This window comes from Alicyclobacillus acidocaldarius subsp. acidocaldarius Tc-4-1, assembly GCF_000219875.1.
Taxonomy (GTDB): domain Bacteria; phylum Bacillota; class Bacilli; order Alicyclobacillales; family Alicyclobacillaceae; genus Alicyclobacillus; species Alicyclobacillus acidocaldarius_A.
Map to the genome: position 1 here is coordinate 919,533 of NC_017167.1, position 57,671 is coordinate 977,203.

Consider the following 57,671-nt stretch of genomic DNA (forward strand, 5'->3'; position numbering starts at 1 on the left):
CGTGACGCCGAGGCCGCCCGCGTCTGCTCCTCCTGCCCGCTCCTCCACCTATTCTTCGTCTCGGGGCCTGTGCTTTTTACGTACGCCATTCGCCTGAAGTCCTGCCTGTCCCACGAAGGCCGCCAGAATCAGGACCACAATCTCCGCCACGATGGAAACGGACAGCGCATACCCCGACTTCATCAGCCACAGGCACGAGAGTCCCATCAGCTCGGGAATGGCGGCTGCTGCGACGAACACGAGTCCGTTTGCGAGGAACGAGAACGGCCCCTCGACGACACCCGAAAAAGCGAAGAACGCCAGTAGGCACGCGGCGAATACATCGAGAATGAGAAGCACGGAATCGCGCGCGGCCAGCATGAGCAGGTGGAGAATCACGGCGCTCACCCCCGTGACCGGCTGATCATCCAGGCGTCAGGAGGTCTGGATCTCCCGGTGTATGTTCGACGATGGCAGTTCATTTCCTTTCGCAACCTCCCATCGAAGGGCGCTTTCCTGCATGGGTGAATTGGATCGCCGCTCTGGGCGTCGAGACAAGGGCGCATGGACTGTGGCACAATAGCCGTGAGACACGAAGGGATGGGGGACGGCTGGATGGACGTCATGACAGGAACGCTCGTCGAGTGGGCCATGGCCATTCGACAAGGCGAGGTGTCCTCGTTCGACGCTGTGGCGCGGCATCTCGAGCAAATGGCCGCGCACAACGTGGACGGGATGGGGATTCGCGCCGTGATCGAGGTGAACCCCGAGGCCCTGTTGGAGGCCGAGGCGCGGGACCGGGAACGCCGCACCGGGTTTTTGCGGGGCCCGCTGCACGGGGTGCCCATCCTCGTGAAGGATAACCTCGACACGGCCGATGCCATGCAGACGACAGCTGGATCGGTGGCGCTCGAGGGGCACCGGGCCAAGGAGGACGCGGAAGTGGTGCGCCGGCTTCGCGCGGCGGGCGCCGTGATCATCGGCAAGGCGAATCTCACGGAATGGGCGAACTTCCTAAGCGATCATATGCCGAACGGGTATTCCTCGCGCGGCGGGCAGACGCTGAATCCATACGGACCTGGAAAATTCGATGTCGGCGGCTCGAGTTCAGGGTCCGGCGCGGGGGTAGCGGCGGGCTTTGCCCCCGCGGCCATCGGCACGGAGACGAGCGGCTCCATCCTGAGCCCGTCGAGCGCCAACAGCCTCGTGGGGTTGAAGCCGACGCTCGGCATGGTCAGCCGGCGCGGCATCATCCCCATCGCGATGAGCCAGGATACGGCGGGGCCGATGGCGCGTACCGTCGCCGATGCGGCGCTTTTGATGTCCGTCATCGCCGGCCCGGACCCGCGGGACGTGGCGACGCAGGGCGTGCGCTGGCCGGCGCGCGAGGCGTGGCTTCACCTTCGCCGCGGCGCGCTCCGAGGCGCGCGGATTGGCGTGCCGCAGGCGTATCTGGAGGACGTTCCAGAGGACGAGCGCTCGGTCTTCCATGAGGCGCTCTCCGAGCTGCGCGAGCTTGGGGCGGACGTGATCGAGTGCGACCTCGCGAAGGACAGCTTCGATTACGACGTGCTCGTCGCGGAGTTTCCGCCGGCGCTGGATCGGTATCTCGCCACTGTGGAGCCATGGCTGCCCGTCCATTCGCTCGCCGATGTGATGGCGTTCAATGCCCGCCACGCCGATCGCGCCCTCCGATACGGCCAGGCGATTTTCGAGCGGGCGCGGGCGCAGAGCCACCTGCACCTCGCGGACGGCGCGTATATCCGCGCGCGGCTTCGCGATCTGCGCAAGTCGCGCCAGGAAGGCATCGACCGCGTGCTCGCGGAGCACCGGTTGGACGCGCTTGCGTTTGTGAACTACTACGGTTGTTCCATTGCGGCGAAGGCGGGGTATCCGTCCATTACCGTGCCCGCCGGGTACACGCAGGAGGGCAAGCCGGTGGGACTGACGCTCACCAGCACCGCGTACAGCGACGTCCGGCTGTGCCAGTTGGCGTACGACTACGAGCAGGCGACCCATCACCGGCGCCCGCCTGCGATGTGAGGAGGAAGCACCATGGCGTTTGCGATTTGGGGAGGCGTGTTCGCATTTCTCGCCGTCGCGCTTGGCGCGTTTGGCGCGCACGTGTTGGGGGACAAGCTGTCTGCCGAGATGATGTCCGTCTACCACACGGGCGATCAGTACCAGATGTATCACGCGCTGGCGCTCATCGCCGTAGGCATCCTGCTCCGGCTTCATCCCGATTCTCGCCTATTGTCCGCGGCGGGGTGGCTGTTCGCCTTGGGGATTGTGCTGTTCTCGGGCAGCCTGTACGCCCTCAGCGTGTCTGGCGTCAAGGTGCTCGGGGCCATCACGCCCATCGGCGGCCTCTGCTTCCTGGCCGGGTGGATTTGTTTCATCCTCGCCTTGGCGCGCTGATCGCCAGAGATAAGCGCCTACGCCGGTGAGGCAGATGGCGCCGCCGAGCCCCTCGAGCGGCGAGATGGGCTGGTGCAGAAGCAACGCTGCGAGGATGGAACCGACCACCGGTTCCCCCACGACGGTCATGGCGATGGCCGTCGGCGGCACGCGGTGCAGGAGCGCGTTGAAGATGCCGTGGCCGAGAATGGTCGAGACAACGGCAAGCGCTGCGAATAAGAGCCAGTTGTGGGCGCTGTAGCCCCAAAACGGCGCGCCCAGGCATGCGTTGGCCAGGGCAAGCACCGCACCGCCGACGACAAAAGCCGATGCGTTGTACGTCCACGCGGGGATCTCCATCCGGGCCCGTGCGCCGACGAGGACGTAGCCCGAGACGGCGAGGGTCCCGAGGAGCGACATCAGGTCGCCCAGGGCACCGGTGCGGGTGACTCCGGCGCTTGCCGCTGCGGCGAGGGCGGCGCCAGCGATGGCCACCGCCATGCTGGCGAGATCGACCCACGCCGCGGGCGCCCGGCGCCACAGCCACTCGCCCATCCACACAAACACCGGTTCGAGCGCCAGAATGATGAGCGACGAGGCGACGCTCGTCAGCTTCAGCGACTCAATCCAAAACAGAAAGTGAAGGCCGAGCAATACCCCGCTCGCCGCGAGCCATCCCGACATCCGCCGAACGGACTGCGCTGGCGGCCGTTCCCGCCACACGGCGGGCACGAGCAGGACGGCAGCCATCCACAGCCGGTACATGCCAATGACGCCCGCCGGCGCCGTCGACCACGCGATGAAAATGGCGGAGAACGAGATGGCGACGAGGCCGACGGCGAGGAGCAGGGCCGTGATCGCCCTCACGGCGCCGAGGCTTGGCGGTGCCGATCGAGAAACGCGATGGTCCGCCGGTAGGCTTCAATCTCGTTCTCCAGCTTCATAAATCCGTGGCCCTCGTCCGGAAACACGATATATTCCACCTCTCGCCCTTTCTCCCGCAGGGCCTGCACAATCTGATCTGATTCCGCCTTGACGACGCGCGGGTCGTTCGCGCCTTGGATGACGAGCATGGGCTTCGTCATGCCGTCCAGATACGTGATGGGCGAGTCCTTGATCAGCCGCTCGCGATCCGCCGGATCGTCCGGGTCGCCCAGCCACATCTTCATGATGGGCTTCCAGAAGTCCGGAACCGATTGCGCAAAAGTGACGAGATTGCTCGGCCCGAAGAGGTCGACGCAGGCGCGGAAGTAGTCCGCATGCCGGCCATGCAAAAGAAGCGTCATATAGCCGCCGTAGCTGCCTCCGACCAAGAAAAGCTTGTCGCGGTCTGCGAGGCCCTGCGCGACGAGCCACTCGATGCTTGCAATCATGTCCTTGCGCGGCCCTTCGCCCCAGTCGCGCTCCACCATCTTCATGAAGCGGCTGCCGTACCCCGTGCTGCCGCGGAAATTCGGCGCGAACACCTGGTACCCGAAGAGGAGCCAGTACTGAAACAGTTTCCGGAAGCCTTTGCGCTCGGCGGCCTGCGGCCCGCCATGTGGCCAAACGATGGTGTAGCCATTCGCAACCTCGGGCTTTGGGCGGAAGAGCAGCGCTTCGAGGGTCAGGCCGTCAAAAGACGGGAAGTGGACCACGTCGGCCCGCACCAAGTCGTCCGGGGAAAAGCCCATGGGGCGCACCCGCGTGAGCGGACGCCAGGTGCCGTCCAGGTCGAGCATCCACACATTTCCGGGCTCGTTGTCGCTTCCGCCGAGAAGATACAGGCGGCCGCTGTCCCCAACCTTGATTTGCCCGACGACGTCGCAAGGCGCCGTCAGCTTCTCTGCAGAACCGGTGCGCAGGTCCACTCGGTACAGTTGGTCGATCACGCCGCGCATCACGGCGGCGTACGCGGTCTGGCTGTCCTCGTGCACGGCCACGTGCGTGACGCTTCCCTTTTCTGGTGTCCAGATGCGCTGGAACGAACCGGTTTGCGGATCAAACGAGGCGAGATAGAGTTCGTCCGCTTGATAGTCCGTGGCGAAGACCACGAGATGACCCGCGAATTCGATGGACTCGACGATGTGCGGAGTCCCGGGATCCGGCGTCAGGCTCACGCGTTCGCCGCCGCGGTGGAGGTGGGCGATCTGGTACGTGTTTGCGAAGGCCGTCGCGGTCACCCACATGGACTCGTCATCGCTCACGGCCGCCAAAACGGTAGGGCCGCCCTCGCCCTCGTAGAGCTTTCGCTCCTCCCCGGACTCGAGGTCGAACACGTAGCCGCACAAATACGTGGGATTGTCCTTGTCCGACGAGTAGTAGATGCGGTTTCCGTCCTTGGACGTCGTGCAGAACATGAAGCGGCGGCCCTCGTGGGTGCAAAGCGGCTGCGTTTCGCCGCCGCGGGGCGGGATGAGGTAGAGTTGGGCGTTCTCATCTCCGTCGTGATCGAACGCGACGAGCACGTAGCGGCCTTGGGGGTCGAAGTGCATCGCGTAGGGCACCTGGCCTTCGTTCGTCAGCCGGTAGGGGAAGGGGCAATCGAGATCGATGCCCCAGGCGTCGTAGCGGCCGGAGAAATTGGTGGCGACGGCGATCCGGGTCTCGTCCTTCGAGACCGCTAGCCCGAAGATGGTGGGGGTGTGGAAGAGTTGTTCGGGATTCGGGCGCGGGAGTTGTATCACGAGTTTCACGCTCCTTCGTGGTGTGAACCTGAGGGTGGGTCGGCCATCTGAGAAGGATCTTTTGCGCGGAGTGTGAAAATTCCTGCCGAGCCGTGGGGCGGTTCCAAAAGATTGGAGGATAGGCGCGGGGAATCGTATCGGCATGGGGGTCACCCGGTTCGCGCCGGCGGGCGCCATTCTGTGCTATAGTCGGCTGAGAAGAAGCGAGACAGGCGGTGAAAGGGACTTGACAGGCCGATTGGAGCTTGAGCGTGCACATGAGGCGCATTCCAACCCAGAAGTCGACTTGTACCTCGAACAGGGTTGCATGCGCTGTCGCTTTGGCGGCACGCCGGACTGCAAGGTCCACCGATGGGAGGACGCATTAAAGGCGCTTCGCGCCATTCTGCAAAGCTGCGGGCTCGCCGAGGAAGTGAAATGGCGGCAGCCTTGTTATACCTATCAGGGTCGGAATGTGATTATCATGAGCGCCTTCAAGGACTACTGCGCGCTCAACTTTTTCAAGGGAGGCATGTTGGAGGATCGCCACGGCTTGTTGGAGAAGCCGGGCGAGCACACGCAGGTGGGGCGCCAGATGCGGTTTCGAAGCGCGGATGAGGTGAAGGCGCGCGAGGACGCCATTCGCGACTACATCCAGCAGGCGGTCGAGATCGAGCGCGGGGGCAAAGCGGCGCCACCCCGCGAGGCGCCGGAGCCGCCGATGCCGGAGGAACTGTTGCGCAAGTTCGATGAGATGCCGGAGTTGCGGCAGGCGTTCGAGTCGCTGACACCTGGCAGGCGGCGGGCGTACCTCCTGCACTTTTCGGCGCCCAAGCAGTCAAAGACGCGGGCAGCCCGCATCGAGAAATGCATTCCCATGATCCTGGAGGGCAAGGGCCTCTACGATCGCTGAACGGCGAGGGAAGAAATATGTGGAAGATCGTGAACGAATGGGCGCTGGTTTTGTGCCTCAGCATATTGTGTATTTAGCTATATGGCTATAAAATGAATCAAGAAGTCGTGCGAGGATTGTGGTGGTAAAGGTGAATGAGCGCGTATTCAAAGCCATGTCGGATGGGACGAGGCGGAGGATTCTTGAACTGTTGAAGACAGGGCCGAAGACGGCCGGGGAGATTGCGGACCACTTTCCCCATGCGCAGCCCACAATCAGCCGTCATCTCAGCGTATTGAAACACGCAGATCTGGTGGTGGACCGGCGCGAGGGAACGCACATCGTCTACCGGCTCAACACCACCGTGTTGCAGGTGTGGCTGGCCTGGCTTCTTGAACACTTTGGGAGTGATGACCGTGACGGGGAAGCGTAAACCGCAAGCGGTGCCGTGGTAGGGCTGGGCGGCATGAGCCATGGCGTTGGCGTTTGGCTGCTTGGCGTACCCGCATCTGCCCGCTGATATCCCAAAGTTATCTGCAGTCGAATGATACGCCGCGCTCGCGATTTTGGGTCGTCTTTGATGGACCTGCTGTGTTGTTGGGCATCATGCTCCTTTGGTACGCGTATCGGTGGTGGAGGCGGAACTCGAAGCTCGATGCTTCCTTTTGGTCGACATATCGGTACATTGGCGGCGTGGTGGTGGTCTGCGTTTCTCTGATGTACGCGGCGGACCTTGCTCATATGCTTCACAGGGCCACGCTGCGGTGGGAGGCCACCGCGTCTGGACTTGGACGTACCGCCTCTGCGGCCAACTGGGCGTCCCCGCCGGGATGTTGATCATCCTGTTGGCGTGGGTGTTGCCAGCCGGACACGGGATGCTCGAGGTCGCCATGCTGGTTCCCGTGTGCCTGTGGGTTTTCATCGCGTTGGTGGCCTCGTATATGTACGCGAGGCGCCTTCGGAAGCTGTGACGGGCGCTTCGAGGCGGCGCTCGCGAAACGGAGGTGGCGAGGTGCACAAAGTCTCAAAGTGGCGCAAGGCGCTGAGAGAGCTCACGTCACCCGTTGGGTGGCAGGATGTTCTCCCGGAGTACGTGTTCTATCGCGGCGTGGAATACGCGGAAACCGGGCGCGTGGTCTCCTGGTCGCTGCACGACGGCGCTATCCGCGCTGTCGTGCGCGGCTCGGCAGACTATCGCGTCTTTTTGCACATCGAAGATGTCGAGCAGAGCCGTTGCTCGTGTCCATACGGCGGGCCGTGCAAACACTGGGTCGCCGTCGCGCTGCACGTCGCCCGCGAGACGCGGCTCGACGGGATTCGAGGAGGGCAACCGCTCGATCTCGACGCGTGCCTCGGCTCCATCGGAGACGGTGAAGTGCCGGCCTATGTCGCCGATGTCATGGCGTTGCGCCCCGACGTCTCGCTCCTCCTTCGCGCCATGCGCTTCGTGCAAACGGCGCCCGTCCGCTGGGCAGATGAACCGTCGCTCTCCCATCTTCACCAGGAGGCGCGAGCGCTGCTTCTTGCCGCCGACCAAATCGCGCAAGGCGATGCGGCCGTCGCTGTGGAGCGGGACGCGCCGCCTCCCGTCACCGTCACGTACACCGGCGCGGGCTGGGAGAGCGCACGAAGGCTGATTCAAGCCTTCGCGGACGCCCTCGCGGGTGAAACGCCTGCGGAGCTCGCGCCCTATGCGGTCTACGATTTCCGCCGGCTCGTGGCGCGCTTGAGCGACGACGTCCCGGGCGAGTACGAGCTTTCCCACAGGGAGCTCCTCCGCTCGCTTGGCGCCCCACTCGCGGCGGCGGTCAAGCGGCTTTCCGGCCTCGGGGAGGCGGCGATGGGCGAATGGCGCACATGGTCGCTTGCGAGACTCTCCGAAGCGACCTGTGCCGAAGATGCACTCGACGCGCTATCCGCGCTGCAGGGCGGGTGGTTCGACACGCGCCATCTGCGCGCCGCCTGCGAGCGGGTGATTGCCGTCGATGATTTCCCCCGTCCGCCCGGCCTAGAAGGCTGCGTGCCGCACGTGCCCAGGATTCCGGTGTCGCTGGCCACGCGGATCGAGGAGAATTGGCGCGAGATAATAGCCTTTGCGCTCCAGATGGGCGATCTCGCCGCGGCCGACGAGATCGCGCGCATGCGGCCCGTGTCTGACCGCGATGGGGACATGCGCCTGGCGCGGGCCGCCATGGATGCTGAGGACTGGGGGATTGCGGAATCGAGCCTCAAGAGGATCGCAGGGACGCGGCCGTCGGCCGACGTGTGGCAGATGCTCGCGCACGTGATGGATCGCCAGGGTAAGTCGGATGACGCCATGTCGTGCCTGCGCGAAGCGTTCCTGTGCGATCCGACAGACGAGAGGCGCGAGTGCTGGCTCGCGCGCGTGCCGGACGAGATTCGCCATGATGCGGTCATCCAGTGCGCGAACCGGCTGCTGAACCAGCGACACCTTGCCTCTGCCTGCGGCTTGCTCCTTCATGAGGGACTCGTGGCGGACGCGTGGCGCGCGTTCGAGGTGGGGCTTCAGGGCGCAGAGATGTGGTCGCCGGGGCCCGGTTTGGAACGCGTGATGGCCGCGCTCGCCGCGCAAGACGCTGAGAGGCTTGTCCGGCTCGTCGCCCGGGTCGCCCTCGAAGCCATCGGCCTTCGGGGCCGCGATGCGTATCGGCGGGTGTGCCAGTGGCTCGCGGTCCTGCGCGCGGGTCTGATGGATGCCGGGCGCGGGGCGGCCTGGGACGAGGTGCGGGCTGCGGTCGAAGCCGAATGCCGGCGCCTTCCCGCGCTTCGCGACGAATTGCGCGCATCCGGGCTCTTCGCGTAAAGGTGCGCCGGGCGCGTGAAGCGACGCGAACGGTCGCGCGCGTCCTTGACGCTCGCCCTGCGCGTCTGTACATTTTGTCTATCGCTTGTGATTTGAGCGCACGAAGGGAGCCGACCACGTTGAAGATCGAATCAAAGCTGGCCCAAATTGGGAATCGCCAGGATCCCAGGACGGGAGCCGTGTCTGCCCCAATTTATCACTCGACGACATACGCTCATCCGGCGCTCGGCCAAAGCACCGGATTCGATTACACGCGGACGCTCAATCCGACTCGCAAAGTCCTCGAGGACGCCATCGCCGAGTTGGAGGGTGGCGTGCGCGGATTCGCCTTCTCCTCCGGCATGGCCGCAGTCCACGCCGTCTTTTCGCTGTTCTCCCCGGGCGATCACGTCATCGTCTCGAGCGATCTGTACGGCGGCACCTATCGCGTGCTTGAGCACATCTTTCGCCCGCTCGGCATCGAGGCCACGTATGTGCACACGGGCCACCTCGAGGAGGTGGAGGCCGCCCTGCGCGATACCACGCGGGCGCTCTTCATCGAAACGCCCACCAATCCGACCATGCAAATGACGGACATCGCGGCCGCGAGCCTGTTTGCGCGCCGGCGCGGTCTTTTGACCATCGTGGACAACACGTTCATGACGCCCTATTTCCAGCGTCCCATTGAGCTGGGCGCGGATATCGTGGTTCACTCGGCCACGAAGTTTCTGGGCGGACACAACGACGTGCTCGCCGGCCTCGTCGTGGCGAAATCGGCCGAGATCGCCGAGCGGCTGTACTTCGTCCAGAACTCCATCGGCGCCGTGCTCGGGCCGCAGGACGCGTGGCTGCTCATGCGCGGCATGAAGACGCTCGCCATCCGCATGGAGCGGTGCGCCATGAACGCGAGCGCCATTGCGGCATGGCTCGACGCGCGCGACGACATCGTGAAGGTCTACTATCCCGGCCTCGATACGCACCCGGGGAAGTCCATCTGCTCGAAGCAGGCGTCCGGCTTCGGGGGCATGGTGTCGTTCGAGGTGCTGGACGCGCGGATGGTGCCGTTCATCCTCGAGCATTTGAAGCTCGTCACATTCGCGGAGAGTCTGGGTGGCGTCGAGACGCTCATCACGTATCCCACTCGGCAGACTCATGCCGACATTCCGGAGGAAATTCGGGAGAAGGTGGGCGTCACCGACAGGCTGCTGCGGCTGTCGGTGGGCATCGAGCACATCGGGGATCTCATTGACGATCTCAGCCAGGCGCTGGATTACGCTGCGGAGCAAGTGCTCTCCCGCAGGCGATGACGTGCACGGGCCAATCCGCCACAGGCGCGGCGGATTGGCCCGGGCCATATGCGGGAGAAGGTGCGGATTCGTAGCGCGGGCGCATAGGATTTTGTGAGATGCGCGTCGAACATGTTCCTATGAAAGGTTTCGAAATTGCGTTTTATCTCTGAAACCAGGGGGTGGCCGATGTGGAGGTGCCGTCAAAGCTGACGGGCGCCGACGCGGATCAGAGCCGCGCGCTGCTAGGCGCCGAACACCCCGTGCGCGTGGGGGAAACGCGCCTAGGGCCGCAGTTTCGCTACGATCTTCGCGCGCCGCGCCTCGAGGAGCTGGATCGGTTCATCGTCGAGCGCCCGATTCGCGACTGGTCCCTCGTCCGCTGGAAGGACGTCGGCAAGCCCGTTCGCGTCGAGAACTACGCATCTGGCAAACGGCTCTGGGAAGAACAGCACGGCGACACGATGCCGGTCAAGACGAGTTGGGAGATGTTCAACCGGTCGTTCCACAGCTGGTTCGTGAAGGACGGGCCAGCCGCGCAGCGGGCCGCCATGCGCCGCATGCTGAAGAGCGTCGCTTCGCTTCGGGCGGACGAGATCGCCTCGGTTTTTCAGGAACTGCAGCAGGTCACGCTGTGGAACCTGGCGCACCGCGTCACCGACACCATCTGGGACCCGCGCGGGAAGCGCGCGCTGTTTCGCGGGCTTGACGTGAAGCGTCCCCGCATTCTGTTCCTCGGGGCGGCGGAGGGTTACGAGGCGATGCAGCTGTACGCCATGTATCCCGGTGGCGAGGCCGTGATGGTGGATTACGATGCCTTCTGTCGCGACCATCGCTTTGGGGAGTTTCCGGAGGATTACCCGTTTCTCGGGTATGATCCGGCGACGGGATCGGCGCGCCCGTGGTATCGGAGCGAGATGAAACTGACGTACCTGGTCGAGGACATCCGCAAGCTGCCGTTTGAGCGCGAATTCGACATCGTGCTGAGCGTGGGGCTTTTGGAGCACTTTCCGGACGAGTACAAACCGGAATGCATCGAATGGCACCGGAAGTTCCTGCGGCCGGGCGGTTACGCCATTCTGACCACGCCGAGGCTTGGGTGGAGGACCAAGCTGTTCTACCACGTGATGGCGGAAGCGATGAACTACACGTATCGAGAACTGATGACTGTCGATCAGATGGGGCTGTACCTTTATGAAAACGGATTCAACATTCTTCGCCATGGCTGGATCAAGACGCACAACGGCATCGTGGCGCAGCCGCGCTGAGAGCTATAAGCGGCGAAATCGGGGTGGATGACGTGCAGGTGTACCGGTTCACGGGCGACACAAAACCGGATCAGGTGCTGAACGAGGCGGGCGAGGTGGTCGGGTCGTTGCCGGACAATGCGGCCGATCTCGCCCTCGAGTGGTACCCTTTCATGATCTTCTGCCGAAAATTCGACGAGCGCGCGCAACTTCTCCAGCGCCAGGGACGGCTCGGGACCTACGCGCCGTTTCGCGGCCAGGAGGCGGCGCAGATAGCCAGTTTTGCCGTGCTTCGCCCGAGCGATTGGGTGTTTCCCACGTACCGCGAGCTCGCCGGCATGATGTACCACGGGCTGGAGCCTGTGCACGCCCTGCTCAAGAGCCGCGGCCATCCTGACTCAGGCCGCATGCCGGACGGTCTCCGTATGGCGCCCGTGCAGATCGCCATCGCCGCACAGATCTTGCACGCGGTGGGCGCAGGGTGGGCCTGCGAGTTGCAGCAGACGGACGACATCGCCGTCGCGTACTTCGGCGACGGCGCGACGTCGGAGGGGGACTTTCACGAGGGAATGAACTTCGCCGCCGTCATGCGTTTGCCCGTCGTGTTCTTCTGCCAGAACAATCAGTACGCCATCAGTGTGCCTGTCGAGCGGCAGACGGCGTCGCCCACGATTGCGCAGAAGGCCATCGCCTACGGCGTGGAAGGGATCCGGGTGGACGGGAACGACGTCTTTGCCGTGTACCAGGCCATGCGCTACGCCGTCGATCGCGCGCGCCGCGGGGAGGGCCCGACGCTCATCGAGGCGGTCACGTATCGCTTGGGCCCGCACACGACGGCGGACGATCCCGGAAGATACCGGGAGGCCGCCGATGTCGAGCGATGGGCGGCGGCAAAGGACCCGCTCGTGAGGCTCAGGCTCTGGCTCACGCGCCAGGGGCTCTGGGACGATGCGCGGCAGGCCGCGTGTGAAGAGGAGGCCGAGGCGCGCGTGCGCCAGGCGGTGGCCGAGATGGAAGCGTACCCGCACAAGCCCCTCGCGGAGGCCGCGCGCCACGTCTACGCCGAAGTCCCCGAGGGTCTCGCGCTCGATCTCGCCGAGCGCGGAAAGGAGGCGCGCTGACATGCCCAAGTGGACGATGATCGAGGCCATTCGGGATGCGCTGGCCATTGCTCTTCGCGACGATCCGCGCGTTCTCGTCTTCGGCGAGGATGTGGGGAAAAACGGGGGCGTCTTCCGCGCGACGGACGGGCTGCAGGCCGAATTCGGCGAAGCCCGCGTCGTCGACACGCCGCTCGCGGAGAAGGCCATCGTGGGAACGGCAGTCGGCCTCGCCATGGCGGGCATGAAGCCCGTCGCGGAGATCCAGTTTCTCGGCTTTGCCTACGAGGCCATGGATCAAATTGCGGCGCAGCTCGCGCGCATCCGCTTCCGCACCCAGGGGCGGTTCACGGCACCCGCGGTCATTCGCGCGCCGTACGGCGGTGGCGTGCGCACGCCGGAGCTGCACTCGGACAGCCTGGAGGCGCTCTTCGCCCACACGCCGGGGCTCGTCGTCGTGACGCCGAGCCGGCCATATGACGCCAAGGGCCTTTTGCTCAGCGCCATCCGCTCGCCCGATCCCGTCATCTTCCTGGAACCCATCAGGCTCTATCGCGCCTTCCGTGAAGAGGTGCCGGAGGGAGACTACGAGGTGCCTCTCGGCCGTGCCGCCGTCCGCCGCGAGGGCTCGGACGTCACGCTCGTCGCCTGGGGGCCGACCGTGCCGGTGGCGGAATCGGCCGCGGTGCAGGTGGCATCGCAGGGGATTTCGTGCGAGGTCATCGACCTGCGCACGCTCGCGCCGCTCGACCGATCCGTCCTCAAAGCGTCGGTGGAGAAGACCGGGCGCGCCGTCATCGTCCACGAGGCGGTGCGATATGCCGGGCTCGGCGCCGAAATGGCCGCCTCCATCATGGACTTGGCGTTTTACCACCTGCGGGCTCCCATCGAGCGGGTGGCCGGGCTCGACACGCCGTATCCGCCAGCCGCGCTCGAGGACGCCTGGCTTCCCAGCGTGACGCGCGTCGTCGAGGCCATCCAGCGCGTGATGCAAGACTGACGCTGAATCGCAGGTTTACGTTTGAAGGAGGGATTTGGATGTTCACGCGCCACTATGCGTATTGGCCGAAACGTGTTCCACGAACGCTGACGGTGCCCCGCATGCCCATTCACGACAACCTCGCCGTGTCCGCTCGCCGCTATCCGGACAAGACCGCCATCTATTACTACGGCCGCGAGATTTCCTTTCGGGAGCTTCACGCGGAGGTCGAGGCGCTCGCCGGTTATCTCCAACAGGTCCTCGGCGTGAAGCGGGGCGATCGCGTCGCGCTCTACATGCAGAATTCGCCGCAGTTCGTCGTGGCTTATTACGCCATTCTGCGCGCCGACGCCGTCGTCGTGCCCCTGAACCCGATGCTCGTGGCGAACGAGCTCCCCTTCTACTTCGAGGACTCCGGCGCGCGCGTCGCCATCGTCGGCCAGGAGCTCGTCGATCGCGTCCGACCGCTCGTGGAAACCGGCGCCATCGACAAGGCCATCGTCGCCTGTTACCACGACGCCCTGCCGCCCGAGCCAGCGCACCGCGTGCCCGACGTGGTCGCGGCGCCCGCCGTGGCTCTCGATCACCCTGCGCTGGTGCCATGGTCACAAGCGCTTACATCCGGGCTTGCCCCGCGGCCGAGCGAGGTGTCCGCGGACGATCTCGCCGTCATTCCCTACACGTCCGGCACCACCGGCGTGCCAAAGGGCTGCATGCACACGCATCGCACCGTGCAGGCCAACATCGTCTGTTCCGTGGTCTGGAACGGCGTGACGCCGGATGGTGTGGCGCTCTCAACCCTGCCCTTCTTCCACGTCACCGGCATGGAGCACAGCATGAATGCACCCGTCTACTGCGGCAACACGTTCGCGATTCTCACGCGCTGGGACCGCGAGACGGCGGCGGAGCTGATTGAAAAGCTGCGCGTGACCCATTGGACCAACATCGCCACCATGGTCGTGGACTTCCTCGCCAACCCGCGCATCGAGTCGTACGACCTGTCCTCCCTGATGGTGGTGGGCGGCGGAGGCGCCGCGCTGCCAAAGGCGGTGGGCGAGCGGCTCAAGGCGCTCACCGGCCTCGACTACGTCGAGGGCTACGGCTTGTCCGAGACCATCGCGCAGACGCACACCAACCCGCCGGATCGCGCCAAGCTCCAGTGCGCCGGCGTCCCGCTCTTTGACGTGGATGCCCGCATCGTGGATCCGGAGACGCTCGCGGAGCTCGGCCCGGGTGAGGAGGGCGAAATCCTGGTCTCCGGCCCGCAGGTCTTCCTAGGCTACTGGAACCGCCCGGAGGAAAACGAGAAGGCGTTCGTCGAGATGGACGGGAAGCGGTTCTTCCGCACGGGCGATCTCGGCCGGTACGACGAGGAAGGCTACTTCTTCATCGTGGACCGCATCAAGCGGATGATCAACGCGTCTGGATTCAAGGTGTGGCCCACCGAGGTGGAGTCCATCCTCTACAAGCATCCGGCGGTGGAGCAGGCGTGCGTCGTGGGTGTCCCAGACCTGCGGCGGGGAGAGACGGTGAAGGCGTTCATCATCCTCAAGCAGGATTACAAGGGCGCGGTGACGGCGGAGGACATCATCGCCTGGGCGCACGAGCAGATGGCGGCGTACAAGTGCCCGCGCGAGATCGAGTTCGTCGATAGCTTGCCGATGTCCGGCAGCGGCAAAATCCTCTGGCGCGTGCTGCAGGAGGAGGAACGCAGGAAGCGGAAGGTCGCATCGCCCTGAGGAGTGAAGCGGATGAACATCGGCAACGAAGCGCAGTTTCAGATTTACCAGATGCGCCTAACGGGCCAATACCGGGGAGAAACGCTTTGCATCTCGGTGGAGGACTGGATGGCGCGGGCGCGGGAGGTGTTGTCGCCAGAGGCGTTCTGGTATCTCGCGGGCGCGTCGGGGCGGGGTGAGACGATGCGCGCGAACGAGGAGGCGTTCGACAAGTGGCGGATTGTGCCTCGCGTGTTCCGCGACGTGTCGGATCGAGATCTGTCCCTCGAACTCTTCGGCGAGCGGCTGCCGTATCCCGTGCTCCTCGCGCCCATCGGCGTGCAGTCCATTCTGCACGCCGATGGGGAGGTGGCGGCTGCCCGGGGCGCCGCGAAGCTGGGCCTGCCCTACATCGTCAGTTCGGCGTCGACCATGTCGCTTGAGACCATCGCCGAAAAGGCGCCTGGCGCGACGCTCTGGTTTCAGCTTTACTGGTCGAAGGACCGCGACGTTGCCCAGAGCTTCGTTCGCCGGGCCGAGGCTGCCGGGTGCAAGGCGCTCGTCGTCACGCTCGACACGCCCATGATGGCCTGGCGGGAGCGGGATCTCGAGCGCGCCTACCTGCCTTTCTTGCTCGGCGAAGGACTCGGCAACTATGTCTCCGATCCGGCATTTCGCGCGAAGCTGCGCCGGTCTCCCGAGGAAGATCTGGCGGGCGCCATCCTCCTCTGGACGCAGATCTTCGGGAATCCAGGGCTCACGTGGGACGATCTCGATTGGCTGCGCGAGGAGACAGATCTTCCCCTCCTCCTGAAGGGAATTCTTCATCCCGACGACGCTGAGGAGGCGTTCCGCCGGGGAGCCGACGGCATCATCGTCTCGAACCACGGCGGCCGGCAAGTGGACGGAGCCGTGGCATCGCTGGACGCGCTGGTGGCCATCCGGGAACGCGTCGGCCGCGAGAAGGTAGTCCTCATGGACGGCGGTGTGCGGCGCGGATCCGACGTCGTGAAGGCGCTCGCGCTCGGTGCGACCGCCGTGCTCGTAGGCCGGCTGTACGCGTATGGCCTCGCGGTCGACGGCGAGTGCGGCGTGGAGACCGTCCTGCGGTATCTCCTCGCGGACTTCGATCTCACGATGGCCCTGTCGGGACACCGCTCACTTTCGGCGCTCGACGCAAGCGCGCTCGCGCGCGCGTAGCGAATCTGTCAACCCTCCTCGTGCGCTCACGGGCGGCGGATCATCGCACAGCGCTCGACTTCCGCAGAGCTACCGCTTAGACAGAAGGTTCGAGCGAGGTCAACTGCAGACCCAATCGGTTGAACACCTCGTCCAACAGTCCGAGCGGCAGGCCGACGACGTTGTAGTAGTCGCCTGCGATGGACTCGACGAGCAGACTTCCGTACCCTTGGATGGCGTACGCGCCCGCCTTGTCCATCGGCTCGCCCGTGGCCACGTATCGCCGCAACCACGCGTCGTCTCGAGGCCGCATGCGCACCTGTGTCTCGGCGAACGCGACCTCTTCCGCAAAAGCCGTGCGAACGCATACGCCCGTGTAGACGAGGTGTGTCCGCCCGCGGAGGCGTTTCAGCATGGTGAGGGCCTGATGGGCATCGCGCGGCTTTCCCAGGATGTCTCCATCGATGGCGACGACGGTGTCCGCCGCCACGACGACGGCGTCCCGCCGCTCGGCCTCGTCGAGCTGCGCCCACACGGCCTCTGCCTTTCGTTGGGCGAGCGTTACCACAGCTTCCTGCGGCGGCGTGCCCAAGGCGATGGTCTCGTCGGCCTGGCTCGGCCGCACGGAAAAGGCCACGCCGAGCATGCCCAACAGCTCTCGCCTTCTCGGCGATCCCGACGCGAGAATGATGTGCATGGCGCAGGTCTCCTTCCTCAATTTGCACGCATGGAAAAGACGCCGACGCGCACAGTAAGCATAGCTCCGAGCGGCAAGGAGGCGAAGGTGGCATGACATCGCGGCGAAAGTCGATTGGCCGGGGCGATGAAGCGTCCGGCCCGGTGATGAGCGCTGAAGCGAGCCGCGCGATGCGCCGCGGCGAAAAAGTCGGCAGTGCCTCTCGCCATGGCAATCCGTCCTATGGACGTTATGCCCGAGCGCTCGACGGCGAATACGGTGCGTCGGTGCGCGACGAACAGATCTGATTCCTTTGAGCTCGGGGCAAAGCGCAGGGCACAGGGAGACCTGTGCCCTGCGCGCGTTCTAGGGACCTCAGACCTGCTCTGCCCAGGCGTGCGCGAGCGCATAGCGCGCCGCTTCGCTTCCTGCCGTGTGCCCCGTGGAAAACGCGATGGTGATGTTGTATCCGCCCGTGTGCGCGTGAACGTCCATCACCTCGCCCGCGAAGTAAAGTCCGGCGCATAGCTTCGACTGCATGGTCTTTGGATCAATTTCTTTCACGCTCACGCCGCCTCCCGTCACGGTGGCCTTCTCAAGCGGAAGCGTCCCCGTCACAGGGATGACGAGCCGCTTCAGCGCGCGCGAGACCCTCGTCAGCGACGCGTGCGAGGCTTGAGCCATCGGCACTTCTCCGTCAACCTGGGCCTCATGCAAGATGAACGCCGCGAGGCGATCCGGCACGTGTCTCTCAAGTTCCGTGCGCAGCCTCCGTTTGGGGTGGCGCTCGCGCGCGGACTTAAGGAGCGCCATCCAGTCCTCAAAGGTGTAGTCAGGCCGCACATCGATGGAAGCCGTGAGCTTCGCCTCCGGCTTGTCCCGCAGGGACACCGTCACATAGTGGCTCGCGCGCAGCGCCGCCGGACCGCTCAGCCCAAAGTGGGTGAAGACGAGATCGCCAGGTTCCACCGTCAAGCGCTTGTCGCCTCGAAAGATGGATAGCTCGATGCCGTAGAGCGACAGCCCTTGAAGCTCTCGACGGCGAATCCACGGATGATCCGACGTGATGGGCACGGCGGTCGGGTACGGCGGCACGACAGTGTGGCCCACAGACGCCGCGAATCGGTAGCCGTCGCCGGTCGAGCCGGTCTGCGGGACACTCGCTCCGCCTGTGGCGATGACACACGCCGCCGCGGACATCACCTCGCCGCGCTCGGTCTCCACGCCGACAAATTGCCGCTCTTGCGTAAGGATGCGCGCGACGGGCGTTTGGAGCCGAACCTCGACGTCGAGGCGCTCCATATGCCGCACGACGGCGCGCACGACCGTGCGGGCGTCGTCGGACACGGGAAACATGCGGCCGCGGTCCTCTTCCTTCAGTTTCACCCCGAGCCCTTCAAAAAAGCGAATGATGTCCTCGTTGCCAAAACGGTGGAACGACGAATACAGGAACTTCGGGTTTCCCAAAACGTGCTGCATCAACTCGGGCAAGGGCTTCGCGTTGGTCACGTTGCAGCGCCCGCCGCCGGAGATGGCCAGTTTGCGCCCCAGCCTGTCGCCCTTTTCGACAAGCAATACGCGGGCACCCGCTTCGCGCGCCGCAATGGCCGCCATCAAACCCGCGGGTCCGCCGCCAATCACCAAGACATCCGTCATCTGATTCCGCCTCATTTCTGCCCTGAAGTGTACGGGAAGGCGGCGCCGTCGGCAACTAGGGCGTGTGCGAGAGCATCATCGTGGCGAACCCGACCAGGCACGCGGCGGACGCGCTGTACAGGCTCGGTCGCTCGAGGTGCGGGACGAGGATCCAGGAAAGGAGGGCGACAAACACGGGCTCCGAGGCGGCGAGCGTCGCCACGGTGCTGATGGGGATGAGGCTTGCGCTGACAAAAAACAGGAGGACGCCCGCCGCGCTGGACGCGCCTGCCGCAAGCAGCCAGGGAGACAGGTGATTTCGGTAGTGGCGCAGGAGCAGCCCGAGCTTGCCTTCGACGGCGAAGCTTGCGACACAGGCGAGGGTGGCGACGGCGACGTCGATGAACGCCGAGCCCATTGGCGATGCGCCGCTCGCGAGGGAAATCCGCCGGAACACGTGACCTACGCCTTGGAGCCCCGCTGCCGAAATGCCGATGAAGGCGCCTGACGAGAAGACGGCGCGATCTCGCGTGGGACGGGCGCGATTCTCGAGCACCAAAAGCACAATGGCCCCGAGAACGCCGACGAGGCTCGCGGTCACGCGCCACGAGACGGGATCGCCGAGGAACGCGTACGCGAGGATCACCGTGGCTACCGGGCTCAGACCTTTGAGAACCACGCCGCGCACGGCGCCGAGGCGCTGAACGGCGAGGTACAAAAGGCGCCTGCCGAGATAGGTGCTCACCGCGCCCGAAAGGCAGGCGAAGCCGAGGGCTCGCCCGCGCGTGGGGAAGCCCAAGGCGCGATGTGACGCAAGACCGACGGGCAAGAGGACCATCAGCAACAGAAGGCTGGTGACGAGCACGGGAAGAAGCCCGCTGTCAGGAGGCGAGGAATCCGCCTGTCCCTTCCTGAGGCACACGTAAGACAGGGCATACGCAATGGCGCTCGCGATGGCGGTCAAGAGTCCAGGGGACGTCACAATCTCACCTCCGGTCGCGGACAACCCATGTGTATGCGGGGACGGTTCGAGCGAGAACGTCGCTTTTGGACATCGGCGTCGAAGTTGTTTACAATGGATGAGCTACTGAAAAATCGTGTGTGACACGGGGGATTGGCATGGAGCCGTTTCGTTTTCACAATCCGACGACGCTCTACTATGGGAAGGGGCAGATTGAGAAGCACCTGGCGGACGAGGTCCTGAAGATTGGGCGGCGCGTACTTCTACTCTACGGCGGGGGCAGCATCAAGCGATTTGGCCTGTACGACAAGGTGATGGACATCCTGAAGAACGCGGGCGTCACGGTGTTTGAGCTGGGGGGCGTGGAGCCGAATCCACGCCTGACGACCGTGTACAAGGGCATCGAGATGTGCCGGCAGAACGACATCGATCTCATCCTGGCCGTAGGCGGCGGTTCGGTGCTTGACTGCGGCAAGGCCATCGCGATGGGCGTCAAATTTGACGGAGACGTCTGGGACATCTATCAGCGCAAGGCGCAGGCGACGGGTGCGCTGCCGCTCGGCACCATTCTCACGCTCGCGGCCACCGGATCGGAAATGAACGCAGGCGGCGTCATCACGAATTGGGAGACAAAGGAGAAGCTAGGCGCAAGCTCGCCGTACACGTATCCGGTCTTTTCCTTCTGCGATCCGGAAAATACGTTCACCGTGCCGCGCGACCAGACGGTGTACGGCATCTGCGACATGCTTGCGCACTGCTTCGAGCATTACTTTCATTCCACGCCGCATGCGCCCTTGCAGAGGCACCTGATCGAGGCTGTCATGCGCACCATCGTGGAATACGCGAAGCGCGTGGTGGACAACCCAACCGACTATGACGCGCGCGAGACCATCATGTACTGCAGCACCATGGCCTTGAACGGGATGATCTCGATGGGCATCGTCGGCGACTGGGCCTGCCACGCGATGGAGCACGAGGTGAGCGCCATCTACGACATTCCTCACGGCGGCGGCTTGGCCATCCTGTTCCCGCACTGGATGGAGTACGTCAAGAGCACCGATCCGAGTCGATTCGCGTCGCTCGCCAAAAACGTGTTTTTGGTCGACGGGACGGGCAAGTCGGACGAGGAGCTGGCCGACATCGCCATCGAGAAGGTGCGGGAATTCTACAGGGAGATTGGCGCACCGCAGCGTTTGGCGGACTACGGCATCGGCGACAGTCAACTGGAGCGCATGGCGGCGCAGGCGGTGCGGTTCGGTGAAATCGGCCACTTCCGCAAGCTCGGCAAGGAGGACGTGCTGAACATCCTGCGCGCGAGCCTGTGATCCGTCTGCGCCATGCGGCATCGGTCATCGAAGTGCGGCGGTGGGACGCTTGCGCGTCTCGCTGAGGCGCCTCCCGCCGCGGCACATCCTGTCCTAAGTGGAGCGCACACGGCACGGGTTGAAGGAATCACCACCTCATGAACGCGATCTTCCCTCTTGCGTTTCCAAAACGTTTTCGAGTATATTGATGCTGACTCGCGAGTGGCAGGGTCGCGTTGCCGAAAACGTTTCGGATGCGCCGGAGGCTCGCGAAAGGGGTTTGCCGCCATGAAAGTCACCATTCGCGACGTGGCGCGCGCAGCAGGCGTTTCGGTTACCACGGTGTCGAGAGCGCTGAATGGCGCCGCAGACGTCGGGGAAGAGACGCGCCAGCGCGTCATTGAAGTCGCCAAGCAACTGAACTATCGCCCGAGCCATGTGGCTCGGAGCCTCGTGCTCAGAAAGAGCCAGAACATTGGGCTTCTGGTGTCCGATTTTCGCAAAGGCGGCCACCACTTTCTCTACGATGTTTTGGTCGGCGTACACGACACGCTCGCCGAGTACGGGTACGATGTCACGCTGGTCAGTACGGATACCGCTCGCCAGCAGCTGGTCAGCTATGTGGACTTTTGTCGGGCGCGAGGGTTGGACGGCGTGATCGTCATGGGCATTCGCCTGGACGATCCGTACGTCGAGGAAGTTGTCGAGTCGACGCTGCCGAGCGTCGTGATCGACCTGCCGCTCCTCAGTCGACACTGCGGCTATGTGATGACGGACAACGTGAACGGCGCGCGCTACGCGGTGAGGCATCTCGTGTCCCGGGGCTGCAAGCGCATCGGTTTTGTGAACGGCGCTGCGCACGCTGCGGTGAGCCGCGAGCGGCTGAGGGGATTCGAGGAAGCTGTGCGCCAATATGTGGGCGCGTTCGACGAGCGCCTCGTCGTCTACGGGGATTTCACGCTCGAAGGGGGACAGCGGGCCCTCGCCGAGCTGCTCGCCAAGTCGCCGGACGTAGACGGCGTGTTCTTTGCGAGCGACCTCATGGCCATTGGAGGCATCCAACACTGTAAGGTGATGGGCATTCGCGTTCCAGACGACCTCGCGGTGGTCGGGTTTGATGACATCGACCTCGCTCGTTTCGTGACGCCCGCGCTGACAACGGTCGCACAGCCGCGATACGAGATGGGATGCGAAGCGGCGAAGATGCTCGTCCATATGCTGCAGAAGGGCGAGATGCCATCCGGCACGCTGTTGCCGCCGCAACTCGTCGTGCGCGAGACGGCCTGAGCATTTCAACTGGGGGAGAGGCATCATGCAGGGATGGGTCATCAAAGAAAACGACCTGTTTTGGTACGGAGACGCAGAGGGCCTGAGCGCGCATGCGGTTGAAAACGTTTCCGGTCACGGGCTTTACACGAGGGACACTCGCGTACTTTCCACGCTGGTGTGGCGCATCGAGCCCGACGTGTGGGTGGCATTGGACGCCACGGCTGAATCCGGATCGGAATCGGTATACCGTTACACCAATCGCCCTCCGCGTGCGGAACACGAGCCTCCACGCGAGAGCCTGCTGGTGGAGCGCCGGCAGCGCGTGGATGGGCATTGTTTTCAAGAAAGCGGTATCGTGCGCAATTTTGGCGATCTCGCCGTGCGTCTCGCCGTGATCTACGAGGTCGCGGCGGACTTCGCGGACATGTTCGAAGTTCGGGGGTTCCAGGTCGAGGCGCCCGCGAGAACCATCCGCACACGCGCATCCGGAAACGTTTGCTGTTTTTCCTATTCGTCTTCGGACGGGCGGACTTGGGAGACGCGCGTCGAGCTCGCTGCGCATCCAAGTCACCAGGGTGAGATGACACCCACGCGGTGGCTGGAGTCGGCCGGCGTAGGCAAGGCGGAGTTGCGCATAGTCGTCGAAGCCGGAGGTGTCGCGGAGTGGGCGCTCACCGTTCGACCGGAGGTGCGCGGAGGTGAAGAAGGCCTGGGCACAGGAGAAACAGGGATCGGCTTGTCTGTTTCCGAAAACGTTTCCAGACATCTGCGTGGAGGCGCGGACGAGGGAACTGGGGCCGAACCGGCATATCTGTCGACGGAGAGGCTCTCAGCGCATGGGTGGCTTCAGCAGCCGCCGTCGCTTTCGGGGAACGAGTCGTTTCGACGTTGGTACGAGCAGGGCATGCGGGACATTCGCATGCTTCAGTCCGACTTCGGCTTCGGGCCGTTTCTCGTGGCGGGCGTCCCGTGGTATGCGGTTCCGTTTGGAAGGGACAGCTTGATAGCCGCCCGCCAGATCCTTTGTGTGGCGCCGGAGGTCGCGCGAGGCACCCTCGCCACGCTGGCTCACTTTCAGGGCACGTGTGTCGATCCGGAGCGGGATGAGCAGCCTGGGAAGATTCTGCACGAACTCAGGGACGGCGAACTCGCGCGCAGCGGCAAGGTTCCATTCCGCCCGTACTACGGCAGCGTCGACGCCACACCGCTCTTTCTCATCCTCTTGGCGGACTACTGGCGCTTCACGGGCGACACGCCGTTCCTCGCGCGGATGCTTCCCCATGCGGAGCGCGCGCTTGCCTGGATGGCGGACTACGGCGATCGCGACGGCGACGGGTTCATCGAGTATTGGCGCGAGGCCGAGGGCGGGATCGCCAATCAGGGATGGAAGGACTCAGGAGACTCGATGGTCCACGCAGACGGCAGCCTGGCGCAAGGCCCTATCGCGCTCGCGGAAGTCCAGGCGTATGCGCACATGGCGTATCTGGCTTGGCGTGACATTTACCGCGAGCTCGGCGAAACGGAACAAGCAGAGCGGCTGGCGAGACTCGCGGATGGGCTGCGATCCCGCTTCCTGCAGCACTTCTGGCTGGAGGATCGGGATGAAATCGCGATGGCGCTCGATGGAAACAAGCGCCCGCTTTCCGTGGCCTCGTCCAACATGGGCCAAGTGCTGTGGAGTGACATCCTGCCGTCCGAACTTGCCGCGCGCGTCGCAAAGCGCCTGCTGCAGCCAGACTTGTTCTCGGGTTTTGGTATTCGCACGCTCTCTGCGAAGGAGCGCCGTTACAATCCGATGAGCTATCACAACGGGTCGGTCTGGCCACACGATACCAGCCTCGTCTTCGCCGGGCTCGTGAGGCACGGGGCCTGGGAGGAAGCCGAGCAGATCTTCGAGGGGCTCATGAGGGCGCAGGCGCAATTTCCGCACCATCGGCTGCCGGAGCTGTTCTGTGGATTTTCCCGCGAGGAAAGCCCTCGACCCGTCCCGTACCCGGTTTCGTGCTCGCCTCAGGCGTGGGCGGCGGCGGTTCCGGCAATTGTGCTGGAGAACCTGTTGGGTCTCCGTCCGGACGCGCCGCGGGGAGCATTGACGATGGTCCCGCGATTGCCGGCGAGTATGCAGGAGTTGAAGGTGCACGGGCTCCGCATCGGTCGCGGGACGCTGTCGGTCGAGATCGCGCGTCGGGACGAGGGTGTCTTGGCCCATGTGGTGGAGAATACCACGGGTCTGCGGGTGGATGTCATGGACGGCGCGAAGGAGGTGATGCCCGCCAGCTGAAGACGGGTCGCTGAACTCGATGAAGGAGACAAGCGGGGTCAAACCGAATCGCGGGAGGTTGAAAGGACATGAAAAAACGGCTGATGGGAATCGCGGGTGCGGCAGTAGTCGCGATGGGCGCGGTGACGGCATGTGGTCAGGCGCAGAGCGTGCCGTCCAGCCAGGCGAATGTCGGCAGCGCGTCGGCAGCGCCCATTCATCTGACCCTGGGGATGTGGGCATCGAGCCCGGCAGAGAAGCAGCTCGTGGAACGCCAGGTCGCCCTCTTTGAGAAAGAAAATCCGAACATCAAGGTGAGCATTCAGGTCATCACGGGGAACTACCTGCAGGCGCTGCAGCCAATGCTCGCAGCGCACGACGCACCTGACATCTTCTACGTGGATTCGTCCTACGCGCCGACGCTTGAGGCCTCGGGCGCTATCATGCCGCTCGACAGCTTCATTAAGCAAGATCACGTCGATCTGTCCGACTTCCAGAAGAATCTGCTCGACGCGTTCACCTGGCAGGGTCACATCTACGGCTTGCCAAAGGACATGAACACCATGGCCTTGGAGTACAACCCGGCGCTTCTCGCCAAGGCGGGCATCCAGTCGCCGCCGAAGACGTTTGCGCAGTTTGATCAGGACGCCGCGAAGTTGAAGGCCAAGGGCATTGTGCCGCTGGACATGCCCATTGACGTGGCGCGCTATTATCCGTTCATCGTCGATATGGGCGGGAGCTACTACAACAAGGCCACGAACCAGGCCACCTTCACCAATAAGGCGAACGTCGCGGGTCTCACGTGGTTTATGAAAGAAATGGAAAGTGGCAACTTCGTGACGCCGCAAGACCAAGGCGGATCCTGGGCAGGTGTCCCCTTCGCGGAAGGCAAGGCGGCCATGGCCCTTGAGGGCGCTTGGATTGTGCCGTTCATGCAGCAGACGGCGCCGAAGATGAAGTACGGCATTGCAGACTTCCCGTCGCTCAACGGGCACGATGCGAACATGCTGTTCACGGTGGCGTACGAGATGTCGAAGTACACGAAGAACCCGGATGCCGCTGCGAAGTTGCTCTTCTTCATGACGGGCAAAGAGGCGCTCAAGATGACGGCTGATTCGGGCCTCGCCATTCCCTCACGCACCAGCGAGCAGGGCGAGTTTCTGAAGAAGTATCCGTCGTACAAGGGCTTCGTGGACGGCCTCAAGGGCGCCATTCCTTATCAGTTTGGCACGCTCGGGCAGAACTTCCTCGATGCTATCAACAATGCCACGCAACAAGGCATCCTGAAGAAGGAATCGGCGCAGCAAGTCCTAAGCCAGGCGCAGCAGACGCTCGCTTCGCAGATGAACGATTGACGCTCTACGCGGCGGGGCCTGAGGAGGCTCCGCCGCCGGAATCAAGGAGGGGGTTGGCATGAGCGTCGCAAACTCCGCTGCCGAGCGGGTCACGGGGCGCGGCCGACGCATCCGTTGGAACGTGGTGGAACAGGCGCTCGCCGGTTACTTGTTCATTCTCCCCGCCATCGTGGAGTTGGTCGTCTTTCTCCTGGGGCCCATTATTTACTCCTTTGTCATCAGTTTCAAGCACTTTTCGTATCTGGATCCTTTGGACTCGCATTTTGTGGGATTCCTGAACTACGTTCATCTCTTCGAGGATCCGGTGTTTTTGCGGGCGCTGTGGAACACCACGGTGTACGCCCTCGTGGTGGTGCCGGTGCAGACTGCGATCGCCATGATGCTGGCCGTGATCGTCAACCGCATCCGCGGCAAGACGATCTTCCGGGTCATCTACTACCTGCCGTCGATCACGTCGACCGTTGGCGTGGCGGTCATCTTCAGCTTTCTGTTCCAGCCGAACGGACTGCTGAACCGCCTGCTGTGGATCCTGTTTCACATCCAGGGGCCCGACTATTTCAACAGCCCTATCTTCGCGTTTCCAGCCATCATGGCGGTCGCCGTGTGGACCACGGCAGGCCAGTTCATGGTCATCTATCTCGCGGCGCTCCAGGAGATTCCCGAGGAGCTGTACGAGGCCGCAGCCATCGATGGCGCACAGGGGTTCGCCATGCTGCGTTACATCACCATCCCGTCCCTTCGGCGGACCACGTTTCTCGTCGTGGTGCTCGGTATGATTGGCGCGTTCCAGGTGTTCGATCTCGTCTACGTCATCTCGAGCGCGAGCTCGCTCCCGCAGCAGTACACCATGACGGTTGTGCTCGATCTGTTCGAAAAGGGCTTCCGCACCATGCAGATGGGCTATGCGTCCGCCATGGGTTTTGTGTTGTTTGCCATTATTTTGATTTTGACGCTGATTCAGCAGCTGTGGCTCGGAAGGGAGGACGCATGAGATGCGTATGGCCACGCCCGCACCATCCCCGTCCTGGCGCCGCGCAAGCCTGTGGATGTATGCGATTGCCGTGATTTACGCGGCCATTTCGCTGGTGCCCTTTCTGTGGTCCATCTACACGTCCGTCAAGCCGACGTCCGAGGTGTTTCAACTGTTCGTGCCTTGGCGGACGCTGACGCTGTCGAGCTATACGTCCATCCTGGAGAACTTCCCGTTTGGGCGCTGGTTTTTGAACAGCGCCATCGTGGCGTTCATCGTGACCGTGGGAAACCTCGTGGTGAATACATTTGCGGGCTACGCGTTTGCGCGGCTTCGCTTCCCGGGCCGGGGCTTTCTGTTTTACGTCTTCCTCGGCGTCATGATGATCCCAGGACAGGTGGTCTTGGTTCCCATTTACATGCTGCTCGCGCACCTCGGCTGGATCGACACGTACGTCGGGCTCACCGTGCCCTTCTTGCTGAGTTCTACCATGGTGTTTTTGTCGCGCCAGTTCTTCCTCGGCATCCCGAAAGAGCTGGAGGAGGCGGCTCGCATCGACGGCATTGGATACTTCGGGATGTTCTTTCGCATCATGCTGCCGCTCGCGCGCCCGCTGTTGGCCGCGCAGACCATTCTGACGTTCCAGGGCAACTGGAACTCCTTCCTGTGGCCGCTTCTCATCGGTCAAACAACGGACATGTACACGTTGCCGGTGGGGCTGAACTCGTTTTATGGCCAGTACAACGCGTATTGGAACAGCGTGATGGCGGGCATGGTCATGCTGACGCTGCCGATGATGGTGGTGTTCATCATCTTTCAACGCCAATTCATTCAGGGCGTGTCCCAAGCAGGACTCAAAGGCTGACGAGAACTTGCGCGCCGACAAACACAAAAGGGGCTCCTCGTGGGAGCCCCTTTGTTGCTCGTGCGCGTTTCCCCTTACGCTTGCTGCTCGCGCATGAAGTTGCGGAGCACTGTCTGCAGGATACCGCCGTTGCGGTAGTAATCCACCTCGATGTCGCTGTCGAGCCGCACGAGCGCTTGGAACGTGAACGACGATCCGTCCTCGCGCGTGACTTCGACCGTGACCGTCTGGCGCGGCTTCAGGTCGTTCGACAGTCCCTTGATGGTGTACACCTCGCGTCCCGTCAGGCCAAGCGTCTCCGCGTTTTGCCCGTCGATGAACTCGAGCGGCAACACGCCCATGCCGACCAGGTTGCTCCGGTGGATGCGCTCGAAGCTCTCCGCGATCACGGCCTTCACGCCGAGCAGGTAGGTGCCCTTCGCCGCCCAGTCGCGGGACGAGCCTGTTCCGTACTCCTTGCCGGCGATGACCACAAGCGGGGTCCCATCCGCCTTGTACTTCATCGCGGCGTCGTAGATGGGCATCACTTCGCCCGTTGGGAAGTAGGTCGTGTAACCGCCCTCCGTGCCAGGTGCCACCTTGTTGCGGATGCGGATGTTTGCGAAGGTACCGCGCATCATGACCTCGTGGTTGCCGCGGCGCGAACCGTACGAGTTGAACTCATGCGGCTTCACGCCCTTGGACTGCAGGTACTGGCCAGCTGGGCTTGACGGCGCGATGCTGCCCGCAGGCGAGATGTGGTCTGTCGTGACCGAATCGCCCAGGTATGCGAGTACGCGCGCGCCCTGGATGTCCTGGATGTCCGGAACCTCTTCCGACAGCCCCTCGAAGAACGGCGGCTCCTGGATGTATGTCGAATTCGGATCCCATTCGTACAACTCGCCCTTCGGGACGTCCAGCTTGTTCCACCGCTCGTTCCGGTTGAACACGCTCTCGTATTCCTTCTTGAACATCTCCGGGTTGATGATTTGCCGGATGACCGCCTGAATCTCCTCGTTCGACGGCCAGACGTCCTTCAGGAAAACGTCGTTGCCGTTCTCGTCCTTGCCGAGAGGCTCGTTCACGAGATCGATATCCACCGTGCCCGCGATGGCGTACGCCACGACGAGCGGCGGCGAAGCGAGGTAGTTCGCGCGAACGAGCGAGTGGATGCGCCCCTCGAAGTTGCGGTTGCCTGACAGCACCGCAGAGACCAGAAGGTCATTCTCCTGAATCGCCTTGGCCACTTCCTCTGGCAGCGGACCGCTGTTGCCGATGCACGTGGTGCAGCCGTAGCCGACGACGTCAAAGCCAAGCTTGGAGAGCGGCTCGAGCAGGCCTGCGCGCTCCAGGTAATCCGTGACGACGCGAGATCCGGGAGCGAGCGATGTCTTCACGTAGCGCGGCGTCTTCAGCCCCTTCTCCACGGCTTTCTTCGCCAACAGCCCCGCGCCAATCATCACGGACGGGTTGGAGGTGTTGGTGCAGCTCGTGATGGCGGCAATCACGACCGCGCCGTGGTGGAGTTCGTCTTTCTGCCCGTCCGGATATTGGACGACGGCCGTCTTATCCCGCTGGTCCGCAAGCCCGAAACCGCCCTCCGACACGGGCTTCTCGAGCGCCGCCTCGAAATTCTTCTTCATATCGGAGAGGAAGATCTTATCCTGCGGACGCTTCGGACCCGCCATCGTCGGCTGGACGGAGCCGAGATCGAGCTCCAGCGTGTCGGTGAAGACCGGATCCGGCATGTCGTCCGTGCGGAACATGCCCTGCGCCTTCGCGTACGCCTCGACGAGCTGGATAAGCGATTCGTCGCGGCCGGTCAGGCGTAGATAGTCGAGCGTCGCCTGGTCGATGGGGAAGAAGCCCATCGTCGCGCCGTACTCGGGCGCCATGTTGGCAATGGTCGCTCGGTCGGCGACGCTGATGTTGGAGAGGCCAGCGCCGTAGAACTCGACGAACTTGCCGACCACGCCCTTCTTCCGCAGCATGTTCACGACCGTCAGGGCGAGATCCGTCGCAGTTGCGCCTTCGGGGAGCTTGCCGGTCAGCTTGAAGCCGATGACCTCAGGCTGCACGAAGTACAAGGGCTGTCCGAGCATGCACGCCTCGGCCTCGATGCCGCCCACGCCCCAGCCGAGGACGCCGACGCCGTTGATCATGGTCGTGTGCGAGTCCGTGCCGACGAGGCTATCCGGGAAGACGACCTGCTCGCCGTCGACGGTCCGCTCCTGGACCACACGTGCGAGGTACTCGAGGTTCACCTGGTGGACAATGCCCATTCCGGGTGGCACCGCGCGGAAGTTATCGAACGCCGTCTGTGCCCAGCGGAGGAAGCGGTAGCGCTCCTCGTTGCGCTCAAATTCCTTCGCGATGTTGAATTCGAGCGCCTCTTTAGAGCCGAACGCGTCCACCTGCACCGAGTGGTCGATCACGAGATCCACCGGGATGAGCGGGTTGATCCGCTTCGGATTGCCGCCGAGCTTGTGCATTGCGTTGCGCATGGCGGCCAGATCCACCACGACGGGCACGCCCGTGAAGTCCTGCAGCAGGATGCGTGCGGGCTTAAAGGGGACCTCGGACTTGGCCGGGTTCTCCGCGTTCCAATTGGCGAGTTCTCGCACATGCTCCTCTGTAATGACGCGACCGTCGTACTGGCGGAGCACGGATTCAAGCAGAATTTTGATGGAAATGGGGAGGCGGGAGATGTCGGCTACGCCTTGCTCCTGAAGAGCGTCCAGGCGGTAGTAGGTGTAGGACTTCCCGCCAACGGTGAGGGTCTGTTTGGCTTGAAACAGATTGGCGCCCACCCTAACTCACTCCTTCTATCTGGTTTCTGCCTCTATTTTGCGACGCGGCCCCCGCATCTGTCGAATCCTCATCCAGATTGCCGATACCGATATCGAAAACCTGCGACGGACGAGGGCGTGGAAGCGTTCGCATGAGACGAGTCCTTTGTCACTCTACTACCATGGAGGAATTTACGCAAGGTGCCTTGCCACCGGCTGACGAGCCAAAAGAAAAGGCCCGACCCCAAGGGCCAGGCAGGCACCGCGACCGTTATCCGCGATTCAAAAGCAGCACGAGCATGGACATGAGCGAAAAGCACGCGCTGATGAGGTACACCACAGTCACCGTCTGCACCTGCGTCAGCCCGAGGCGCAAGAGCCAGTGGTGCACGTGGTTCTGATCCGGCTTGTACACCGGCCGTCCGGCTCGAGCCCGCAAAAATACCACGCGGACCGCATCGAAGATGGGCACGCCCAGGGCGAGGATGGGCACGCCGATGGAAACGACGGTGGCTGACTTGAAGGCGCCGACCGACGCAATGGAGGCGAGCAAATAACCAAGCACGGTGGATCCCGCGTCTCCCATGATGATGCGCGCGGGATAGAAATTGTGTCGCAGGAAGCCGACAGCGGCTCCCGTCACCGCAATCGCAAACCAGGCGGAGGCTGTGTCGCCCTTGATGAGCGCGACAAAGAACAGCGTGGTCGCCGAGATGGCCGCGATGCCGGCCGCAAGGCCGTCGACGCCGTCGAGAAAGTTGAAGACGTTCGTGACGCCTACAATCCACAGGAGCGTGAGGAAAAGCGAAAGATAAGGAGGAATGGCCACAAAGTGGTGACCGCCGAAGGGAGACGTGAATCCCTGGATGGCGCCGCCGAAGAGCGGCACCATGAGCGCCGCGAGGATCTGCACCACGAAGCGAATGCCGACGGAAAAGTCCTTGCCTCTCGTCTTGTAATAATCATCGAGCAGGCCGATGACAAAGAGCATCGCCGCGCCAATCACGACGCCGATGTACGGCGTATCAAACCAGTCTTTCCAGAGCGAACCTGCGAGAAATGCCCCGATGACGCCCGCAAAAATGGCGGCGCCTCCGAGCAGCGGAAGCGGATCCCGGTGAATTTTTCGCTCGTTGGGAAGATCCACGAAACGGTACCGGAGAGCGACTTTTCGCATGTGCGGCGCCAACAGGTAGGCGAGTGCGAAAGCTACAATACCCGACAGCCAAAGGGGCATACGTTTCTCTCCCTAGCTCGTGTCATTCCACGGCAATTATACTAAACACGACCCTTGGCGGCTATACTGCAATCTGTGTCTTTTCAGGGGCCAAAGTATGTCCGTTGGATGACAAGTGGAGCACAACCGTTGAGTTTCAGCGCACTCTTTGCAAATATAGTGAGCGGAAACGAAGGTCGGCGTGCGGCGCTCATCGACTCTCGTGGCCTCATGGCGAAGGATGTGATGAACCGTTGCAAGCAAACGGCATTGTGTATCAGGAGCCCCCGAAGGGCGTTGAATCCGCGCGGGCCACGCTTCGCGATTACCTCTCTATTATGAAGTGGGGCATCACCGTCGCCAACCTGATGGCGACGTTCGCCGGACTTTGGGTGGCGTCCGGCGGCCATCCACCGCTCAGCATCATGCTCCTGACGCTCGTCGGCACGATGTTTGTGGTGGCAGGAGGCGCGGCACTCAACAATTTTTACGATCGCGACATCGATCAGCGCATGCCGCGGACGAAGATGCGCGCCGTTGCGCGAGGGAAGGTTTCCCCCGGTGCGGCGCTTGGTATCGGACTTGCCATGAGCGCCATTGGCCTCGCGGTCTTGCTCGTCGGCGTGAATTGGCAAGCGGCCGTCTGCGCGTTTGTGGGCCTATTCGTGTATTCCTATCTGTACACCGTCTGGTTCAAGCGGCACACCACGTTGAACACCGTGCTCGGCGGCGTATCGGGCGCCATGCCGCCGCTCATCGGCTGGGTGGCTGGGAGCGGTGGAACGCTCTCGCTCGCGGCTTGGTGCATGTTTTTCACCTTCTTTTTGTGGCAGCCACCGCATTTCCTGCCGCTCGCGATGAAAAAGACGGAGGACTACCGAGCGGCCGGTGTGCCGATGCTCCCGGTGGTTCGGGGATTTCGCGAGACGAAGCGGCAGATTGTCTTTTACACCGCCGCCATGGTGCCAGTCTCGTTGATGCTCACCGTGCTCGGCGCCGAGGGCTGGCTGTACTTCGTGGTCATGGGCGCACTTGGGCTGTGGTTCTTGTACCTCGCGGTGAAAGGATTGTTCCTCCCTCCGGAGAAGGACATGGCGTGGGCCAACCAGGTCTTCCGCTTTTCGCTCATCTACCTCACGGCCCTCTGCATCGTTTCGGTACTCTCGGTTTCCATTTTGTGATGAACGAAGCCTCTGGGGCGGACTGCGCGTTCGCCGCAGGGGCTTCGCGCTTCTATCATCCTATTGACATTGCGCCGAGAGTCCGCTTTCCTAAGAGTGTAAACGATTTCGCAGACGGCACGCGTGTCCTTGTATTTCATCCATGAAAGGATGCTGCACTGGTGAAAGCAGCGCGCCTGCATGCATTCCACACGCCCTTTTCCATCGAGACCATTCCCGATCCCGATCCCGGTCCGGAGGACGCCGTCGTCCGCGTGCGTGCGGCCGGCGTGTGTCGGAGCGATCTTCACATCTGGCAGGGGGAACTCGCCTGGGTGGGGATCCGCCCACAGTTGCCCATCATCCTCGGCCACGAGTTCGGCGGCGAGGTCGTGGCGGTGGGGCGCAATGTCCGCCGCTTCGCGGTGGGCGATCGCGTCACTGTCCCATTTCACAACGGCTGCGGCCGCTGTCCGCAGTGTCAGTCGGGCAGGTCGAATCTGTGCGACGAGTTCGGATTTTACGGCGCGACGTATGACGGGAGCTTCGCGGAATATGTGCGAGTCCCTAACGCTGACTTCAACCTCATCCGGTTGCCCGACGAGGTCGATTTTGTGACTGCGGCCGCCATGGGGTGCCGTTACATGACGGGCTTTCATGCCGTCATGCGGGGCCGCGTCCAGCCCGGTGAATGGGTAGCCGTGCACGGCGCGGGCGGCGTCGGGTTGTCCGCCATCCAGGCGGCTCACGCTATCGGCGCTCAGGTGATTGCCGTGGACATCGACGACGAAAAGCTCGAGAAGGCGCGAGCCGAAGGCGCCGCAGTGACCATCAACAGCCGGCGCGAGGAGCGCGTGTTCAAGGCCATCAAGCAGGTCACGCGCGGAGGAGCACATGTGAGCATCGACGCGCTCGGGCTCGCCGAGACGGTGTTCAACTCCGTGCGGTGCCTGCGCAAGGGCGGGCGCCACGTCCAGGTTGGCCTCACCTCCTCGGCTGAGCAGGGCATGGTGGCGCTGCCGGTCGACATCATGACCACGGGCGAGATCGAGTTCATCGGAAGCTTTGGCAACCCGCACGTCGCTTTCGACGGCTTGTTGCGGTTGGTCGGCGCAGGGAGGCTCCGGCCCAAGGCGCTCGTGGAGCGCGAGGTGGCCCTCGCCGAGTTGAACGACGTGTTCGATCGCATGCTGCGCTTCGAGACGAAGGGGTTCAACGTCATCACGTCGTTCGCGTGAAGTGGTGCAACAACTTTCGAGGGGGAGTCGACTGTGCAGACGCGAGCCGCTGTCCTCCTGGAGATGGGGGCGAGGCCGCCTTACGCATCCACGCGGCCGCTTCGCCTGGAGACGCTGGAACTGGAACCGCCGGGGCCGGGCGAGGTCCTCATCCGGGTGCATGCCGCCGGCCTGTGCCACTCGGATCTTTCTGTCATTGAAGGCGCCCGCCCGCGGCCGATGCCGATGGCCCTCGGGCACGAGGCGGCTGGCGAGGTGGTGGAACTTGGCGAAGGCGTGACCGATTTGGCGCCTGGAGATCACGTCGTCTGCGCCTTCGTGCCGAGTTGCGGGCACTGCGGCCCCTGTCAAGAGGGACGGCCTGCGCTCTGCGAGCCGGGCGCCGAGGCGAACGGCCGCGGGACACTGCTCTCGGGAGCGCGCAGGCTGCTGCGCCTTGGCGGGCAACCCGTCCATCACCACCTCGGCGTGTCGGCCTTCAGCGACTACGCCGTCGTCTCGCGCCGCTCGCTCGTGAAAATCGATCCGTCCCTCCCATTTGAGCACGCGGCGCTGTTCGGCTGCGCGGTCATGACGGGCGTCGGCGCGGTCGTCAACACGGCGCGCGTCCCCGTGGGCGCCTCGGTCGGCATCGTGGGCCTCGGCGGCGTGGGGCTCGCCGCGCTGCTCGGCGCCGTGGCTTCGTCAGCCCGGCACATTGCGGCCATCGACGTGAATCCCGAGAAGCTCGCGTTCGCGCGCGAACTCGGCGCGACGCACACGTACGACGCGCGCGATCCCGGCGTGATCGACAGGGTGCGCGCCGATTCGGCGGGCGGCCTGGAGTACGTGTTCGAGACCGCGGGCTCCGTCGCGGCCATGAAGACGGCGTTTGCCGTGACGCGGCGCGGCGGGACGACCGTGACCACTGGGTTACCGGATCCGCGCCACGAGTGGAGCGTGCCCCAGGTGCTCCTTGCGGCAGAGGAGCGCACGATTCGCGGATCGTACGTGGGAAGCTGCGTCCCGTCCCGCGACATTCCGCGCTTCATTTCACTGTTCCAACAGGGAAAGCTCCCCGTCGACAGGCTGGTGTCGGACGTGATCGATCTCGACCACATCAACGAGGGCTTCGATCGCCTCGCCGCGGGCGAGGCCGTGCGCATTGTCGTGCGCATGAGCGGGGCATGATCCGCGTATTGGTTGAAGGACGGGCCCTCGTTCGGTAAGATCCGTCTTGGGACCTCATCACGTAGCGGGGAGACGAGAGTATGTATCGTCGCTGGGAGACGAAGCCGGTTCGCGTCGGCGACGTCGTGATCGGCGGGAGCAATCAGGTCATTGTGCAGAGCATGACGACGACCAAGACGGCCGATGTCAAGGCGACGGTGGAGCAGATTCACCGTCTGGAGGATGCCGGCTGCCAGGTCGTGCGAGTGACGGTCAACAACCGCGAAGCTGCTGAGGCTATCAAGGAAATCAAGCGGCAGATTCATATTCCGCTTGTCGCAGATATCCACTTCGATCACCGGCTCGCGCTCGAGGCCATCAAAAACGGCGTCGACAAGGTGCGCATCAACCCCGGTAACATCGGCAAACGCGAGAAGGTGGAGGAAGTCGTCAAGGCGTGCAAGGAGCGCGGGATCCCCATTCGCATCGGGGTCAACGCGGGATCGCTTGAGAAACACATTCTCGAGAAGTACGGCTACCCAACGGCGGAGGGCATGCTCGAGAGTGCCGAACATCACGTGAAGATCCTGGAAGACCTGGATTTCGACGATATCATAATCTCGATGAAGGCTTCCGATGTGCCTCTCGCGATTGAGGCCTATCGCCTGGCGGCCGAGCGGTTCCGCTATCCGCTTCACCTTGGCATCACCGAATCGGGCACCCTGTTTGGCGGGACCATCAAGAGCGCAGCCGGCCTCGGGACGCTTCTCCACATGGGCATTGGCAACACCATTCGCGTGTCGCTCTCGGCGGATCCTGTTGAGGAAGTCAAGGTGGCGCGCGAGCTGTTGAAGGTTTTCCACATCGTGTCGGACGCCGTGACGATTGTGTCGTGCCCGACGTGCGGGCGGATCGATATCGATCTCATCAGCATTGTGAATGAGCTCGAAGATTACGTGCAGAACATCCGGGCGCCCATCAAGGTGTCGGTACTGGGGTGCGCCGTGAACGGCCCAGGCGAGGCGCGCGAAGCGGACATCGGCATCGCGGGCGCTCGTGGCGAGGGGTTGCTGTTCCGCAAGGGGCAGGTCGTGCGGAAAATTCCGGAGCAGGATCTCCTCACCGAGCTGAAAAAGGAAATCGATACGATGGCGAAGCGGTACGCGGAGACGGGATCCATCTGGTGATTGCGGACGCGCGCCCGGCTGCCGGCGAGATGGGCAGGCGGGCGCGCTTTTTTGTGCTTTGGTGCGTGTTCAGTACCAGCTCTTGTGGTGTGAGTGCATGTCGTGGTGCATGCTGTGATGATACGAGCCCGATTTGACGTCCTCGTAGTGCTTGCTCGGGATCTTCAACACCTGGCCGGGGTAGATCATGTTGGGGTTCTTGATGCCGTTCGCCCGAACGATGGCCGACACGGTGGTGTCGTACTTGACGGCGATGTTTCCGAGCGTGTCACCGGGTTGGACGATGTACTTGACCACTGTCATCCCTCCTCTGTACGTGGTTCGTTCCACCGTATGCGGGTGTGCCGGGACTTGCCGCGGATGCACGCCTAGATTCCCCTGTTGCAATGCAAGCTCGTGTCCGATATGCTTGCTTTAGCATATTAGCGAAGTAAAGAATGCCGCATGGGCGCAGAGAAGGCGTGGAGGCTGAAGAGGCATGAATCTTACGTCAAGCGCGTGGGGTGCTCGCGCTTGGGAGGCGGTGCGCGGGTTCGCGGACCGACCCCCGGGGATGCAGGACGGGTATCCGGACTTTGCCAAGCGTCGCAGGGCGGTCGAAACGCGCCTGCTCTCGTTTGTCGAGGACGCGGGGTATGAGCCCGTGACGAGCGGGCTGTTTGAATACGTGGACACACTTTTGCGGGCGAGATCGCCAGAATCGAGCCGCGACTGGATCCGGCTCTTCGACGGCGGCGGGCACGCGGTGGCGCTCCGCCCGGAGATGACCCCGTCTATCGCGCGCATGGCGGCGCCACGCGTGGCTGCGGGGCGAACGCCGATTCGCTGGTGTTACTGCGAACGGGTGTATCGCCGCACGGACGATCCCGCCTCGCTCTCCTGGGCGAGCGGCAAAGCAGCGGAGTCGACGCAGGTCGGGATTGAGCGCATCGGCGAAGAGGCGAGCGTCGACGTGGATATGGACGTGTTGCGCCTGTTGCACGAGGCAAGCGCGGCGGCCGGCGTAAGGCGCCACCGCATCGTGGTGAGCCACGCGCGCCTGGTGCCGCGCTTGCTCGATGCGCTGGGCATCTCCGCCTCGCTTTCGCGCGCGTTCCTCGCGTGCCTGACGAGCGGAAATTATGTCCAATTTCGCGAGCTGTGGCAGCGGCATGCCGCGAGGGACGAGGATCTCCTCGCGAATCTGCTCGCGTGGTCGCCCGCTGAGCGCGACGCCGCGAAGCGAAGCCGCGAGGCGTCGCAAGGTGAGCTTGAGGCGCTGCTCCGAGACGCGGCCGACCCACGCGCGGCCGCGGACGTGAGGGACGCGTGGCGGTATCTCTGCCGCCTCGCCGATGCCCTTCACGACTCGGGCCTCGCCTCGGACGTGGTGACGTTCGATCTCGCCCTCCACCGCGAGCTGGACTACTACACAGGCCTCGTCTTCGAGATGTTCGCGCCGGGCGTCGGCGCGCCCATCGCGCAGGGCGGGCGGTACGACGAACTCTTGGCCCAATTCGGGGCTGGCGCGCCCGCCGTCGGCTTTGCGTTCGAGGTGGAGCGCGTCATGGCCGTGCTCGAGGCGCAGGAGGAGGGGGAAGCCGGATGTTGACCGTGGCGATGGCCAAGGGGCGCACGCTGGACGACGTGGTGCCGCTCTGGCAAGAGGCCGGCATCGCGTATCCGCGCGACTGGGACGAGAGCCGTGCGCTTGTGTTCGAGATCCCTTGGCAAGACTGGACCCTGCGCTACCTCCTCGCCAAGCCCGCCGACGTGCCCACGTACGTCGCCTACGGCGTGGCCGATCTCGGCGTTGTCGGCAACGACATCCTGCTCGAGCAGGAGCGGGAGATGTACGAGTTGCTGGATCTCGGCGTCGCGCGCTGCAAGCTGTGCGTCGCGGGGCGCGAGGAGGAGCGCCGGCACGCGCCGCGGCGCGTGGCGACCAAGTACCCGAAGCTCGCCGACCGGTACTTTCGCAGCCAGGGGCACCAGGTGGAAATTGTGCCGCTCGCGGGGTCCATCGAGCTCGCGAGCGTGATTGGTCTGACGGATCGCATCTTCGATCTCGTCCAGACCGGCGAGACGCTCCGGGCCAACGGGCTCGTCGTCTTCGACGAGGTGCTCGACATCTCCGCGAGGCTCGTGGCCAACCGATCCAGCTACCGGATGAAACACCGAGAAATCTCGGCCTGCCTGGAGCGCCTCGAGGCGGCCGTCGCGAGGAGGAACGCGTATGCGCCTTGACCGGGTCGACGTGATCGAACAGGCTTCGTTCAACTGGCGGCGAACGACCGGCCGCGACGCGGACGTGTGGGGGAGCGTGGCGCGCATCGTCGAGGAGGTGCGCCTGGGGGGCGACGACGCGCTGCAGCGGCTGACGAGGGCGTTGGACGGCGTGGACGCGCCCTTGCGCGTGCCGCAGGAGGCGATGGAGGCCGCGTTTCGCGCGCTTCGCGCCGAGGTGCGGGAGGCGCTCGCGCGCGCGGCGGAGCGCATCCGCCGCTTTCACGAGGCACAGCTGCCGAACGACATCGTCATCCGGGGCGAGGATGGCGAGACGCTCGAGATGCTGTGGCGACCGCTCCACCGCGTCGGCGTGTACGCGCCCGGGGGCCGAGCGGCCTACCCATCGACCGTGCTGATGGACGTCATCCCCGCACAAGTGGCGGGTGTCCGCTCCATCGCCCTCGTGTCGCCGCCGGGGCCGGACGGCCTGCCTCACCCGGCGGTCCTCGCCGCGGCGCACCTCGTCGGGATCGAGGAGATGTACGCGGTGGGCGGTGCTCAGGCCGTGGCGGCGCTCGCGTACGGCACCGAGACCATCGCCAGAGTGGACAAGATCGTCGGGCCGGGGAACGTGTACGTGGCGACGGCGAAGCGGATGGTGATGGGCGACGTCGGGATCGACAGCATCGCCGGGCCGACCGAGGTGGTGGTGGTGGCGGACGAGACGGCGAACCCGGCGTATGTGGCGGCGGATCTGCTCGCCCAGGCGGAGCACGACGTGGAGGCGGGGGCCGTGTGCCTGAGCCCGTCTCGCGCGCTGCTCGAGCGGGTGCACGCCGAGATCGTGCGGCAGCTGGCGGCGTTGCCGCGGGTGGACATCGCGCGCGAGGCGCTGGAGCGCCACGGGGCGCTCGTCTGCGTGAAAAGTCTCCAGGATGCGGTCGATCTCGTCAACGACATGGCGCCGGAGCACGTGGAAGTGATGACGGAGGACCCGCGGCGCGTGCTGGACGGACTTCGCACCGCGGGGGCGGTGTTTCTCGGCCCCTACACGCCGGAACCGGTGGGCGACTACTTCGCCGGGACCAATCACGTGCTGCCGACGCACGGCAGCGCGCGGTTCTCGAGCGGGCTCGGGACGCTCGATTTCATGCGCCGGATGACGGCCGCCACCTACACGGCGGAGACGCTCGCTCGCCACGCGCGCTACATCGAGGTGCTGGCGGAGGCCGAATCGCTCACCGCGCATCGGGACGCGGTGCGCATCCGCAGGGAGGAGTTGCGATGAGTTCGAGCATGGAACGCCCCACCTTTTCCGCGGCCATCGAGCGCGAGACCGGCGAGACCTCGGTTCGCCTTTCGCTCAACCTGCACGGTCAGGGCCGCGCATTGATGGACTTCCCTGTCCCCTTTTTGCGCCACATGCTGCATTTGTTTACGGTGCACGGGTCTTTCGACCTCACCGTCTCGGCGACCGGCGATGTGGACGTGGATGACCACCACCTCGTCGAGGACATCGGGCTGTGCTTGGGCCGCGCCATCCGCGAGGCGCTCGGCAACAAGGCGGGCATCCGCCGCTACGGAGAGCGCCACGTGCCCATGGACGAGACGCTCGCGCGGGCCGTGATCGACCTGTCCGGCCGGCCGGCGTTCGTCCTCCACGCCCGGTTCACGGACGCGCGCATCGGCACGTTTCCGACCGAACTGGTGCACGAGTTCTTCAAGTCGGTAGCGAACGAGGCCCGGATGGCGCTGCACCTCGCGGTCCTGTACGGCGAGAACAACCACCACATGGCGGAAGCCTTGTTTAAGGCGTTCGGCCAGGCGCTGCGCGAGGCGGTCGAGGTGACGGAAGGCGGCGTGCGAAGCAGCAAGGGGGTGCTGGAATGATCATCGTGCTCGATCCCGGCATTGGCAACCTTCACAGCGTGCTTGGGGGGCTTCGCCGCGTGGGCAGCGAGGGACGCGTGGTGGCGTCGCGCAGCGAATGGGAGGCGGCGATGGGCGAAGAACGTGCCGTGCAGGGCGTCATCCTGCCCGGCGTGGGAGCGTTCGGCGACGCCATGAGCCAGATGCGCCTCCGGGGCCTGTGCGACGTGGTGCGAGACGCCGTGGCGCGGTCCATCCCGCTTCTTGGCATCTGCCTCGGCATGCAGCTTCTGTTCACGAGTTCGGAGGAGCATGGCGTCTTCCGCGGGCTGGATCTCGTCCCCGGGCACGTGGTCCGCTTCCCCGATGGGGCGAAGGTGCCGCACATGGGGTGGAACAGCCTCGAGGTGCGCGCGCCCCGTCACCCGCTTTTGCGCGACGTGCGGGAGGGGGATTACGTGTACTTCGTGCACTCCTACTACGCCGTCGCGGAGCGAGGCGAGGACGTGATCGCGAGCACGTCGTACGCCGGCGTGGATGTGCCCGCGGTGGTGGCGCGCGTCGGCGTGATGGGCACGCAGTTTCATCCCGAGAAGAGCGGTCCGGTGGGCGAGCGCATCCTCGCGAATTTCGTGCGCATTGCGGCGTATCCGGCGTTGCTCGAGGGGGTGCGCCCATGAGCGGGCTAGGGTTCACGGTCTACCCGGCCATCGACATCCTGGGTGGTGAAGTGGTTCGCCTACGCCAGGGCGACTACCAGCAGGTCACGCGCTACGAGGGACACCCGGCAGAGGTCGCCGGGCGCCTGTGCGACGCGGGCGCTCGCTTCTTGCACGTGGTCGATCTCGACGCCGCCCGCTCCGGCCAAAGCGAGAACGAGCGGGCGGTGCGCTCCATAGTCGAGACGGCCGCATCCTACGGCGCAGCGGTGCAGGTGGGCGGCGGCATTCGCACGCGGGAAGCCATCGCCCGATGGCTGGAGGCGGGCGTGGCGCGCGTCGTCATCGGCACCGCGGTGCGAAATGTCGAGCTTGTGGCGGAATGGGCGCAGGAGTTCGGCGGCCATCGGCTCGTCGCAGGGCTCGACGGCCGCAAGGGGCGCCTCGCGGTGTCCGGCTGGCTGGAAGAGACCGAGTGGTCCATCTTCGATCTCGCCCGCGAGCTCGCCAAAGTCGGTCTCGTCCAGGCGCTCGTGACCGACGTCGAGCGCGACGGCACCGGCGAAGGCCCGAATCTGGATCTGGCGCTTGGCGTGCAGCAGTCGGGGCTTTTTGCCATCACCTCGGGGGGCATCGGTTCTATCGACGACGTCGTGGCGGCGCGCCGGGCGGGCCTCGCTGGGGCCGTGATCGGCAAGGCGCTGCACGATGGGCGCATCCATCTCGGCGAACTGTTTCAGCGCCTCGCGCAGGAAGAGGAGGGAGGCGCGTGCTGACCAAGCGCATCATTCCGTGTTTCGACGTGCTCGACGGCCGCGTGGTGAAGCACGTGAGCTTCTTGGAGAACCGAAGGGACGCGGGCGATCCGGTGGAGTTGGCGGAGGCGTACTGCCGCGAAGGCGCAGACGAGCTTGTGCTGCTCGACATCTCCGCGTCCAGCGAGGGGCGCCTCGCCATGCTGCGGGTGGTGGAGCAGGTGGCCGCGCGGGTCAATGTGCCGCTCACCGTGGGCGGCGGCGTGTCCACCGTCGAGGACGTGCGACGACTGCTCCTCTCCGGCGCGGACAAGGTCTCGATGAACACCGGGGCATATCGGAATCACCGGCTCATCAAGGAATCCGCGTGGCGGTTTGGCGAACAATGCGTCGTCGTGGCCATCGACGCGCGCTGGAGCGAGCCTCTCGGCCGCTACGAGGTGATGCTTCAGGGCGGCAAAGTGGGGACCGGCACGGACGCGGTGGAGTGGGCCAAGCGCGCGGCGCAACTTGGCGCGGGAGAAATTCTTTTGACCAGCTTTCGGAAGGATGGCACCAAGTCGGGCTACGATCTCGACTTGACCCGCCGCGTGGCAGACGCGGTCCGCGTGCCGGTCATCGCGAGCGGCGGGGCCGGATCGATGAAACATTTCGCTCAGGTCCTGACGGAAGGCGGCGCGGACGCGGCGCTCGCCGCGAGCGTGTTTCACTTTGGGGAGATTGCCATTCCGGCGTTGAAGCAGTATCTGCGCGACAGGGGGGTGCCGGTGCGGTGGCCGCTGTGAAGGGAGAGGTGGAACTCGCGCGGGTCCGCTATGACGCGGCCACGGGCCTCGTGCCTGTGGTGGCCCAGGACGCCGAAACGGGTGACGTGTTGATGCTCGCCTACGCGGACCGCGAGGCGGTGAAGCGGACGCTTGCGACGGGCTACGCCTGGTATTACAGCCGATCCCGTCGGGCGTACTGGCGCAAGGGTGCGACGTCAGGCAACGTGCAGCGCGTGGTGGAGGTGCGGGTGGACTGCGACGGTGACGCCGTGCTGTACAGGGTGGTGCCCGAGGGACCCGCTTGCCACACGGGAGAGCAGGTGTGTTTTTATCGCCGCCTGGTGCCGGACGGGGTTTCGTCGGAGGCGGCGAAGGAGGTGGGCCCGAACCCCGAAGGCGCAGCGGTTCGCGCGGAAGAAGGCGATGTGCCCGCGGCGAGCGACGCGTCCGGCGATGTGCCCGGGAACGTGGCGTGGGATGAATCGGCGCTGGCGAGATTGTGGGGCGTGATCGACAGCCGCTACCGCGAGCGGCCGGATGGGAGCTACACGACGTACCTTTTCACACACGGCGCGGAGCGGATGGGCAAGAAGATTGGCGAAGAGGCGGTGGAGGTGGCGCTCGCGGGCCTGAAGGCCGAGCGCGACGCGACGGCGAAGGCCGAGGTGGCGGCCGAATCCGCGGATCTGTTGTATCACCTGCTTGTCCTGTGGCGCCACGTGGGCGTCCAGCCTGCCGACGTGTGGCAGGTTCTCGAGAAGCGGGCGTAGGGCCCGCGAGAGGGTAAGAGACGGGAGCCTGCAAATTGGCGGGCGCACCATTCCACCTTCATGCATTCGATACAGCATGGAGGTGGAAAACATGGTGGTCATCCTACATCCGCTGGTCACGGGCAGCGCCGAGATCGTCGTGAACGCGGGGAGCAGTTCGGACGAACGCGTCGTGATTGCCGACTTCCTCGGCATGACGGTCGGCGATGTGATTCGCAAGTTGGAGCGGAACGGCTATCGACTGACGTTTGTCACGGATCACTATCTCGTGCTCGAGCGGCGGGCGACATCCCTGCCACGCGCGCGCAAGGGGCCCACGATGTTCCGTTAGGTGTGAAATGCGGAAGACATGGGGGCTTGAGTTGAGCCGGTCGCTCGGCGTAGATTAGCTACGGAGGGGGCCGGCTCGTTGCGTATTCCGAAATGGGGATTGTTTGCACTGCTCATCTTTGCCAATCTGATTTGGTCCGCGAGCTTCACGGCGACGGGGCTTGCGGCCGAGAGCTTCTCGCCGCCGCTCATCGTGATGGCGCGCATGGTCGTCGGCGGGCTCGTTCTCATGCCCTTTGTCGTGCGCGACGTGCGCCTCGGGGTCTGGACGTGGAAGAAGGCGCTCCGCATCTCGCTCCTTGGCCTTCTCGGCTTCACGCTCCCTGTGACCATGGAGACGGAGGGAATCCGCGCGTCGTCGCCGGCGCTCGGCGCGGTGTCGATTGCGCTCGAGCCACTTCTGACCCTCGTGGTCTCGGCGCTCGCGTTTCGGACGCCGCTTGGCCCGCGCAGATGGTTCGCCATGATGTTGGCGGCCACAGGCGCGTGGGTGGTTGCCGGTTGCCCGAGGCCCGGGTTTGCGGGCTACCTTTTGGGAGATCTCCTCATGCTCGGCGCCGTCGCCTGTTACGCCATCTACAACGCCATTTCGGGGAGGCTGACGGCCGACGTCTCCGCGGCGAGCGCGACCTCCATCATGCTGTTGGCCGCAGGCATCGGCTGTATACCGCTGTATGCGTGGACGGGGCATGCCTGGCCGCACCACGTCACGCCGGTGAGCCTTTGGAGCCTCGTATTTCTCGCGTTTTTCGCGACCGCCGCGGCCTATTTGATCTGGATTTTCGTCCTGCAGGATCACGACGTGGCGAGCGCGGCCATCACGCTGTATCTGCAGCCCGTGTTTGGCGTCCTGATTTCGGTTGTCGTCACTGGGGAACGGCCGTCTGCGCTGTTTTACGCTGGTGGCGCGATGATCCTCCTGGCGCTCTTCCTCGGTCAACACCGGGGGCAGGCGAAGACGGTCACCGCGTCGGAAATGGAGCGCGCGTCGATGTGACGGTGCTGCTCCATGTCAGCGGTTTTCAAACCCTTCAGACCTGAGTGGAATAGAACCAAATTTGCGGGTTTCGTTGACCGATATGGACTATAACGGGCGGGTCTTGAGCATGTCGGACACCTTCACATCCATCGTCGTGACGGCGAGTTCGGTCGCCATCGGTTGGGCGGCGGCACACCTGTCAATCGATACCGTCTACGTGACTTGGGGGCCCGTCACAGCCCTCATCGCAGTGGCCATTCTCATGGCGCTTCGCCAGTGGCTCCGCGGGCAATCCGCCATCTCATCCGCCGCAGACCCTCCTTCCGCGCCGTGAAAAGGAGCGAGCGCAAAGGCGCTCGCTCCCTGTGCCTTCTTCAGAATCCCGAGAGCACGATTTTGCCAATGGTCCTGCCGGATTCGATCTTCGCATGCGCCTTCCGCAGATTCTCCGCATTGATGGGCGACAGGTGTTCCGTCATGGTGCTTTGAATCTCGCCCGCGTCGACGAGATCGGCCACTCGATTCAGGATGTCGCGCTGTCTGGCCATGTCCGCCGTCTGGTACCGCGGCCGCGTGAACATCAGTTCCCACGCGAACGTCACGCTCTTGCCAAACAGGAGTTCCAGATTGAGCAGCGTGCTCGTCTCCACGATGGAGCAGATCTTGCCCTGTGGCGCAATGACGTCCGCCATCGGCTCCCAGTGCTTGTCGGTGGAGTTGAGGCAGAGGATGGCGTCGACGTCGCGGAAGCCGAGCGCTTCGAGCTGCGGCCGGAAGGGGCGCGTGTGATCGAGGATGTGATCCGCGCCGTGCCGCAAGGCCCATTCCTTGGTCTCCGGCCTGGACGCCGTGCCGATGACCGTGAACCCGGCGCGCTTGGCCAACTGGGTCGCGATGGAGCCCACGCCGCCAGCCGCACCGATGATGAGCAGCGATGTGCCGCGATTCGCGCCGGGGTCGAGCGAGAACCCGAGTCGATCCTCTAGCGCTTCCCAGGCCGTCAGACTCGTCAGCGGGAGTGCGGCGGCTTCGGCAAAGCTGAGCGCCTTCGGCTTGCGGCCCACGATGCGCTCGTCGACGAGGTGGTACTCCGCGTTCGTGCCTTGCCGCACGTTGCTGCCGGCGTAAAACACCTCGTCGCCTGGCTTGTACCACTGGCACTCCGGCCCCGTTTCGACGACAATTCCAGCGGCGTCAAAGCCGAGGATTTTGGGCGTGGATTCCACCCTGTCTTTTGGCGCGCGGATCTTTGTATCGACGGGATTCACGGAGACAGCCTGGATCTGCACCAACAAATCGCGCCCTTGCGGGCGGGGGCGCTCCACCTCCAGGTCCAGCAGGCTCTCCGGATCCGAGATGGGCAGGTATCGATACAGGCCTACCGCTTTCATCTTCGCCACAGGCATCGCCTCCTCGTGAGCCAGGATCAAACGCGTACCACTCACAAAGAGTTATACACTTCCCTTTCGTTCAACGCAAAATCCCGCAAAATCGTCCGGGAATTCGGTATACTCGAACTACGAATTTGTTCAAGCGCGGCGCGTGATTGCCCGCCGCTTCTGGGGAGGAGATGTCGTGGTGCGTTCGGAAGGTCAAGGATTTCGCCGGTCGCTCGGGCTGCGCCAGGTGCTCTCCATCGCCGTGGCTGCCATCTCGCCTACCACGTCCGTCTTTCTCGTCTACAACACGGCCCTGTTTCAGGCGGGCACGGGCGTGTTCTGGGCCTTTCTCGTCGGCGCCTGCATCGCACTGTCCATGGCGTTTTGCTACGCGGAACTCGGGTCCGCATATCCCGGTGCGGGCGGTGCGTACCGCATCGTGCAGCGCGTGCTGGGCGAGCCGTTTGGCTTCATCGCCGTCTTTCTCTTTCTCGTGCTCGGCGTCGTGATCACCGCGAGCATCCTCGTGTCCGCCGCCTCCTACTTGCACGCGCTCATCCCGGCGCTCCCGGTCAACTGGACGGCGGTCGCCATGATGGCCCTCGTCACCTGGCTTTCGCTGGAGCGCATCGGCGCAACGAGCGCCGTGGCGACGGCGATGCTCGTGCTGGAGCTCGCGGTCATCCTCGCGTTCACGGCGCTGGCGTTTGCGCACGCGCAGCATCCGCTCGCGTACCTCGGGCGCCTCACCTATCCCATCCGGGTCGATCACGCCCCGCAGTCTGTGAACGGGCAGGACCTTCTGGCCGCGGTGGTGCCGGCGCTGTTTGCGTTCAACGGCTACGATTGGCCGCTCTACTTCGCGGAAGAGACCGTCGAGACCCGCCGCGTCCTGCCCCGCTCTGTCCTTTTGGCTGCCATCGTCAGCGTGGTGGTCGAGGTCCTCGCCGTGATGGCGGCGACGCTCGCGGTGCCGCAGACGTCGTTCACCGTCATCCCATCGTCTTACTTGCCACTCGTGTCCATCGCGCAGTCGGCCGCGGGCCAGACCGGGACCACCATCTTGCTCGTCGGCGTCGTGATCGCCATGTTTGACACCGGACTCACGGGCAATTTGGCCTACGCGCGCATCTATCTGGATGCCGCGCGGGACGGGAGTTGGCCAGGACCCGTCAACCGATTCTTCGCGAGCATGAATCGGCGCGGCGTGCCGAAGTGGGGATTTGTGTTGCTCGGCGTGGGCAACGCGCTGTTGTGTTACTTCACGTCTTTGAACAACCTCATCACCTTCACCGGCGTGATCATTGTCACCATGTACCTGCTGGTGGCGGTGTCGGCCATCGTGCACCGCGTGCGCCGCGGATCGGCCCAGGCGCCGTTTCGCATGCCGCTCTGGCCGCTGCCGCCTCTGATTGCGCTCTGCGGCGTGGGCTTGTCGCTCGTCGAACAGGCGCCTGGCGATCTCATCCGGACGGCCGTTCTCGTCGCCATCGCGCTCGTGTACGCGCTCGGCTATCTTGAGCGGCGCCGGGACTTGCGATCCGGCCGCGAATCGTCCATGATGGAAGACAACAACTGAATCCGGAACGCAACGCGCAATCCTTCGGGGCAGGGTGAGGCCTAACGGCCAATTCCCGATCGGTGGTGATCCGAGCGCACGACTCGGTCAGTCCACGAGCCGAAAGGCACGAACTGGTGAGATTCCAGTACCGACGGTATAGTCCGGATGAAAGAAGGATGGCGGCGCGTTGGCGCACGTCGTGCGCTTTCGCAGCTTGCCGAGACTCTTTTGCCCATTCGCCCCTGATGGTCAGGGGCTTTTTCATGGGCGGATAAGGGGAGATGGCCGATGACCGAAGACGAGCGGTACATGCACATGGCGCTTGAGGTGGCGCGCCTGGGCGAAGGCCAGACGTCCCCAAACCCGATGGTCGGCGCCATCGTCGTGAACGGCGGGCGGGTGGTGGGCCAAGGCGCACACCTGATGGCGGGCACGCCGCACGCCGAGGTGCATGCGCTGCGCATGGCGGGGGAGGCGGCGCGAGGCGCGACGCTCTACGTCACGCTCGAGCCGTGCAATCATCACGGCAGGACGCCGCCCTGCACGGACGCCATCCTCGCCACAGGCGTTCGGCGCGTGGTGGTGGCCACGTTGGACGTGGATCCGCGCACGGCCGGGCTCGGCGTGAAGCGCCTGCAGGAGGCCGGGATCGAGGTGACGGTCGGCGTGCTCGAAGCGGAGGCGCGCGAACTGAACCGCCACTTCTTTCACCGCGTCGAGACCGGTCGCCCTTACGTGGTGTACAAGGTAGCCATGACGCTAAGCGGGCACGTGGCCGCATCGAGTGGCCACAGCCAGTACGTGACCGGACTCGCGGCGCGCGAGGACGTGCATCGGCTGCGGCAGATCATCCCTGCCATCGGCGTCGGCGTCGGCACGGTCCTCGCGGACGATCCCGAGTTGACCGCGAGGGATCTCGCCACGGGGACAAGGCGAGATCGTCAGCCGCTTCGCGTGGTGTTCGACACGCGGCTTCGCACGCCGCCGACCGCGCGGCTGTTGGCGGCGCCCGGGCGCACGGTTCTCCTCACGTCGGAGCGCATGGCCTCCGCTCCGGCCGCGAGGCGCCTCGCGGAACAGGGCGACGTCCGCATCGCGCCGGTGGCCGAGCGGGACGGCCACCTGGATCTGCACGCGGCGCTTTCGGCCGTCGCAGCGGAAGGGGCGAATGCCCTTCTGGTGGAGGGCGGGCCCACGCTTGCGTCGGCGCTTCTTCAGAGCCGACTCATCGACGAGGTGCGCGTGTATGTGGCGCCCAAGCTCCTCGCGAGCGGGTTGCCCGCCTTCGCTGGCGCTTTCACCCAGTCGATGGCCGAGGCCGTTCAACTTCACAGCGTGAGGAGCGAATGGCTGGGTGACCATCTCGTCCTCACAGGGCGAATTCACTATCGTGAGGAGGTGTGAGCATGTTCACCGGACTTGTGGAAGGAACTGCGCGCCTCGCGGCGGTATCTCGCCACACCGGCGGGGCCACCTTTACGTTGGAGGCGCCGTTTCTCATGGACGACCTGCGGGTCGGTGACAGCGTCGCTGTGAACGGAGTCTGCCTCACGGTGGAGACGGTGGGCAGCGGCTTGTTCACCGCCACGGCGGTCCCCGAGACCCTGCGGCGCACCAACCTCGGCGGGCTTCAGCCCGGCGGCCGCGTGCACGTCGAGCGCGCCATGCGCGCCGATGGGCGGTTCGGAGGCCACATCGTGACGGGGCACATCGACGGGATTGGCCACGTGACGGACGTGTATCCGGACGGGGAGGCGCGCGTGCTTGTCATTCGCGTCGATCCGTCCCTCGCCCGCTACATGGTGGACAAAGGATCCGTGGCCGTGGATGGCGTCAGTCTCACGATTATGCGCGCTGAGAAAGACAGGTTCTCGGTGTCCATCATCCCGCACACGCAGGCGGTCACGCGGTTCGGCGAGATCCGCGAGGGTGAGACCGTCAACATCGAGTGCGACGTGATCGCCAAGTACGTGGAGAGGCTCTTGACGTACCGCGGCGATGCGGGTGCTTCAGGCGGCATCGATGCGGCGTTTTTGGCGCGGCACGGGTTTTTGCGATAAGAGGGGGCATGGAGGATGAACACCATCGAAGAGGCGCTTGATGATCTGCGCCAGGGCCGCGTCGTCATTGTCGTAGACGACGAGGACCGCGAGAACGAGGGGGACTTTGTCGCGCTCGGCAGCCGCGCCACGCCGGACGTGGTGAATTTCATGATCACGCACGGCCGCGGGCTTTTGTGTGTGCCCATCACCGAAGCGCGCGCCAAGCGGCTCGGGCTCGAGGCCATGTACGAGCGCAACACCGACAACTACGGCACCGCCTTCACCGTCTCCGTCGATCTCGTCACCACGCACACGGGCATCTCCGCGTTCGAGCGCGCCGAGACCATCGCTGCGATTGTGTCGGAAGACACCGGCCCGGACGACTTCCGGAAGCCTGGCCACGTGTTCCCGCTCGTCGCCAAGCCCGGCGGCGTGCTGCGCCGTGCAGGCCACACCGAGGCGGCGGTCGATCTCGCCCGCCTCTGCGGGGAGCCTGAGGTCGGCGTCATCTGCGAGATTCTGAACGAAGACGGCACCATGGCGCGCCTGCCGCAACTCGAGCAGGTGGCGGAGCGGTTTGGGCTCAAACTTATCACCATCGCAGATCTCATCGCCTATCGCAAGCGAACGGAGAAGCTCGTGCGCCGCGCGGCTGAAGCGGAGTTGCCGACGATGTATGGCCACTTTCGGGCCGTGGTGTACGAGAGCGAGATCGACGACAAGGAGCACATCGCGCTCGTCATGGGCGATGTCTCCGACGGCGAGCCAACGCTCGTGCGCGTGCACTCCGAGTGCCTCACGGGCGACGCGTTCGGATCCCTGCGCTGCGACTGCGGGCCTCAGCTTCACGCCGCGCTGCGCCAGATAGCCCGCGAAGGCAAGGGTGTCTTGTTGTATCTGCGCCAAGAGGGGCGCGGCATCGGCCTGTTGAACAAAATCCGGGCGTATGCGCTGCAGGATCAGGGTCTGGACACGGTGGAGGCCAACCACCGGCTCGGCTTCGCCGACGATCTGCGCGACTACGGCATCGGCGCCCAAATTCTGCGCGATCTCGGCATCCGCAAGATGCGCCTTTTGACGAACAACGTGCGCAAAATCAAAGGCATCGCGGGGCACGGGCTCGAAGTCGTGGAACGCGTGCCACTCGAGGTGGACCGCAATCCGTACAACGAGGCGTATCTGCGCACCAAGCGGGACAAGCTGGGGCATTTGCTGAACTTGTGAGAAGAGCGGGATGACCGTTCGAGAGAGGAGCATGACACGTGCGCGTGTATGAGGGGAACTTCATCGGACAGGATTTGCGCATTGGCATTGTGGCGTCTCGGTTCAACGAGTTTATCACGAGCAAGCTGGTCGAGGGCGCTCTGGACGCGCTCAGGCGCCACGGCGTATCCGAGGAACACATTGAACTCGCCTGGGCGCCCGGCGCGTACGAGATTCCGGTGGTGGCCCGGTGGATGGCGGAGTCCGGGCGGTATGACGCGGTGGTGGCGCTGGGCTGCGTGATCCGCGGCGCCACTGCGCACTTCGATTACGTCGCGGGTGAGGCGGCGCGGGGGATTGCGCAGGTCAGCCGCGACACGGGCGTTCCCGTGATGTTTGGCGTGTTGACCACGGATACCCTCGAGCAGGCCATTGAGCGCGCCGGCACCAAGGCCGGCAACAAAGGCGCGGAGGCCGCGCTCGGGGCCATCGAGATGGCCACTTTGCGGCGGGCGTTGCGCGCCTAGGGCGCCAGGTGCGCATCGCTTGCGGTGCGCGCCGCGCTTCCGCGAGGGCGCTCGGCGGGTTCGCGAGCGCCCTCTGTGTAAGACGTTGAGCCGCTTCATTCGAGGGTTTGGGAAAGCGCCAGCTCGCGCGCGTCCGGGGGCTGCTGCGCCATGGAGGCGCCATCACGTCGGCGTGCCCGGCCCGCGGCCGTCCAACCCCCGTGCACGAGCAGCGAATCGCTGTGGACGAAGGCTTATGCGTGGGTCCTTGATATGTGTGCATCCCCTTAGCTTTCGCTCTTATCCTTCGCTCGCTGTGCATGCCGACGGTTTTGGGCACCGACAACTTGAAACGCACGGCCTGCCGCTAGCTTGACGTGAAACGAACCTGATGTTACCATTCATCATAAGATTCTGAACGTCGCGGCGCAACTTCAAGACTGCGGGCGCCGCAAGGAGGATCCACATGCGCTCGTGGTTCGCATTTCTGCGCACGCCCTGCCGCAAGCGCCTGTCCAAGCGGCAGCGGCTCGCCATCCTGGCCCTGACGATGGCCATGAATTCGATGTTGCTCGCGAACGGCCGATACCTCCACCTGGGAGACGGGTTTTGGGGCGGTTTCGCCTTGGGCATCTGGATCATGTCCAACGTGCTTCTCATTTTGAACGCCGCCATGCTCATCCGAGAGCGGTTCTGAGGCATGCGGCTTGTGCCTTTTGCGCCGCGGTGATACACTGAAGTCGAACAATTTCATCGTGAGAAGGGCCTAGGGGTGCCGGAAGGCTGAGAGGCGGACATGCGCCAACCCTGTGGACTCGATCTGGGTAATACCAGCGTGAGGAAGTGCCCGTCATCGTCCATGTGCGCCCTTTTCCCTGCGTGGTGAAAAGGGCGTTTTCGTTGTGGCGTGCGGCGCTCCCAGGGCCTGTTCCACGAAAGGGGAGCGGAATGCGATGTCGAGGTGGAGGCTGCGCGAAGTCATCCTGATGGTTGTATTGGCCATTGTCTGCGGAGGCATTTACCGCGTGTGGGACGTGCTGTACGCCCTCATCCCGGCGACCGCGTACGCGCTTCAGGGCGTCATGACGGGGCTCTGGATGATCGCCGGCGTGATGGTTCCGTACATCGTGCGGCGCCCAGGTGCGGCGCTCATCGCGGAGCTGGTGGCGGCGGCCGTCGAGCTTTTGCTCGGGGAGCAGTGGGGGCTCGCCAACATGATCTCGGGCCTCATTCAGGGTATCGGTTCGGAAATTGCCTTCCTCATCTTTGCCTATCGCGTGTGGAATACCGGTACGTGCGCACTATCCGGCGTACTGGCGTCAGCGGCTTTCATGTTCCAATGGTATTTCCAATATGGCGGCGACAAGCTGCACCTCGGCACGCAGATCGCGTTTGTCGTCATCTCGCTTGTGAGCGGCGCGGTGCTCGGCGGCCTGTTGCCGAAGGCGCTCGCGGATGCGCTTGCCCGCACCGGCGCGCTGCGCAATTACGAGATCGCCAAGCGGTCGGTGAAGTCGGCATGACGATCGCGGCTTTAGGGATCGAGCGGGCCCTGGCCCTCGAGGTGCGCAACCTGACCGTGACGTACGAGGAGGCGTCGGAGCCCGCGCTCGCCGGCGTGTCGTTATCGCTTTCAAAAGGCGAATGCCTGCTTCTCATCGGCCCGAGCGGGTGCGGCAAGAGCACGCTCGCCATGGCCATCGCGGGCATCTTGCCGCGCTCCATCGAGGCGCGGGTGGAGGGCGAAATTCGGCTGGCGCCCGAGCTTCAGGCGCCAGGCAAGATCGGCTATGTGTTTCAGGATCCGGATCTCCAGTTCTGCATGCACCGGGTGGACGACGAGATCGCGTTCGGCCTCGAGAACCTGCGGATTTCGCGCGACGAGATGGCGCCCCACATGCAAAGCGCCTTGGCGGCCGTGGGACTCGATGTGGGGATCGACGCGCGACACAGCGTCTTTTCCGGCGGCATGAAGCAGAAGCTCGCCGTCGCATCCGCGCTCGCCATGGACGCGGATCTCGTCATCCTCGACGAGCCGACCGCGAATCTGGATCCCGATTCGCGCCGCCACGTCTACGACGTCATCCGCCGCCTGAAGGAGGCGGGGAAGACGGTGATGGTCATCGAGCACCGGTACGAGCCGTTCCTCGATGTTGCGGACGCGGTGGTGGAGCTTGCGCCGGGCGGGCGCGTGCGGACCATGTATCGACCGGAGGAGGCGCCGCGCCGCGCGCCGCGGCAAAGGCGCCGCGCTGCGACGCTGCGCGCGGACGAAGCGCCTGTGCTCGAGGCGCGCCGCCTCACCCTCCGATATGGTGAGCGCGACGTGTGGCGGGACGTTAACCTTTCGGTCCGGCCCGGCGAGTGGCTCGCAGTGTTGGGGCCAAATGGCGCTGGCAAGTCGTCGCTGCTTGAGGTGCTCGCGGGACTCCGGCGGCCCACGTCGGGCGAGGTGCGCTACCGGGGCGAGCTGGTTCACCGGATGCCGGCGAAGGCCCGCTACGGGCGCATTGCCTATGCCTTTCAAAACCCGGAGTACCAGTTCTTGTACGAGCGCGTGGCGGACGAAATCGCCGGGCGCGTGCTCGGGGACCAGGTGCCGGACGACGTGGAGCGCGAGCTTCAGGCGTTTGGGCTTGCGGGCTGCGCCCATCTGTCGCCGTTTGGCATCAGCCAGGGGCAGAAGCGGCGACTCGCCATGGCCGTCATGATGCGCCAAGGCGCGGACGTGTGGCTCGTCGACGAGCCCACCTATGGCCAAGACGAGGCGTCGGAGCGAATGATCCTCGAAAGGCTCGATGCGCTTTGCGAGGCGGGCAAGGCCGTGATCGCCGTGACGCACGATCTGGATCTCGTCGCGGCTCACGCGGATCGGGTGATGGTGCTGGCGGATGGGGGCGTGTTGTACGACGGGCCGCCGGAGGCGTTGCTGCGAAATCAAGAGCTGTTGCGGCGGGCGCGCCTAGATGAGACGGCGCCCGTGGAGCGAAGCTCTGTGCAAGCCGACGAGGGTGTGCCCGAGCGCGAGGCGGGCGTTCCGCCCGCGAAGGCGCCATCGTCCGGGCGCCGGGCGAGATCTCCCCTGCGGCGCTGGCACCCCGATGTGAAGGCCGCCGCGCTTTTGTGCGTCGCAGCGGTCGCGCTTTGTGCGCGCACGTTTGCCGAGGAGGGGTGGATCTGGGCGCTCGTCGGCGCGCTGGCCTTCGCTTTCGGCTGGCTGTCGCCGTGGAAGCTCGTCAAGCGCCTGTCGCCGCTTTTGCTGATTTATGCGGTGTACTTGTGGGCCTTTGCGGCCAATGCAGCGGCGCCGCCGGGTACGCGCGTGGTGCACTGGCTCTGGTTTGACCTGAGTGGGTACGGCTTCAGGCAGGGGCTGCTCGTCGTGCTGCGGACCTTCGCGACGGTGGTCCTCGCGTACGTGCTCGTCGCCACGACGGACGGCACCGATTTCATGGTCGGCCTGTCGCAGTCGTTCCACCTGCCGCCCAAACTGTCGTATGGCGCCATGGCCGGCACAGGCTTTCTCGGCCGCTTCAAGCACGATCTCGACGTCTTCCGCATGGCGCGCCGCGTGCGCGGGCGGGAGGGCTGGTGGCTTCTTCGCCCGGTCCGATACGCTCTTCCACTTCTCGCGCAATCCATCCGGGTGAGCGAGCGGCTCGCCATCGCCATGGAGGCGCGGGGATTCTTCGGGCCGCCCGCCGAGCGATGGGACGCGAGGACGTACTGGCGCCACATTCGGCTTCGGGCGGTGGACGTCATCGCGGCAGGGGCTGTGGTGGCCGCCGCGGTCGCGTGCCTGTGGGCGCATTGAGGCCCGGATATCGCCGGGCCTCGGCCATGATGAACTTGTCCGGACGACTTGGCGAACGGTGGCCGCGAGGCCACACTTCCCACGGACAAGAGCGGAATTTGTGGTATCATAGGAACGTCGGCTGAAAACATGGAGTGGGAGTGGGACATGATGCCCTTCACAGAGGTCGATCAACTGGCAGTCAACACGATTCGCACGCTGTCGATTGACGCGGTCGAGCGGGCGAACTCCGGCCATCCGGGCCTGCCGATGGGCGCAGCGCCGATGGCCTACGTGCTTTGGACAAGGTTCCTGAAGCACAATCCTGCGAATCCGAAGTGGGTGGACCGGGATCGGTTTGTGCTGTCCGCGGGCCACGGGTCGATGTTGCTCTACTCACTGCTGCACCTGTCCGGCTACGACGTCACGCTGGAGGATCTCAAACAGTTCCGCCAGTGGGGCTCCAAGACGCCGGGTCATCCGGAGTACGGGCACACGCCGGGCGTCGAGGCGACCACAGGTCCCTTGGGGCAGGGCATCGCGATGGCGGTCGGCATGGCGATGGCGGAGCGGTTCCTGGCGGCGAAGTTCAACCGCGACGGGCACAACGTGATCGATCACTATACATATGTCCTGTGCGGCGACGGGGACTTGATGGAAGGGATCAGCGCGGAGGCCAGTTCGCTGGCGGGGCACCTGAAGCTGAACCGCCTCATCGTGCTCTACGACTCCAACAGCATCTCCCTCGACGGCCCCACCGATTGGGCGTTCACCGAGGACGTGAAGAAGCGGTACGAAGCGTACGGGTGGAACGTGCTGCGCGTCGAGGACGGCAACAACCTCGAGGAGATTGAGGCGGCCATCGCCAAGGCGAGGTCGTTTACGAATGCGCCGACGCTGATTGAAGTGCGGACCATCATCGGGTACGGCGCGCCGAAGAAGCAGGGGACGGCCAGCGCGCACGGCAGCCCGCTCGGCAAGGAAGAGGCGCAGGCCGCCAAGGCCGCGTACGGCTGGCACTACGAAGAGGAGTTCTACGTGCCGGACGAGGTGCGCAAGCTGTTCGCCGAGGTGAAGGAGAAGGGCGCGAAGGCGGAGGCGGCGTGGAACGAGGCCTTCCAGGCGTACGCCAAGGCGCATGCCGATCTCGCCCGGACCTTCGAGCAGGCGTTCGCGGGCAAGGTCGATGTCGACTTCGACAAGGTGCTGCCGGAGTTCAACGAGGCCATCGCCACGCGCGAGGCGTTCGGCAAGGTCGTCAACGCCATTGCCCCGCACATTCCGACGCTGCTCGGCGGATCGGCTGACTTGTCGAAGTCGAACAACACGATGATCAAGGACGAAGATCACTTCAAGGCGCCGGATTACGCGGGCAAGAACGTGTTTTACGGCGTCCGCGAGCACGCGATGGGTGCGATGATGAACGGCATCTGCCTGCACGGCGGCGTGTTCCCCTACGCGGGCACGTTCCTCGTGTTCGTCGACTATCTGCGCCCGGCGGTTCGCCTCGCGGCCCTCATGCAGCAGCCGTCACTCTTCGTCCTCACGCACGACTCCATCGCCGTCGGCGAGGACGGACCGACGCACGAGCCCATCGAACAGCTGCCGTCGCTTCGCGCCATCCCCGGGCTGCGCGTGTTCCGCCCCGCGGACGGCACTGAGACGGCGCTCGCGGTGAAATACGCGCTGACGCACCGCGACAAGCCCGTGGCGCTCGCGCTCACCCGCCAGAAGGTGCCGACACTCGTGGAAGTGAAGGCGCACAAGGGCGACTTCGATCGCGGCGGGTACATCGTCTTCCAGCACGAGGATGGCTCCGATCTCGCGCTTTTGGCTTCCGGGTCCGAGGTCCAGCTCGTGCTCGAGGCGGGCAAGCGGCTCGCGCAGGAGGGCGTGAAGGTGCGGGTCCTCTCGTTCCCGTCCATCGACGTGTTCCTGGAGCAAGACGCATCCTATCGCGAGTCGGTGCTGCCAAGCGCGCTGCGCAAGCGCCTCGCGGTGGAGATGGCGCACCCGATGAGCTGGTACCAGTTCGTCGGCCTCGATGGCAAGGTGCTCGGCATCGACCGATTCGGCGCCTCGGCACCCGGCGATGTCGTCGTGCGCGAGTACGGCTTCACGGTCGATCACGTCTACGAACTGGCCAAAGAGCTCATTGGGCGTTGAAAGACCGGGATTGTTGAAACGGGTCATCCGACCGGACGCTTTGGTCCGGTGGATGGCCTTTTATTTTGGGTAGAGAGATTATAAACCTCGAAGTTCTTTGCCCATTTTCTGAATGACATCATTCGCAATCACCCAACATCGAAGTGCAGAGCGGTCCCGGAAGCCACAAAGAAAAGCAAGACCGCTTGCTCCAAACGCCAACACCGAAAAACACACCAGAACCAGCAGCCAAAGAAACCATCGAAGGGATGGAAAAGGGTTGTCATTCATCGAACGCAAGCAAAAATTCGATGCAAAAACAGGATGTATGCTCATATACTGACTCGAAGAAAGACAAAGAAATCCCTTAACGTCGGCAACCTCATTCTGCCGAGATGGATAAAGTCCCGCGCGAAAGGAACTGAAAAGGCGTTTGCCAATACGGGCATCAACACGACAAACATTGG

The 57,671-nt window shown here is 64.4% G+C and carries 51 protein-coding genes, 4 pseudogenes and 2 riboswitches; of the genes and pseudogenes, 45 read left to right on the top strand and 10 right to left on the bottom strand.

Annotation, left to right across the window (positions count from 1 at the left end):
- Positions 1-48 precede the first annotated feature (48 nt).
- Positions 49-378: a hypothetical protein gene (locus TC41_RS04140; RefSeq protein ID WP_148260245.1), complete on the bottom strand. Its 330-nt coding sequence runs from the start codon at positions 376-378 to the stop codon at positions 49-51.
- A 216-nt stretch (positions 379-594) separates the two neighbouring features.
- Between TC41_RS04140 and TC41_RS04145 the strand changes: the two genes are divergently transcribed.
- Both TC41_RS04145 and TC41_RS15655 read left to right on the top strand, forming a co-directional pair.
- Positions 595-2,022, top strand: coding sequence for an amidase family protein (locus tag TC41_RS04145; protein ID WP_148260246.1), 1,428 nt, complete (start codon positions 595-597; stop codon positions 2,020-2,022).
- A 12-nt stretch (positions 2,023-2,034) separates the two neighbouring features.
- Complete coding sequence (locus tag TC41_RS15655) at positions 2,035-2,397, top strand: DUF423 domain-containing protein (protein ID WP_081462243.1); 363 nt, start codon at positions 2,035-2,037, stop codon at positions 2,395-2,397.
- A gap of 30 nt (positions 2,398-2,427) precedes the next feature.
- Here TC41_RS15655 and TC41_RS04150 read toward each other — a convergent pair.
- Both TC41_RS04150 and TC41_RS04155 read right to left on the bottom strand, forming a co-directional pair.
- Positions 2,428-3,243 (bottom strand): annotated as a pseudogene (locus tag TC41_RS04150) (DMT family transporter); the annotation flags it as partial.
- A complete protein-coding gene (locus TC41_RS04155; protein ID WP_041695020.1) occupies positions 3,240-5,042 on the bottom strand; it encodes a S9 family peptidase in 1,803 nt (600 codons plus the stop codon). The gene TC41_RS04155 and the pseudogene TC41_RS04150, both read right to left, overlap by 4 nt.
- A gap of 307 nt (positions 5,043-5,349) precedes the next feature.
- Here TC41_RS04155 and TC41_RS04160 point away from each other — a divergent pair, with 307 nt between their 5' ends.
- From TC41_RS04160 to TC41_RS04205, 10 genes are all read left to right on the top strand, one after another.
- Complete coding sequence (locus tag TC41_RS04160; RefSeq protein ID WP_049784408.1) at positions 5,350-5,934, top strand: YdeI/OmpD-associated family protein; 585 nt, start codon at positions 5,350-5,352, stop codon at positions 5,932-5,934.
- A gap of 121 nt (positions 5,935-6,055) precedes the next feature.
- Entirely contained in the window at positions 6,056-6,346 is a 291-nt protein-coding gene (locus TC41_RS04165; RefSeq protein ID WP_374952862.1) for an autorepressor SdpR family transcription factor, read from the top strand.
- 331 nt (positions 6,347-6,677) lie between these two features.
- Complete coding sequence (locus tag TC41_RS16150; RefSeq protein ID WP_148260121.1) at positions 6,678-6,884, top strand: hypothetical protein; 207 nt, start codon at positions 6,678-6,680, stop codon at positions 6,882-6,884.
- 41 nt (positions 6,885-6,925) lie between these two features.
- Positions 6,926-8,737, top strand: a complete 1,812-nt coding sequence (locus tag TC41_RS04175; RefSeq protein WP_148260122.1) for an SWIM zinc finger family protein — start codon at positions 6,926-6,928, stop codon at positions 8,735-8,737.
- A gap of 119 nt (positions 8,738-8,856) precedes the next feature.
- The gene (locus tag TC41_RS04180; RefSeq protein WP_014463764.1) at positions 8,857-10,023 is read left to right on the top strand and encodes a trans-sulfuration enzyme family protein; all 1,167 of its coding nucleotides are present in this window, start codon (positions 8,857-8,859) and stop codon (positions 10,021-10,023) included.
- Between the two features lie 170 nt (positions 10,024-10,193).
- On the top strand, positions 10,194-11,270 hold the full coding sequence (locus TC41_RS04185) for a class I SAM-dependent methyltransferase (RefSeq protein WP_237700028.1): 1,077 nt from the start codon (positions 10,194-10,196) through the stop codon (positions 11,268-11,270).
- 32 nt (positions 11,271-11,302) lie between these two features.
- Complete coding sequence (pdhA, locus tag TC41_RS04190; protein ID WP_041695022.1) at positions 11,303-12,370, top strand: pyruvate dehydrogenase (acetyl-transferring) E1 component subunit alpha; 1,068 nt, start codon at positions 11,303-11,305, stop codon at positions 12,368-12,370.
- A 1-nt stretch (position 12,371) separates the two neighbouring features.
- Complete coding sequence (locus TC41_RS04195) at positions 12,372-13,349, top strand: alpha-ketoacid dehydrogenase subunit beta (RefSeq protein WP_014463767.1); 978 nt, start codon at positions 12,372-12,374, stop codon at positions 13,347-13,349.
- Positions 13,350-13,387: 38 nt separating this feature from the next.
- Positions 13,388-15,067 (top strand): long-chain fatty acid--CoA ligase, encoded by a 1,680-nt coding sequence (locus tag TC41_RS04200; RefSeq protein WP_014463768.1) that lies wholly within the window; start codon positions 13,388-13,390, stop codon positions 15,065-15,067.
- A 12-nt stretch (positions 15,068-15,079) separates the two neighbouring features.
- Entirely contained in the window at positions 15,080-16,246 is a 1,167-nt protein-coding gene (locus tag TC41_RS04205; protein WP_041695023.1) for an alpha-hydroxy-acid oxidizing protein, read from the top strand.
- Positions 16,247-16,322: 76 nt separating this feature from the next.
- On the opposite strand, the gene TC41_RS04210 is transcribed toward TC41_RS04205, so the two are convergent.
- The gene (locus TC41_RS04210; protein WP_014463770.1) at positions 16,323-16,922 is read right to left on the bottom strand and encodes a Maf family protein; all 600 of its coding nucleotides are present in this window, start codon (positions 16,920-16,922) and stop codon (positions 16,323-16,325) included.
- Between the two features lie 92 nt (positions 16,923-17,014).
- On the opposite strand from TC41_RS04210, the gene TC41_RS04215 reads away from it, so the two are divergent.
- Complete coding sequence (locus TC41_RS04215) at positions 17,015-17,209, top strand: hypothetical protein (protein WP_008336644.1); 195 nt, start codon at positions 17,015-17,017, stop codon at positions 17,207-17,209.
- Positions 17,210-17,276: 67 nt separating this feature from the next.
- Here TC41_RS04215 and TC41_RS04220 read toward each other — a convergent pair whose 3' ends face one another.
- Positions 17,277-18,557 carry a BaiN/RdsA family NAD(P)/FAD-dependent oxidoreductase gene (locus TC41_RS04220; RefSeq protein WP_041695024.1) on the bottom strand — a complete coding sequence of 427 codons (1,281 nt, stop codon included), beginning with the start codon at positions 18,555-18,557 and terminating at the stop codon, positions 17,277-17,279.
- A gap of 55 nt (positions 18,558-18,612) precedes the next feature.
- Positions 18,613-19,542, bottom strand: coding sequence for an EamA family transporter (locus tag TC41_RS04225; RefSeq protein WP_014463772.1), 930 nt, complete (start codon positions 19,540-19,542; stop codon positions 18,613-18,615).
- 113 nt (positions 19,543-19,655) lie between these two features.
- Here TC41_RS04225 and TC41_RS04230 point away from each other — a divergent pair, with 113 nt between their 5' ends.
- From TC41_RS04230 to TC41_RS04255, 6 genes are all read left to right on the top strand, one after another.
- The gene (locus TC41_RS04230) at positions 19,656-20,822 is read left to right on the top strand and encodes an iron-containing alcohol dehydrogenase (protein ID WP_014463773.1); all 1,167 of its coding nucleotides are present in this window, start codon (positions 19,656-19,658) and stop codon (positions 20,820-20,822) included.
- A 267-nt stretch (positions 20,823-21,089) separates the two neighbouring features.
- Entirely contained in the window at positions 21,090-22,088 is a 999-nt protein-coding gene (locus TC41_RS04235) for a LacI family DNA-binding transcriptional regulator (RefSeq protein ID WP_014463774.1), read from the top strand.
- Between the two features lie 25 nt (positions 22,089-22,113).
- Positions 22,114-24,351: an amylo-alpha-1,6-glucosidase gene (locus TC41_RS04240; RefSeq protein WP_014463775.1), complete on the top strand. Its 2,238-nt coding sequence runs from the start codon at positions 22,114-22,116 to the stop codon at positions 24,349-24,351.
- Positions 24,352-24,419: 68 nt separating this feature from the next.
- Entirely contained in the window at positions 24,420-25,685 is a 1,266-nt protein-coding gene (locus TC41_RS04245; RefSeq protein ID WP_014463776.1) for an ABC transporter substrate-binding protein, read from the top strand.
- A 58-nt stretch (positions 25,686-25,743) separates the two neighbouring features.
- Positions 25,744-26,676 carry a carbohydrate ABC transporter permease gene (locus TC41_RS04250; RefSeq protein WP_014463777.1) on the top strand — a complete coding sequence of 311 codons (933 nt, stop codon included), beginning with the start codon at positions 25,744-25,746 and terminating at the stop codon, positions 26,674-26,676.
- Between the two features lies 1 nt (position 26,677).
- On the top strand, positions 26,678-27,520 hold the full coding sequence (locus TC41_RS04255; protein ID WP_041695026.1) for a carbohydrate ABC transporter permease: 843 nt from the start codon (positions 26,678-26,680) through the stop codon (positions 27,518-27,520).
- 74 nt (positions 27,521-27,594) lie between these two features.
- Here the strand turns inward: TC41_RS04255 and acnA are convergent, their stop codons facing one another.
- Both acnA and TC41_RS04265 read right to left on the bottom strand, forming a co-directional pair.
- Positions 27,595-30,309, bottom strand: coding sequence for an aconitate hydratase AcnA (gene acnA / locus TC41_RS04260; RefSeq protein ID WP_014463779.1), 2,715 nt, complete (start codon positions 30,307-30,309; stop codon positions 27,595-27,597).
- Between the two features lie 250 nt (positions 30,310-30,559).
- Complete coding sequence (locus TC41_RS04265) at positions 30,560-31,525, bottom strand: MraY family glycosyltransferase (protein ID WP_041695027.1); 966 nt, start codon at positions 31,523-31,525, stop codon at positions 30,560-30,562.
- A 251-nt stretch (positions 31,526-31,776) separates the two neighbouring features.
- On the opposite strand from TC41_RS04265, the gene cyoE reads away from it, so the two are divergent.
- From cyoE to ispG, 4 genes are all read left to right on the top strand, one after another.
- On the top strand, positions 31,777-32,685 hold the full coding sequence (gene cyoE, locus TC41_RS04270; protein ID WP_258165040.1) for a heme o synthase: 909 nt from the start codon (positions 31,777-31,779) through the stop codon (positions 32,683-32,685).
- A gap of 161 nt (positions 32,686-32,846) precedes the next feature.
- Positions 32,847-33,902 carry a zinc-dependent alcohol dehydrogenase family protein gene (locus TC41_RS04275; protein ID WP_014463782.1) on the top strand — a complete coding sequence of 352 codons (1,056 nt, stop codon included), beginning with the start codon at positions 32,847-32,849 and terminating at the stop codon, positions 33,900-33,902.
- Between the two features lie 33 nt (positions 33,903-33,935).
- Positions 33,936-35,072 carry a zinc-dependent alcohol dehydrogenase family protein gene (locus tag TC41_RS04280; protein WP_014463783.1) on the top strand — a complete coding sequence of 379 codons (1,137 nt, stop codon included), beginning with the start codon at positions 33,936-33,938 and terminating at the stop codon, positions 35,070-35,072.
- Between the two features lie 80 nt (positions 35,073-35,152).
- Positions 35,153-36,238 carry a flavodoxin-dependent (E)-4-hydroxy-3-methylbut-2-enyl-diphosphate synthase gene (gene ispG / locus TC41_RS04285; RefSeq protein ID WP_014463784.1) on the top strand — a complete coding sequence of 362 codons (1,086 nt, stop codon included), beginning with the start codon at positions 35,153-35,155 and terminating at the stop codon, positions 36,236-36,238.
- A 69-nt stretch (positions 36,239-36,307) separates the two neighbouring features.
- On the opposite strand, the gene TC41_RS04290 is transcribed toward ispG, so the two are convergent.
- Positions 36,308-36,541 carry a LysM peptidoglycan-binding domain-containing protein gene (locus TC41_RS04290; protein ID WP_014463785.1) on the bottom strand — a complete coding sequence of 78 codons (234 nt, stop codon included), beginning with the start codon at positions 36,539-36,541 and terminating at the stop codon, positions 36,308-36,310.
- Positions 36,542-36,716: 175 nt separating this feature from the next.
- On the opposite strand from TC41_RS04290, the gene TC41_RS04295 reads away from it, so the two are divergent.
- The 11 genes from TC41_RS04295 to TC41_RS04345 all read left to right on the top strand — a co-directional run bounded on the left by TC41_RS04295 (position 36,717) and on the right by TC41_RS04345 (position 44,909).
- On the top strand, positions 36,717-37,829 hold the full coding sequence (locus tag TC41_RS04295; RefSeq protein WP_041695029.1) for an ATP phosphoribosyltransferase regulatory subunit: 1,113 nt from the start codon (positions 36,717-36,719) through the stop codon (positions 37,827-37,829).
- Positions 37,823-38,464: an ATP phosphoribosyltransferase gene (hisG, locus tag TC41_RS04300; protein WP_014463787.1), complete on the top strand. Its 642-nt coding sequence runs from the start codon at positions 37,823-37,825 to the stop codon at positions 38,462-38,464. Before TC41_RS04295 ends, hisG begins: the two co-directional genes overlap by 7 nt.
- The gene (hisD, locus tag TC41_RS04305) at positions 38,454-39,734 is read left to right on the top strand and encodes a histidinol dehydrogenase (protein WP_014463788.1); all 1,281 of its coding nucleotides are present in this window, start codon (positions 38,454-38,456) and stop codon (positions 39,732-39,734) included. The genes hisG and hisD overlap by 11 nt, the downstream gene beginning before the upstream one ends.
- A complete protein-coding gene (gene hisB / locus TC41_RS04310) occupies positions 39,731-40,336 on the top strand; it encodes an imidazoleglycerol-phosphate dehydratase HisB (RefSeq protein ID WP_014463789.1) in 606 nt (201 codons plus the stop codon). Before hisD ends, hisB begins: the two co-directional genes overlap by 4 nt.
- Positions 40,333-40,995, top strand: coding sequence for an imidazole glycerol phosphate synthase subunit HisH (gene hisH, locus TC41_RS04315; protein WP_014463790.1), 663 nt, complete (start codon positions 40,333-40,335; stop codon positions 40,993-40,995). The genes hisB and hisH overlap by 4 nt, the downstream gene beginning before the upstream one ends.
- On the top strand, positions 40,992-41,750 hold the full coding sequence (hisA, locus tag TC41_RS04320) for a 1-(5-phosphoribosyl)-5-[(5-phosphoribosylamino)methylideneamino]imidazole-4-carboxamide isomerase (protein WP_014463791.1): 759 nt from the start codon (positions 40,992-40,994) through the stop codon (positions 41,748-41,750). The genes hisH and hisA overlap by 4 nt, the downstream gene beginning before the upstream one ends.
- Positions 41,744-42,514 (top strand): imidazole glycerol phosphate synthase subunit HisF, encoded by a 771-nt coding sequence (gene hisF / locus TC41_RS04325; RefSeq protein ID WP_014463792.1) that lies wholly within the window; start codon positions 41,744-41,746, stop codon positions 42,512-42,514. Before hisA ends, hisF begins: the two co-directional genes overlap by 7 nt.
- Complete coding sequence (hisIE, locus tag TC41_RS04330) at positions 42,502-43,266, top strand: bifunctional phosphoribosyl-AMP cyclohydrolase/phosphoribosyl-ATP diphosphatase HisIE (protein ID WP_014463793.1); 765 nt, start codon at positions 42,502-42,504, stop codon at positions 43,264-43,266. The genes hisF and hisIE overlap by 13 nt, the downstream gene beginning before the upstream one ends.
- Before the next feature lie 91 nt (positions 43,267-43,357).
- Positions 43,358-43,597: a hypothetical protein gene (locus tag TC41_RS04335; protein ID WP_081462245.1), complete on the top strand. Its 240-nt coding sequence runs from the start codon at positions 43,358-43,360 to the stop codon at positions 43,595-43,597.
- A 78-nt stretch (positions 43,598-43,675) separates the two neighbouring features.
- Positions 43,676-44,593: a DMT family transporter gene (locus TC41_RS04340; RefSeq protein WP_014463795.1), complete on the top strand. Its 918-nt coding sequence runs from the start codon at positions 43,676-43,678 to the stop codon at positions 44,591-44,593.
- Between the two features lie 82 nt (positions 44,594-44,675).
- Positions 44,676-44,909: a hypothetical protein gene (locus TC41_RS04345; RefSeq protein ID WP_041695030.1), complete on the top strand. Its 234-nt coding sequence runs from the start codon at positions 44,676-44,678 to the stop codon at positions 44,907-44,909.
- Between the two features lie 40 nt (positions 44,910-44,949).
- Here TC41_RS04345 and TC41_RS04350 read toward each other — a convergent pair whose 3' ends face one another.
- Entirely contained in the window at positions 44,950-45,981 is a 1,032-nt protein-coding gene (locus TC41_RS04350) for a zinc-binding alcohol dehydrogenase family protein (protein ID WP_041695031.1), read from the bottom strand.
- Positions 45,982-46,150: 169 nt separating this feature from the next.
- Between TC41_RS04350 and TC41_RS04355 the strand changes: the two genes are divergently transcribed.
- The 11 genes and pseudogenes from TC41_RS04355 (at position 46,151) to tkt (ending at position 57,225) form a co-directional block, all read left to right on the top strand.
- On the top strand, positions 46,151-47,533 hold the full coding sequence (locus TC41_RS04355) for an APC family permease (protein WP_041695032.1): 1,383 nt from the start codon (positions 46,151-46,153) through the stop codon (positions 47,531-47,533).
- 16 nt (positions 47,534-47,549) lie between these two features.
- A riboswitch (FMN riboswitch) is annotated at positions 47,550-47,696 on the top strand.
- A 107-nt stretch (positions 47,697-47,803) separates the two neighbouring features.
- Positions 47,804-48,919, top strand: a complete 1,116-nt coding sequence (ribD, locus tag TC41_RS04360; protein WP_014463799.1) for a bifunctional diaminohydroxyphosphoribosylaminopyrimidine deaminase/5-amino-6-(5-phosphoribosylamino)uracil reductase RibD — start codon at positions 47,804-47,806, stop codon at positions 48,917-48,919.
- Between the two features lie 2 nt (positions 48,920-48,921).
- A complete protein-coding gene (locus TC41_RS04365) occupies positions 48,922-49,575 on the top strand; it encodes a riboflavin synthase (RefSeq protein WP_014463800.1) in 654 nt (217 codons plus the stop codon).
- 15 nt (positions 49,576-49,590) lie between these two features.
- Positions 49,591-50,781: a bifunctional 3,4-dihydroxy-2-butanone-4-phosphate synthase/GTP cyclohydrolase II gene (locus TC41_RS04370; RefSeq protein WP_014463801.1), complete on the top strand. Its 1,191-nt coding sequence runs from the start codon at positions 49,591-49,593 to the stop codon at positions 50,779-50,781.
- 38 nt (positions 50,782-50,819) lie between these two features.
- On the top strand, positions 50,820-51,287 hold the full coding sequence (gene ribH, locus TC41_RS04375) for a 6,7-dimethyl-8-ribityllumazine synthase (protein ID WP_014463802.1): 468 nt from the start codon (positions 50,820-50,822) through the stop codon (positions 51,285-51,287).
- A 445-nt stretch (positions 51,288-51,732) separates the two neighbouring features.
- On the top strand, positions 51,733-51,963 hold the full coding sequence (locus tag TC41_RS04380) for a hypothetical protein (protein ID WP_014463803.1): 231 nt from the start codon (positions 51,733-51,735) through the stop codon (positions 51,961-51,963).
- Between the two features lie 61 nt (positions 51,964-52,024).
- A riboswitch (TPP riboswitch) is annotated at positions 52,025-52,125 on the top strand.
- 94 nt (positions 52,126-52,219) lie between these two features.
- Entirely contained in the window at positions 52,220-52,789 is a 570-nt protein-coding gene (locus TC41_RS04385) for an ECF transporter S component (RefSeq protein ID WP_014463804.1), read from the top strand.
- Positions 52,786-53,364: pseudogene (locus tag TC41_RS17360) on the top strand (ABC transporter ATP-binding protein); the annotation flags it as partial. The gene TC41_RS04385 and the pseudogene TC41_RS17360, both read left to right, overlap by 4 nt.
- A 243-nt stretch (positions 53,365-53,607) precedes the next feature.
- A pseudogene (locus tag TC41_RS17365) lies at positions 53,608-54,006 on the top strand (ABC transporter ATP-binding protein); the annotation flags it as partial.
- A 345-nt stretch (positions 54,007-54,351) separates the two neighbouring features.
- Positions 54,352-55,080, top strand: a pseudogene (locus TC41_RS17370) (energy-coupling factor transporter transmembrane component T family protein); the annotation flags it as partial.
- 129 nt (positions 55,081-55,209) lie between these two features.
- The gene (gene tkt, locus TC41_RS04395) at positions 55,210-57,225 is read left to right on the top strand and encodes a transketolase (protein WP_014463806.1); all 2,016 of its coding nucleotides are present in this window, start codon (positions 55,210-55,212) and stop codon (positions 57,223-57,225) included.
- The last annotated feature ends 446 nt before the right edge of the window (positions 57,226-57,671 follow it).

Excerpts from the sequence above, each read along its gene's own strand:
- TC41_RS04295 (WP_041695029.1), top strand. The coding sequence starts at position 36,717 with ATGAATCTTACGTCAAGCGCGTGGGGTGCTCGCGCTTGGGAGGCGGTG.
- TC41_RS04365 (WP_014463800.1), top strand. The coding sequence starts at position 48,922 with ATGTTCACCGGACTTGTGGAAGGAACTGCGCGCCTCGCGGCGGTATCT.
- TC41_RS04370 (WP_014463801.1), top strand. The coding sequence starts at position 49,591 with ATGAACACCATCGAAGAGGCGCTTGATGATCTGCGCCAGGGCCGCGTC.
- TC41_RS04245 (WP_014463776.1), top strand. The coding sequence starts at position 24,420 with ATGAAAAAACGGCTGATGGGAATCGCGGGTGCGGCAGTAGTCGCGATG.
- TC41_RS04145 (WP_148260246.1), top strand. The coding sequence starts at position 595 with ATGGACGTCATGACAGGAACGCTCGTCGAGTGGGCCATGGCCATTCGA.
- hisB (WP_014463789.1), top strand. The coding sequence starts at position 39,731 with ATGAGTTCGAGCATGGAACGCCCCACCTTTTCCGCGGCCATCGAGCGC.
- TC41_RS04210 (WP_014463770.1), bottom strand. The coding sequence starts at position 16,922 with ATGCACATCATTCTCGCGTCGGGATCGCCGAGAAGGCGAGAGCTGTTG.
- TC41_RS04235 (WP_014463774.1), top strand. The coding sequence starts at position 21,090 with ATGAAAGTCACCATTCGCGACGTGGCGCGCGCAGCAGGCGTTTCGGTT.
- TC41_RS04220 (WP_041695024.1), bottom strand. The coding sequence starts at position 18,557 with ATGACGGATGTCTTGGTGATTGGCGGCGGACCCGCGGGTTTGATGGCG.
- TC41_RS04240 (WP_014463775.1), top strand. The coding sequence starts at position 22,114 with ATGCAGGGATGGGTCATCAAAGAAAACGACCTGTTTTGGTACGGAGAC.
- TC41_RS04230 (WP_014463773.1), top strand. The coding sequence starts at position 19,656 with ATGGAGCCGTTTCGTTTTCACAATCCGACGACGCTCTACTATGGGAAG.
- TC41_RS04200 (WP_014463768.1), top strand. The coding sequence starts at position 13,388 with ATGTTCACGCGCCACTATGCGTATTGGCCGAAACGTGTTCCACGAACG.
- TC41_RS04205 (WP_041695023.1), top strand. The coding sequence starts at position 15,080 with ATGAACATCGGCAACGAAGCGCAGTTTCAGATTTACCAGATGCGCCTA.
- ribD (WP_014463799.1), top strand. The coding sequence starts at position 47,804 with ATGACCGAAGACGAGCGGTACATGCACATGGCGCTTGAGGTGGCGCGC.
- TC41_RS04345 (WP_041695030.1), top strand. The coding sequence starts at position 44,676 with ATGGACTATAACGGGCGGGTCTTGAGCATGTCGGACACCTTCACATCC.
- TC41_RS04290 (WP_014463785.1), bottom strand. The coding sequence starts at position 36,541 with ATGACAGTGGTCAAGTACATCGTCCAACCCGGTGACACGCTCGGAAAC.
- tkt (WP_014463806.1), top strand. The coding sequence starts at position 55,210 with ATGGAGTGGGAGTGGGACATGATGCCCTTCACAGAGGTCGATCAACTG.
- hisG (WP_014463787.1), top strand. The coding sequence starts at position 37,823 with ATGTTGACCGTGGCGATGGCCAAGGGGCGCACGCTGGACGACGTGGTG.
- TC41_RS04255 (WP_041695026.1), top strand. The coding sequence starts at position 26,678 with ATGCGTATGGCCACGCCCGCACCATCCCCGTCCTGGCGCCGCGCAAGC.
- hisA (WP_014463791.1), top strand. The coding sequence starts at position 40,992 with ATGAGCGGGCTAGGGTTCACGGTCTACCCGGCCATCGACATCCTGGGT.
- TC41_RS04250 (WP_014463777.1), top strand. The coding sequence starts at position 25,744 with ATGAGCGTCGCAAACTCCGCTGCCGAGCGGGTCACGGGGCGCGGCCGA.
- TC41_RS04195 (WP_014463767.1), top strand. The coding sequence starts at position 12,372 with ATGCCCAAGTGGACGATGATCGAGGCCATTCGGGATGCGCTGGCCATT.
- TC41_RS15655 (WP_081462243.1), top strand. The coding sequence starts at position 2,035 with ATGGCGTTTGCGATTTGGGGAGGCGTGTTCGCATTTCTCGCCGTCGCG.
- TC41_RS04215 (WP_008336644.1), top strand. The coding sequence starts at position 17,015 with ATGACATCGCGGCGAAAGTCGATTGGCCGGGGCGATGAAGCGTCCGGC.
- TC41_RS04265 (WP_041695027.1), bottom strand. The coding sequence starts at position 31,525 with ATGCCCCTTTGGCTGTCGGGTATTGTAGCTTTCGCACTCGCCTACCTG.
- hisH (WP_014463790.1), top strand. The coding sequence starts at position 40,333 with ATGATCATCGTGCTCGATCCCGGCATTGGCAACCTTCACAGCGTGCTT.
- TC41_RS04160 (WP_049784408.1), top strand. The coding sequence starts at position 5,350 with ATGCGCTGTCGCTTTGGCGGCACGCCGGACTGCAAGGTCCACCGATGG.
- TC41_RS04380 (WP_014463803.1), top strand. The coding sequence starts at position 51,733 with ATGCGCTCGTGGTTCGCATTTCTGCGCACGCCCTGCCGCAAGCGCCTG.
- TC41_RS04350 (WP_041695031.1), bottom strand. The coding sequence starts at position 45,981 with ATGCCTGTGGCGAAGATGAAAGCGGTAGGCCTGTATCGATACCTGCCC.
- ispG (WP_014463784.1), top strand. The coding sequence starts at position 35,153 with ATGTATCGTCGCTGGGAGACGAAGCCGGTTCGCGTCGGCGACGTCGTG.
- hisD (WP_014463788.1), top strand. The coding sequence starts at position 38,454 with ATGCGCCTTGACCGGGTCGACGTGATCGAACAGGCTTCGTTCAACTGG.
- TC41_RS04335 (WP_081462245.1), top strand. The coding sequence starts at position 43,358 with ATGGTGGTCATCCTACATCCGCTGGTCACGGGCAGCGCCGAGATCGTC.
- TC41_RS04385 (WP_014463804.1), top strand. The coding sequence starts at position 52,220 with ATGTCGAGGTGGAGGCTGCGCGAAGTCATCCTGATGGTTGTATTGGCC.